The sequence below is a fragment of the Streptomyces sp. NPDC044984 genome, assembly GCF_040646935.1.
Classification (GTDB): domain Bacteria; phylum Actinomycetota; class Actinomycetes; order Streptomycetales; family Streptomycetaceae; genus Streptomyces.
In genome coordinates this window covers 258,754-315,645 of sequence record NZ_JBEZBE010000003.1, presented here as the reverse complement: position 1 = coordinate 315,645, position 56,892 = coordinate 258,754, and the positions used below count along the sequence as shown (strand labels likewise).

The 56,892-nt window shown below is 71.8% G+C and carries 54 protein-coding genes and 1 riboswitch (2 of these 55 cut by a window edge); of the genes, 16 read left to right on the top strand and 38 right to left on the bottom strand.

Features of this window, described 5'->3' with window-relative positions; translation table 11 throughout:
- The 3 genes from AB0A94_RS05320 to AB0A94_RS05310 form a co-directional block, all read left to right on the top strand.
- Nucleotides 1–906: the end of an ATP/GTP-binding protein gene (locus tag AB0A94_RS05320; RefSeq protein ID WP_361739104.1), read on the top strand. 1,506 nt of this gene lie to the left of the window's left edge; 906 of the gene's 2,412 nt are visible here — the last part of the coding sequence; its start codon lies off the left edge, out of view; the stop codon is at nucleotides 904–906.
- A gap of 126 nt (nucleotides 907–1,032) precedes the next feature.
- The gene (locus tag AB0A94_RS05315) at nucleotides 1,033–2,589 is read left to right on the top strand and encodes a PucR family transcriptional regulator ligand-binding domain-containing protein (RefSeq protein WP_361739101.1); all 1,557 of its coding nucleotides are present in this window, start codon (nucleotides 1,033–1,035) and stop codon (nucleotides 2,587–2,589) included.
- A gap of 252 nt (nucleotides 2,590–2,841) precedes the next feature.
- A complete protein-coding gene (locus tag AB0A94_RS05310) occupies nucleotides 2,842–4,287 on the top strand; it encodes an aldehyde dehydrogenase family protein (RefSeq protein ID WP_361739098.1) in 1,446 nt (481 codons plus the stop codon).
- A gap of 75 nt (nucleotides 4,288–4,362) precedes the next feature.
- On the opposite strand, the gene AB0A94_RS05305 is transcribed toward AB0A94_RS05310, so the two are convergent.
- A complete protein-coding gene (locus AB0A94_RS05305; RefSeq protein ID WP_361739095.1) occupies nucleotides 4,363–5,079 on the bottom strand; it encodes a DUF4190 domain-containing protein in 717 nt (238 codons plus the stop codon).
- 115 nt (nucleotides 5,080–5,194) lie between these two features.
- Between AB0A94_RS05305 and AB0A94_RS05300 the strand changes: the two genes are divergently transcribed.
- From AB0A94_RS05300 to AB0A94_RS05290, 3 genes are all read left to right on the top strand, one after another.
- The gene (locus tag AB0A94_RS05300; RefSeq protein WP_361739200.1) at nucleotides 5,195–6,310 is read left to right on the top strand and encodes an adenosine deaminase; all 1,116 of its coding nucleotides are present in this window, start codon (nucleotides 5,195–5,197) and stop codon (nucleotides 6,308–6,310) included.
- A gap of 19 nt (nucleotides 6,311–6,329) precedes the next feature.
- Nucleotides 6,330–7,040 (top strand): glycerophosphodiester phosphodiesterase, encoded by a 711-nt coding sequence (locus tag AB0A94_RS05295; protein WP_361739092.1) that lies wholly within the window; start codon nucleotides 6,330–6,332, stop codon nucleotides 7,038–7,040.
- Nucleotides 7,041–7,189: 149 nt separating this feature from the next.
- A complete protein-coding gene (locus tag AB0A94_RS05290) occupies nucleotides 7,190–8,344 on the top strand; it encodes a serine hydrolase domain-containing protein (protein WP_361739089.1) in 1,155 nt (384 codons plus the stop codon).
- On the opposite strand, the gene AB0A94_RS05285 is transcribed toward AB0A94_RS05290, so the two are convergent.
- Nucleotides 8,337–8,858, bottom strand: a complete 522-nt coding sequence (locus AB0A94_RS05285; RefSeq protein ID WP_361739087.1) for a hypothetical protein — start codon at nucleotides 8,856–8,858, stop codon at nucleotides 8,337–8,339. The two genes, AB0A94_RS05290 and AB0A94_RS05285, sit on opposite strands and share 8 nt — an antisense overlap.
- Before the next feature lie 122 nt (nucleotides 8,859–8,980).
- On the bottom strand, nucleotides 8,981–10,420 hold the full coding sequence (locus AB0A94_RS05280; protein ID WP_361739084.1) for a gamma-aminobutyraldehyde dehydrogenase: 1,440 nt from the start codon (nucleotides 10,418–10,420) through the stop codon (nucleotides 8,981–8,983).
- Nucleotides 10,421–10,627: 207 nt separating this feature from the next.
- On the opposite strand from AB0A94_RS05280, the gene AB0A94_RS05275 reads away from it, so the two are divergent.
- The 7 genes from AB0A94_RS05275 (at nucleotide 10,628) to AB0A94_RS05245 (ending at nucleotide 17,320) form a co-directional block, all read left to right on the top strand.
- Nucleotides 10,628–11,146 carry an Lrp/AsnC family transcriptional regulator gene (locus AB0A94_RS05275; RefSeq protein ID WP_361739082.1) on the top strand — a complete coding sequence of 173 codons (519 nt, stop codon included), beginning with the start codon at nucleotides 10,628–10,630 and terminating at the stop codon, nucleotides 11,144–11,146.
- Nucleotides 11,147–11,148: 2 nt separating this feature from the next.
- Nucleotides 11,149–12,522: an aspartate aminotransferase family protein gene (locus AB0A94_RS05270; protein ID WP_361739079.1), complete on the top strand. Its 1,374-nt coding sequence runs from the start codon at nucleotides 11,149–11,151 to the stop codon at nucleotides 12,520–12,522.
- Nucleotides 12,523–12,739: 217 nt separating this feature from the next.
- Nucleotides 12,740–13,489, top strand: a complete 750-nt coding sequence (locus AB0A94_RS05265; protein ID WP_361739076.1) for an ATP-binding cassette domain-containing protein — start codon at nucleotides 12,740–12,742, stop codon at nucleotides 13,487–13,489.
- Entirely contained in the window at nucleotides 13,471–14,817 is a 1,347-nt protein-coding gene (locus AB0A94_RS05260) for a hypothetical protein (protein ID WP_361739073.1), read from the top strand. The genes AB0A94_RS05265 and AB0A94_RS05260 overlap by 19 nt, the downstream gene beginning before the upstream one ends.
- 109 nt (nucleotides 14,818–14,926) lie before the next feature.
- Nucleotides 14,927–15,334, top strand: a complete 408-nt coding sequence (locus tag AB0A94_RS05255; RefSeq protein ID WP_361739070.1) for a VOC family protein — start codon at nucleotides 14,927–14,929, stop codon at nucleotides 15,332–15,334.
- Between the two features lie 26 nt (nucleotides 15,335–15,360).
- Complete coding sequence (locus AB0A94_RS05250; protein WP_361739067.1) at nucleotides 15,361–16,482, top strand: LOG family protein; 1,122 nt, start codon at nucleotides 15,361–15,363, stop codon at nucleotides 16,480–16,482.
- A 148-nt stretch (nucleotides 16,483–16,630) separates the two neighbouring features.
- Nucleotides 16,631–17,320, top strand: coding sequence for an LAETG motif-containing sortase-dependent surface protein (locus AB0A94_RS05245; protein WP_361739064.1), 690 nt, complete (start codon nucleotides 16,631–16,633; stop codon nucleotides 17,318–17,320).
- 66 nt (nucleotides 17,321–17,386) lie between these two features.
- On the opposite strand, the gene AB0A94_RS05240 is transcribed toward AB0A94_RS05245, so the two are convergent.
- The 10 genes from AB0A94_RS05240 to rpsB form a co-directional block, all read right to left on the bottom strand.
- Entirely contained in the window at nucleotides 17,387–18,184 is a 798-nt protein-coding gene (locus AB0A94_RS05240; protein WP_361739061.1) for a maleylpyruvate isomerase family mycothiol-dependent enzyme, read from the bottom strand.
- Between the two features lie 24 nt (nucleotides 18,185–18,208).
- Nucleotides 18,209–19,228 (bottom strand): ABC transporter ATP-binding protein, encoded by a 1,020-nt coding sequence (locus tag AB0A94_RS05235; RefSeq protein ID WP_361739058.1) that lies wholly within the window; start codon nucleotides 19,226–19,228, stop codon nucleotides 18,209–18,211.
- The gene (locus tag AB0A94_RS05230; RefSeq protein ID WP_361739056.1) at nucleotides 19,229–20,830 is read right to left on the bottom strand and encodes an iron ABC transporter permease; all 1,602 of its coding nucleotides are present in this window, start codon (nucleotides 20,828–20,830) and stop codon (nucleotides 19,229–19,231) included.
- Nucleotides 20,831–20,877: 47 nt separating this feature from the next.
- Nucleotides 20,878–21,960 carry a thiamine ABC transporter substrate-binding protein gene (locus AB0A94_RS05225; RefSeq protein WP_361739053.1) on the bottom strand — a complete coding sequence of 361 codons (1,083 nt, stop codon included), beginning with the start codon at nucleotides 21,958–21,960 and terminating at the stop codon, nucleotides 20,878–20,880.
- Nucleotides 21,961–22,040: 80 nt separating this feature from the next.
- Nucleotides 22,041–22,146, bottom strand: a riboswitch (TPP riboswitch).
- 35 nt (nucleotides 22,147–22,181) lie between these two features.
- Nucleotides 22,182–23,294 (bottom strand): 23S rRNA (adenine(2503)-C(2))-methyltransferase RlmN, encoded by a 1,113-nt coding sequence (gene rlmN / locus AB0A94_RS05220; RefSeq protein ID WP_361739050.1) that lies wholly within the window; start codon nucleotides 23,292–23,294, stop codon nucleotides 22,182–22,184.
- 158 nt (nucleotides 23,295–23,452) lie between these two features.
- On the bottom strand, nucleotides 23,453–24,577 hold the full coding sequence (locus AB0A94_RS05215; RefSeq protein WP_361739047.1) for a phosphatidate cytidylyltransferase: 1,125 nt from the start codon (nucleotides 24,575–24,577) through the stop codon (nucleotides 23,453–23,455).
- Complete coding sequence (gene frr / locus AB0A94_RS05210) at nucleotides 24,577–25,134, bottom strand: ribosome recycling factor (RefSeq protein WP_145867003.1); 558 nt, start codon at nucleotides 25,132–25,134, stop codon at nucleotides 24,577–24,579. The genes AB0A94_RS05215 and frr overlap by 1 nt, the downstream gene beginning before the upstream one ends.
- Nucleotides 25,135–25,255: 121 nt before the next feature.
- The gene (gene pyrH, locus AB0A94_RS05205; protein WP_361739044.1) at nucleotides 25,256–26,014 is read right to left on the bottom strand and encodes a UMP kinase; all 759 of its coding nucleotides are present in this window, start codon (nucleotides 26,012–26,014) and stop codon (nucleotides 25,256–25,258) included.
- Between the two features lie 185 nt (nucleotides 26,015–26,199).
- Nucleotides 26,200–27,036: a translation elongation factor Ts gene (gene tsf, locus AB0A94_RS05200; protein WP_361739041.1), complete on the bottom strand. Its 837-nt coding sequence runs from the start codon at nucleotides 27,034–27,036 to the stop codon at nucleotides 26,200–26,202.
- Between the two features lie 157 nt (nucleotides 27,037–27,193).
- On the bottom strand, nucleotides 27,194–28,090 hold the full coding sequence (gene rpsB, locus AB0A94_RS05195) for a 30S ribosomal protein S2 (protein WP_361739038.1): 897 nt from the start codon (nucleotides 28,088–28,090) through the stop codon (nucleotides 27,194–27,196).
- A 281-nt stretch (nucleotides 28,091–28,371) separates the two neighbouring features.
- Here rpsB and AB0A94_RS05190 point away from each other — a divergent pair, with 281 nt between their 5' ends.
- Complete coding sequence (locus AB0A94_RS05190; protein ID WP_361739035.1) at nucleotides 28,372–28,977, top strand: M23 family metallopeptidase; 606 nt, start codon at nucleotides 28,372–28,374, stop codon at nucleotides 28,975–28,977.
- A gap of 45 nt (nucleotides 28,978–29,022) precedes the next feature.
- Here the strand turns inward: AB0A94_RS05190 and AB0A94_RS05185 are convergent, their stop codons facing one another.
- From AB0A94_RS05185 to AB0A94_RS05105, 17 genes are all read right to left on the bottom strand, one after another.
- Nucleotides 29,023–29,580 (bottom strand): helix-turn-helix domain-containing protein, encoded by a 558-nt coding sequence (locus AB0A94_RS05185; RefSeq protein ID WP_361739198.1) that lies wholly within the window; start codon nucleotides 29,578–29,580, stop codon nucleotides 29,023–29,025.
- A gap of 91 nt (nucleotides 29,581–29,671) precedes the next feature.
- Entirely contained in the window at nucleotides 29,672–30,514 is an 843-nt protein-coding gene (gene whiG / locus AB0A94_RS05180) for an RNA polymerase sigma factor WhiG (protein WP_217128875.1), read from the bottom strand.
- A 282-nt stretch (nucleotides 30,515–30,796) separates the two neighbouring features.
- A complete protein-coding gene (gene dprA / locus AB0A94_RS05175) occupies nucleotides 30,797–31,957 on the bottom strand; it encodes a DNA-processing protein DprA (protein ID WP_361739032.1) in 1,161 nt (386 codons plus the stop codon).
- On the bottom strand, nucleotides 31,954–33,579 hold the full coding sequence (locus tag AB0A94_RS05170) for a YifB family Mg chelatase-like AAA ATPase (RefSeq protein ID WP_361739029.1): 1,626 nt from the start codon (nucleotides 33,577–33,579) through the stop codon (nucleotides 31,954–31,956). Before AB0A94_RS05170 ends, dprA begins: the two co-directional genes overlap by 4 nt.
- A gap of 1 nt (nucleotide 33,580) precedes the next feature.
- Nucleotides 33,581–34,045, bottom strand: coding sequence for a YraN family protein (locus AB0A94_RS05165; protein WP_361739026.1), 465 nt, complete (start codon nucleotides 34,043–34,045; stop codon nucleotides 33,581–33,583).
- 79 nt (nucleotides 34,046–34,124) lie between these two features.
- Nucleotides 34,125–34,433, bottom strand: coding sequence for a DUF2469 domain-containing protein (locus tag AB0A94_RS05160; RefSeq protein ID WP_014675276.1), 309 nt, complete (start codon nucleotides 34,431–34,433; stop codon nucleotides 34,125–34,127).
- A gap of 53 nt (nucleotides 34,434–34,486) precedes the next feature.
- The gene (locus tag AB0A94_RS05155) at nucleotides 34,487–35,014 is read right to left on the bottom strand and encodes an NUDIX hydrolase (protein WP_361739023.1); all 528 of its coding nucleotides are present in this window, start codon (nucleotides 35,012–35,014) and stop codon (nucleotides 34,487–34,489) included.
- Complete coding sequence (lepB, locus tag AB0A94_RS05150) at nucleotides 35,004–35,780, bottom strand: signal peptidase I (protein ID WP_361739020.1); 777 nt, start codon at nucleotides 35,778–35,780, stop codon at nucleotides 35,004–35,006. The genes AB0A94_RS05155 and lepB (AB0A94_RS05150) overlap by 11 nt, the downstream gene beginning before the upstream one ends.
- A 33-nt stretch (nucleotides 35,781–35,813) precedes the next feature.
- Nucleotides 35,814–36,803, bottom strand: a complete 990-nt coding sequence (gene lepB / locus AB0A94_RS05145) for a signal peptidase I (protein WP_361739017.1) — start codon at nucleotides 36,801–36,803, stop codon at nucleotides 35,814–35,816.
- A complete protein-coding gene (gene lepB, locus AB0A94_RS05140; protein WP_361739015.1) occupies nucleotides 36,715–37,782 on the bottom strand; it encodes a signal peptidase I in 1,068 nt (355 codons plus the stop codon). Before lepB (AB0A94_RS05140) ends, lepB (AB0A94_RS05145) begins: the two co-directional genes overlap by 89 nt.
- Nucleotides 37,775–38,506, bottom strand: a complete 732-nt coding sequence (gene lepB, locus AB0A94_RS05135) for a signal peptidase I (protein ID WP_361739012.1) — start codon at nucleotides 38,504–38,506, stop codon at nucleotides 37,775–37,777. Before lepB (AB0A94_RS05135) ends, lepB (AB0A94_RS05140) begins: the two co-directional genes overlap by 8 nt.
- Nucleotides 38,507–38,551: 45 nt before the next feature.
- Nucleotides 38,552–38,902: a 50S ribosomal protein L19 gene (gene rplS, locus AB0A94_RS05130; protein ID WP_004924850.1), complete on the bottom strand. Its 351-nt coding sequence runs from the start codon at nucleotides 38,900–38,902 to the stop codon at nucleotides 38,552–38,554.
- 133 nt (nucleotides 38,903–39,035) lie between these two features.
- Nucleotides 39,036–39,869 carry a tRNA (guanosine(37)-N1)-methyltransferase TrmD gene (gene trmD / locus AB0A94_RS05125; protein WP_361739196.1) on the bottom strand — a complete coding sequence of 278 codons (834 nt, stop codon included), beginning with the start codon at nucleotides 39,867–39,869 and terminating at the stop codon, nucleotides 39,036–39,038.
- Nucleotides 39,869–40,420, bottom strand: coding sequence for a ribosome maturation factor RimM (gene rimM, locus AB0A94_RS05120; protein WP_361739009.1), 552 nt, complete (start codon nucleotides 40,418–40,420; stop codon nucleotides 39,869–39,871). The genes trmD and rimM overlap by 1 nt, the downstream gene beginning before the upstream one ends.
- Before the next feature lie 109 nt (nucleotides 40,421–40,529).
- A complete protein-coding gene (locus tag AB0A94_RS05115) occupies nucleotides 40,530–40,769 on the bottom strand; it encodes an RNA-binding protein (protein ID WP_005479813.1) in 240 nt (79 codons plus the stop codon).
- Between the two features lie 2 nt (nucleotides 40,770–40,771).
- Nucleotides 40,772–41,191 carry a 30S ribosomal protein S16 gene (gene rpsP / locus AB0A94_RS05110; RefSeq protein WP_361739006.1) on the bottom strand — a complete coding sequence of 140 codons (420 nt, stop codon included), beginning with the start codon at nucleotides 41,189–41,191 and terminating at the stop codon, nucleotides 40,772–40,774.
- A gap of 435 nt (nucleotides 41,192–41,626) precedes the next feature.
- Entirely contained in the window at nucleotides 41,627–42,226 is a 600-nt protein-coding gene (locus tag AB0A94_RS05105; RefSeq protein WP_030866134.1) for a hypothetical protein, read from the bottom strand.
- 585 nt (nucleotides 42,227–42,811) lie between these two features.
- On the opposite strand from AB0A94_RS05105, the gene AB0A94_RS05100 reads away from it, so the two are divergent.
- Nucleotides 42,812–43,660, top strand: coding sequence for a methyltransferase domain-containing protein (locus AB0A94_RS05100; RefSeq protein WP_361739003.1), 849 nt, complete (start codon nucleotides 42,812–42,814; stop codon nucleotides 43,658–43,660).
- Nucleotides 43,661–43,720: 60 nt separating this feature from the next.
- Here AB0A94_RS05100 and ffh read toward each other — a convergent pair whose 3' ends face one another.
- The 5 genes from ffh to AB0A94_RS05075 form a co-directional block, all read right to left on the bottom strand.
- Entirely contained in the window at nucleotides 43,721–45,271 is a 1,551-nt protein-coding gene (gene ffh / locus AB0A94_RS05095) for a signal recognition particle protein (protein WP_361739000.1), read from the bottom strand.
- 161 nt (nucleotides 45,272–45,432) lie between these two features.
- Nucleotides 45,433–47,874 (bottom strand): [protein-PII] uridylyltransferase, encoded by a 2,442-nt coding sequence (locus AB0A94_RS05090; RefSeq protein ID WP_361738999.1) that lies wholly within the window; start codon nucleotides 47,872–47,874, stop codon nucleotides 45,433–45,435.
- 28 nt (nucleotides 47,875–47,902) lie between these two features.
- Nucleotides 47,903–48,241 (bottom strand): P-II family nitrogen regulator, encoded by a 339-nt coding sequence (locus AB0A94_RS05085; RefSeq protein ID WP_004924863.1) that lies wholly within the window; start codon nucleotides 48,239–48,241, stop codon nucleotides 47,903–47,905.
- Nucleotides 48,238–49,578, bottom strand: coding sequence for an ammonium transporter (locus AB0A94_RS05080; RefSeq protein WP_361738996.1), 1,341 nt, complete (start codon nucleotides 49,576–49,578; stop codon nucleotides 48,238–48,240). The genes AB0A94_RS05085 and AB0A94_RS05080 overlap by 4 nt, the downstream gene beginning before the upstream one ends.
- Nucleotides 49,579–49,925: 347 nt before the next feature.
- Complete coding sequence (locus AB0A94_RS05075; RefSeq protein ID WP_361738993.1) at nucleotides 49,926–51,422, bottom strand: hypothetical protein; 1,497 nt, start codon at nucleotides 51,420–51,422, stop codon at nucleotides 49,926–49,928.
- Nucleotides 51,423–51,868: 446 nt separating this feature from the next.
- Between AB0A94_RS05075 and AB0A94_RS05070 the strand changes: the two genes are divergently transcribed.
- The gene (locus AB0A94_RS05070) at nucleotides 51,869–52,534 is read left to right on the top strand and encodes a bifunctional DNA primase/polymerase (protein ID WP_361738990.1); all 666 of its coding nucleotides are present in this window, start codon (nucleotides 51,869–51,871) and stop codon (nucleotides 52,532–52,534) included.
- A gap of 293 nt (nucleotides 52,535–52,827) precedes the next feature.
- Here the strand turns inward: AB0A94_RS05070 and ftsY are convergent, their stop codons facing one another.
- From ftsY to smc, 3 genes are all read right to left on the bottom strand, one after another.
- Entirely contained in the window at nucleotides 52,828–54,030 is a 1,203-nt protein-coding gene (ftsY, locus tag AB0A94_RS05065) for a signal recognition particle-docking protein FtsY (RefSeq protein ID WP_361738987.1), read from the bottom strand.
- Between the two features lie 201 nt (nucleotides 54,031–54,231).
- Complete coding sequence (locus AB0A94_RS05060; protein ID WP_361738984.1) at nucleotides 54,232–55,650, bottom strand: sugar porter family MFS transporter; 1,419 nt, start codon at nucleotides 55,648–55,650, stop codon at nucleotides 54,232–54,234.
- Between the two features lie 195 nt (nucleotides 55,651–55,845).
- Nucleotides 55,846–56,892, bottom strand: partial view of a chromosome segregation protein SMC gene (smc, locus tag AB0A94_RS05055; protein ID WP_361738982.1) — the end only. Its footprint extends 2,547 nt past the window's final position; 1,047 of the gene's 3,594 nt are visible here — the last part of the coding sequence; its start codon lies beyond the right edge, outside the window; the stop codon is at nucleotides 55,846–55,848.

The window sequence follows — 56,892 nt, the reverse complement described above, 5'->3', positions numbered from 1 at the left end:
CTGGCACAGCTGCTCGGCCCCTTCCGGACGGTGCACGGGCGCTTCCCCGCCCTGCCGGAGCTGCGCGAGCTGCTGGAGGGCGAGGGGAGGGCGCTGACCCCGTTGCGGCAGGCGCTCGCCGAGAGCGGGAACGACATCATGTGCCGCGAGCTCGACGCGCGCGTCCGGCAGACGGGTACGCCGGGCGACGCGGGCCGGCCCCTGGCCGACCGGCTGGCGCTGCTGGACCGGCCGGTGTTCGCGGGCTTCTTCGGCAGGGGTGGCCCGGGCCGGCTCTTCTCCCTGCGCGCGATCGCCCACCACCCCCTGCGGGTGCGGATCGACCTGCCCGAACACGGCCACGAGGAGGCCGGCCGGCTGATCACACGGCTGGTGCTCGCGCAGTTCCACGCCGCCGTCCGGGTCGGCCGGCGCGCGCACTTCGCCGCTCTGGTCCTGGACGACGCGACCGGCACGGTCACCGCGGAGTCGGTCCGGCGCATCCAGCGGCTGCGTTCGCAGAACGCGGGCGTGCTGCTCGCCCTGCGCACCGTCGGGGACGTCCCCGAGTCGCTGCACGGCCCGCTCTACGGGGCGGTGGGCTGCCGTATGGCCTTCTGCGGTGTCACCACCTGGGACGGCAACCGGTTCGCACAGACCTGGGGCACCGAGTGGGTGGAGACCACGGAGGTCGCCAAGCACACCGTCTTCGCCGACCAGCCGATGACGCGGTTCCTCCACGCGGTGCGCAAGCGGCTGACGGGTGAGGACGTGACGACGGAAGCGGTCACCGTGCGCCAGGTCGAGCGGGAGCGGTGGTCGGCGTCGCAACTGGCGCACGCGGTGCCGCCCGGGCACGCGGTGCTGTCGCTGACGACCGTCGAGGGCGAGCACGCGCCGCCGCTGCTGGTGGACCTGCGCGGGTGATGTCACCGGCCGGGCAGCCGGGGACCGTACAGTGAGGCAGAATCGACAGGAGCCGTTCATACACGACGGCCAAAAGATCACCGCGTTCTCACACACCCGACGCAGACCCGAAGGCTCAAGGCACCCATGCCCCCGACACTCGCCTCGCTCGTCCACCACTCCGCGCTCAAACTGACGGTGCGCGCGGGCGAGGACCGCCTCGACGTGCCGGTCCGCTGGGCGCACGCCAGTGAGCTCGCCGACCCCGTGCCGTACATGGAGGGCGGGGAGCTGTTGCTGATCACCGCGCTCAAGCTCGACGCGGAGGACCGGGAAGCGATGCGCCGCTATGTGAAGCGGCTGGTGGGTGCGGGTGTCGTCGGGCTCGGCTTCGCCGTCGGGGTCCACTACGAGGACGTCCCGGACGCCCTGGTCGACGCGGCGCGCGCGGAGGGCCTGCCGCTGCTCGAGGTGCCCCGCCGCACTCCTTTCCTCGCGATCAGCAAGGCCGTGTCCGCCGCCATCGCCGCCGACCAGTACCGCGCGGTGACGGCGGGATTCGCGGCCCAGCGGGAACTGACCCGCCAGGCGCTGGCCGAGGGGCCGGCGGGACTGCTGGCCGCGCTCGCCGCCCAGGTCGACGGGTGGGCCGCGCTGTACGACGCCTCGGGCGCCGTCGTGGCCGCGGCACCGGAGTGGGCGGTGCGTCGCGCCGCGCGGCTCGTCCCGGACGTGACCCGGCTGCGGGAGCGGCCCGCGCCCGCCTCCTCGGTCGTGGCCGGCCCGGAGAACGAGGACCGGGTCGAACTGCACTCCCTGGGCACCGGCCGGCGCCCCCGCGCGGCGCTCGCCGTCGGCACGGCCGCCGCCCTCGGCACCGCCGAGCGGTACGCCGTCCACTCCGCGGTCGCCCTGCTCACCCTGACCACGGAACGCTCCCGCTCCCTGCACGCCGCCGAGCAGCGCATCGGCGCCGCCGTCCTGCGCATGCTGCTCGCCGGGGAGCCGGACCACGCCCGCGCGGTGGCCGGGGACCTGTACGGCGGCCTGCTCGACGCGCCCTTCCGGATCATCGTGGCCGCCGGGGGCGAGGCGAACGGTGACGCCCTCGGCGCCCTCGCCGAGGTCGCGGAGTCCGCCGCCGCCCGCTCCGGGGAGGTGGTCCTGGTCGTGCCGGAGGGGAACCGGCTGGTCGTACTGGCCTGCGACGGCGGCGCCGTCGTGGCCGCCTGCCGCGACCACGCCGCCGCGCGGGAGGCGGCCCGCAAGTCCGACGACGACGAACTGGTCGTCGGACTGTCCGCACCGGCCGGACCGATCGCCGCGTCCGCCGCCTACAAGCAGGCCGAACAGGCGCTCTCGGTGGCGCGGCGGCGGGGGCGGGTGCTGGTGGAGCACGAGCACATGGCCGCCGGGTCGGTGCTGCCGCTGCTCGCCGACGACGCGGTCAGGGCGTTCGCCGACGGGCTGCTGCGCGCCCTGCGCGAACACGACGCGACGGGCCGCGGCGACCTCGTCGCCTCCCTGCGCGCCTGGCTCTCCCGCCACGGCCAGTGGGACGCGGCGGCGGCCGACCTCGGCGTCCACCGCCACACCCTCCGCTACCGCATGCGCCGGGTGGAGGAGATCCTCGGCCGCTCCCTCGACGACCCGGACACCCGCATGGAGTTGTGGCTGGCCCTGAAAGCGACGACGTCGGAGTAGCACCCTGCAGCCCGTCCGGCGTTCGAGGACGAGGCCCGCAGGGCCGATGGGGGTCTGGGGGCGCAGCCCCCAGGGACGGGAAGGGGCGGCGGGGGCGAAAACCCGAAAGCTCGCACCCCCACCCCGCCAAACCGTAGAACCCCCACGCCCCCACCACTACGACTCGGCCAAACCCCCCGCGACGACCCCGCCCCTACCGTGGTTCCCACACCCATGGATCACCCCCCAACGCGGAAGGGCCGGAACCCGCACATGACTTCCACCACCGCCTTCTGGCTCGCCGGCCGCCAGGCCACCGGCGAGACCACCTTCGACGTCACCTCCCCCTGGGACGGCCACACCGTCGGCACGGTGAGCGTCCCGACCGACGCCCAGGTCGAAGAGGCCGTCTCCGCCGCCCACGCCGTCCGCGAGGACTTCGCCGCCACCCCGGCCCACGTCCGCGCCGCCGCCCTCGACCACGTCAGCCGCCGCCTCGCCGAGCGCACCGAGGAGATCGCCCGCCTGATCTCCGCCGAGAACGGCAAGCCGGTCAAGTGGGCCCGCGGTGAGGTCGGCCGCGCGGTCTCCGTGTTCCGTTTCGCCGCCGAGGAGGCCCGCCGCTTCAACGGCGGCGAGGCCCAGCGCCTGGACACCGACGCCGGCGGCCAGGGCCGGCTCGCCTTCACCCGCCGCTTCCCCAAGGGCGTCGTCCTCGGCATCGCGCCGTTCAACTTCCCGCTGAACCTGTGCGCCCACAAGATCGCCCCCGCGATCGCCGCGGGCGCGCCCATCATCCTCAAGCCCGCGCCCGCCACGCCCCTCTCCGGTCTGATCCTCGGTGAGCTGCTCGCGGAGACCGGGCTGCCCGCCGGTTCCTGGAGCATCCTCCCGGTCCCCAACGACCGCATGCCCGCCCTGGTCCAGGACGAGCGGCTGCCGGTGATCTCCTTCACCGGCTCGGAGACGGTCGGTTACGCGATCATGGATTCGGTGCCGCGCAAGCACTGCACCCTGGAGCTGGGCGGCAACGGCGCCGCCGTCGTCCTCGCCGACTTCGCGAGCGACGAGGACCTGGACCGGGCCGCGCAGCGCATCGCGACCTTCTCCAACTACCAGGGCGGCCAGTCCTGCATCTCCGTGCAGCGCGTGATCGCCGACGCCTCCGTGTACGACCGTCTGCTGCCGCGCATCGTCGCCGCCGTCGAGGCACAGGTCACCGGTGACCCGAACGACGACGCGACGGACGTCGGCCCGCTGGTCAGCGAGGCCGCGGCGCAGCGCGTGGAGTCCTGGGTCGACGAGGCCACCGCCGCGGGCGCGAAGCTCCTCACCGGTGGCAAGCGCGACGGCGCCTCCTACGCGCCGACCGTGCTCACCGACGTACCGGCCGACGTGACGATCTCCCGCGAGGAGGTCTTCGGACCGGTGCTGACCGTGCAGAAGGTGGACGGCGAGGCCGCGGCCTTCGCCGCCGTCAACGACTCCAAGTACGGCCTCCAGGCGGGCGTGTTCACGCACGACCTGCAGACCGCCTTCCGGGCCCACCGGGCGCTGGAGGTCGGCGGTGTGGTCATCGGCGACGTGCCGTCCTACCGCGCCGACCAGATGCCGTACGGCGGCGCCAAGCAGTCCGGTGTGGGCCGCGAGGGCGTGCGGTTCGCGATGGACGACTACACCTACGAGCGCGTGATGGTCCTGACGGGCCTCGCGCTCTGAGCCACCTGGAGAAGGCCGACGGCCCGGGCCCGCTGTGCGGGGGCCCGGGCCGTCGGTCCGTGACGACCGGCGCGGTCAGCGGAAGGCGGGGGCGGTGGCGGCCGGACGGTGGGCGCCGTAATAGTCCTCGTCCTCCCAGCCGTCCTCCTCGCTGTTGATGGCGGCCACGACGCCGATCGCTATCAGGACGATCACGGCGATGCCGAGGACGAGGCCGATGATGCCCGTGATCAGGCCGGCCTGGGCCTGCCCGTGGTTGTCCGCCAGGCCCTGCTCGGCCTTCTGCCGGCCCTTGATGCCGAAGACGATGGCGAGGATGCCGAGGACGACGGAGACCACGCCGTACAGGCAGAACAGGCAGCAGGCCAGGATGCCGAGCACCATGGCCGCGACGCCCATGCCGTTCTGCCGCTGCATCGGCATGCCGGGCCAGCCGTACCCCGACGGGTAGCCGGGGTATCCGTAGCCGCCGGGTGCGCCGGGGCCGGTGGGCGCGACGGGCGGCGGAGGCAGCTCGGAGCCCTGGGGGGCGAACGGCGTGGTGCCGCCCGGGGGCATGCCCCCGGCGGGCGGGACGAAGCCCGCGCCCGGCATCCCGGCGACGGTGGGCTGGTCGTGCACGGAGGGCGGCTGCGGCGCGGACAGTCCGTCGGCGACGGTCGGCGTGCCCGGTGCCTGTGGCGGCCGGCCGGCGCCGGACGTGCGGTCCTCGCCCGATGAGATCCTGTTCTCCGGGGCCGCCCAGGGATCGTCTGCGCCCGTGTCCCCGCCCGGCTGCGTCGCGTCCGTCATCTGGAGTTCCCCCCTGGCCCTCGATCGTCCGGCCATGCTACGGCTCCGCCGCCCCGCGCCGCCCCGCACCCCCTCCGGCGACCGCCTACGATGATCCCGAGTCACCGATCAGCCGATCATCCGCGTCCCGCCGCCCGTGCGGCCCGGGGCGCCGTTCCGGGGAGGAACCTTGACCGACCGTCTCGTCGAACCGCGCGTCCCACGCGACCTGCACGCCTTCATCGCCGGGCTGCCCAAGGCCGAACTGCACGTGCACCACGTCGGGTCCGCCTCCCCCCGCATCGTCTCGGAGCTGGCCGCCCGCCACCCCGACTCCAAGGTCCCCACCGACCCCGAGGCCCTGGCCGACTACTTCACCTTCACGGACTTCGCCCACTTCGTCGAGGTGTACCTGTCCGTCGTCGACCTCATCCGCACCCCCGAGGACGTACGGCTGCTGACCTACGAGGTGGCGCGCGAACTGGCCCGGCAGCAGGTGCGGTACGCCGAGCTGACCATCACCCCGTTCTCCTCCACCCGGCGCGGCATCGACGAACGTGCCTTCATGGACGCGATCGAGGACGCCCGCAAGGCGGCCGAGACCGAGCTCGGGACCGTGCTGCGCTGGTGCTTCGACATCCCCGGCGAGGCCGGTCTTGAGTCCGCCGAGGAGACCACGCGGCTCGCCACCGACGACCGGCTGCGTCCGGAGGGCCTGGTCTCCTTCGGTCTCGGCGGACCCGAGATCGGCGTGCCGCGCCCGCAGTTCAAGCCGTACTTCGACCGCGCGATCGCCGCCGGGCTGCACTCCGTGCCGCACGCCGGCGAGACAACGGGGCCGGAGACGGTGTGGGACGCGCTCAACGAACTGGGCGCCGAGCGCATCGGGCACGGCACCAGCTCGGCCCGCGACCCCGAGCTGCTCCGGCACCTGGCCGAGCGGCGCATCCCGCTGGAGGTGTGCCCCACCTCCAACATCGCCACCCGCGCGGTGACCGACCTCGACGAGCACCCCATCAAGGAGTTCACGCGGGCCGGCGTCCTGGTCACCGTCAACTCCGACGACCCGCCGATGTTCGGCACCGACCTCAACAACGAGTACGCGGTCGCCGCGCGGCTGCTGGAGCTCGACGAGCGGGGTCTGGCAGGGCTGGCGAAGAACGCGGTCGAGGCGTCGTTCATGGACCCGGCCGGCAAGGCGCGGCTGGCCGCCGAGATCGACGCCTACACCTCGTCCTGGCTCGCCTCCTGACCACCCGCGAAGGGCCGCCATGCAGAACGTGACCGCCGTGGCCCACCGCGGCGACCCCTACCGTGTCCGCGAGAACACCCTCGCCTCGCTGCGGTCCGCGCTCCACCGGGGCGCGGACGCGGTCGAGATCGACGTACGCCTCACCCGGGACGGCGTCCCGGTGCTGCTGCACGACGACACGCTGAAGCGGCTCTGGGAGCACGACCGTCCGCTGCTGTCGCTGTCGTGGGAGGAGGTGCGCGGGGTCACGGACGACGGGGTGCCCACGCTCTCCGACGCGCTGGCGGCGACGGACGGCGGCCGAGTGATGATCGACCTGCCCGGCACGCCGGACGTCCGCGCGGTGCGCCGGGTCGTGGACGCCGTGCGCGAGCGGGGCGCCCAGGACCGCGTCTACTACTGCGCCGGCGCCCCCGCCATGCTCGCCGTACGGGCGGCGGACCCGTCCGCCGAGATCGCGCTCACGCGCACGACCCTGGCACCGGCCCGCGCCGGTCTGCTGGAGGCGATCCGGCCGCGCTGGCTGAACTACCGCTTCAGCCTGGTCGACCGCGCCCTGGCGGACCGTGTCCACCACGCGGGTTACCTGCTCTCCGTCTGGACCCCGGACACCCGTCGCTCCATGCGCCGCCTGCTGGCCCTGGGCGTCGACTCGATCACCACCAACCGCATCGACGTCCTGTGCGCGCTGCGGGACACCGGGGGCCGGCCGGGGCGGCGGACACCTTAGGGGCAACCCCTGACAACTTCCCTGTCCGTCCAGGGGAGTTGGTCGGGGGCGCACCAGGGCGGGTACCCTCCCCGACGACGATCCGGAGGTGCCCCGCGCGGCCGGAGGATGATCACGTCCTTCCGCCGAACTCCCCCGAGGAGCAGCCGATGCACCCCCGCCGTCGCACCACCCTTCTCGCCGCCTCCCTCGTCCTCGCCCTGGGCGCGGGCCCGCTCGCCGCGCCCGCGTTCGCCTCACCCGCCCCGTCGGCGCCCGTGTGCGGTACCGCACCGTCCCACCAGGCGTTGTGCGAGGCGATCGAAGGACTGCCCGACGGAGACGCGACCGCCGCGCTCGTCCGGCTGGGCGGCACCGGGGGTTCCTGGCAGGGCAGTTCGGGGGTGCGGGACCTGGTGAGCGACCGGGCTGCCGACCCGGACGCCCGGTTCAGGGCCGGTTCGACGACCAAGGTGGTGACGGCCGCCGCCGTCCTCCGGCTGGCGGCCCAGGGCGAGGTCGACCTCGACGCGTCGATCGAGCGTTATCTCCCCGGCCTGCTCGGCCCCGAGTTCACCACGCCCGTCACCGTACGGAACCTGCTGAACCACACCAGCGGCATCCAGCCGGGCGTCAGTTGGGGGAACACCTTCGAGGAGCAGTACGCGCATCGCTACGACACGCTCACCCCGCGGCAGGTCGTGAAGTCGGCGGTCGCCAAGGGACCGGCGTTCGACGCCGGTGAGCAGCAGCAGTACCTCAACATCAACTACACGATCCTCGGCATGCTGATCGAGAAGGTGACCGGACGGTCGTACGCCTCCGAGGCCACCCGGCTCGTGCTGCGCCCCGCCAAGATGTGGCACACGTACTTCCCCGGCACCGACCCCCGCATCCGCGGACCGCACAACCACGGCTACCAGGCGGTTTCCCAGCCGGACGGGACGACCCGGCTCGTCGACGTCACCGAGTGGAACGTGGCCGACCGCTGGGCGGCCGGGGACATGATCTCGACCACCGCCGACCTGGAACGGCTCGTCACGGCCCTCTTCAGCGGACGGATCGTGCCCGAACCGCAGTTGCGGGAGATGTTCACGGTCCCGGCGACCATCGAGGGCGCCGCCTACAGCGCGGGCCTGACCCGCTGGGAGCACGAGGGCACGGTCTACTGGCTCAAGAGCGGTGCCCGCCCCGGTTACAGCACGATGATCGCCGCGACCGAGGACCTGAGCCGCACCCTCGTGTACTCGCTCTCCGACACCGACGCGAAGGACACGACGTCGAACCCGGTCGCCGACCGCATCCGGATGGCCGCCCTCACGTAGCGAGCGCCGGGACCGCGTTCGGCGTGAGCGCCTCCAGCCGCTTGATCTTCCGGCGTACGACGTACAGCGGGATCACGCCGAACACGCCGAACGCCATGTCGATGACGCTCCACCAGAAGGGGATGCCGCGGACCGGGCCGCAGATCAGCGCGAGCGGGATGATGCCGGCACAGGCGATCATGCCGAACTCGACGACCCAGATGTTGCGGACGGGGTCGCGGTAGGGGCCGTAGAAGGCGACGGCGATCACGAGGTGCGCGAAGGCGAGCCAGTCGGTGCCGTAGAGGAGGAAGGGGTACTCGGCGTCGGCGGTGTCGAGCCCCTGGCGTACGCGCTCGATCCAGTCCATGAGGGCGGGGAGGTGCTCCGGCGCGGACAGGGACCGGAGCAGGTCCTCGGTCCAGCGCAGTTCGTGCACCAGCGGGAAGGCCGTGGCGCCGCTGAGCACCAGGCAGACGACGAAGAAGACCAGCCAGGCGCGAATGCCCTTGAGCAGGGCGGCTCTGTCGCTCATGGCAGCAGCGTACGCCGAGAGTTGAACGTGTTCAAAAATGGGGTCCGCCCTTGGAGACACGTCGGCCCCGGACGGTGCAGCACCGTCCGGGGCCGACGCTTCGGCGCCTGTCCGTCGAGGGACTAGCCGTCGAGGGACGTCATCACGTGCTTGATCCGCGTGTAGTCGTCGAAGCCGTACGCCGAGAGGTCCTTGCCGTAGCCCGACTTCTTGAAGCCGCCGTGCGGCATCTCCGCGACCAGCGGGATGTGCGTGTTGATCCACACGCAGCCGAAGTCCAGCCTCTTGGACATGCGCATCGCGCGGGAGTGGTCCTTGGTCCACACCGAGGAGGCCAGCGCGTACTCGACGCCGTTGGCGTACTCGACGGCCTGGTCCTCGTCGGTGAAGCGCTGGACGGTGATGACCGGGCCGAAGACCTCCTTCTGGATGATCTCGTCGTCCTGGTTCAGGCCGGAGACGACGGTCGGGGCGTAGAAGAAGCCCTTGTCGCCGACGCGCTTGCCGCCGGCGACCACGCGCGCGTGCGCCGGCAGCCGCTCGATGAAGCCCTCGACCTGCTTGAGCTGGTTGGGGTTGTTGAGCGGACCGAAGAGGACGTCCTCGTCGTCGGGCATGCCGGTCCTGGTGTCGGCGGCGGCCTTGGCGAGCGCGGAGACGAACTCGTCGTGGATCGACTCGTGCACGAGCACGCGCGTGGCGGCCGTGCAGTCCTGGCCGGCGTTGAAGAAGCCCGCCGCCGAGATGCCCTCGACGGCCTTGGCGATGTCGGTGTCCTCGAAGACGACGACCGGGGCCTTGCCGCCCAGCTCCAGGTGGACCCGCTTGAGGTCCTTGGAGGCGGACTCGGCGACCGACATGCCGGCCCGCACCGAGCCGGTGATGGACGCCATCGCCGGGGTGGGGTGCTCGACCATCAGGCGGCCGGTGTCGCGGTCGCCGCAGATGACGTTGAAGACGCCCTTGGGCAGGATCGAGCCGAGGATCTCGGCGATCAGGACCGTGGAGGCCGGGGTGGTGTCCGAGGGCTTCAGGACGACCGTGTTGCCCGCGGCGATCGCCGGGGCGAACTTCCACACGGCCATCATCATCGGGTAGTTCCAGGGCGCGACCTGCGCGCAGACGCCGACCGGCTCGCGGCGCACGATGGAGGTCAGGCCCTCCATGTACTCACCGGCCGACCGGCCCTCGAGCATCCGCGCCGCGCCCGCGAAGAAGCGGATCTGGTCCACCATCGGCGGGATCTCCTCGGTGCGGGTCAGCCCGACGGGCTTGCCCGTGTTCTCCACCTCGGCCGCGATGAGTTCCTCGGCACGCTCCTCGAAGGCGTCCGCGATCTTCAGCAGGGCCTTCTGGCGCTCGGCCGGGGTGGTGTCGCGCCAGCCGGGGAACGCCTCGGCGGCGGCCGCCATCGCGGCGTCCACATCCGCCTGCCCGGACAGCGGAGCGGTCGCGTACGCCTCGCCCGTCGCGGGGTTGACCACCTCGGTGGTCCGGCCGTCGGCGGCGTCCCGGAACTCACCGCCGATGTAGTTGCGCAGACGACGCAGCTCGGTGCTCACTGCAGGCCCTCCTGGTGTTCCTCGTGGGTGTCCGAGGTGTCTGGAGTATCGAGAAATGTCGAGTGTCCAACCTCTGAGACACCCACCCTAAACCGATGGCTGACGTTTTCAACACCCCCACCCGCCCTACTCCTGCGAAATCCGCAAGCTCGGACACCGCAGACAACGAATTTCATCGATCGAGCCTTGCGAAACTGTCGATACGTCGTGCACAGTGGCCCCGTGGCCAGTCGAAGCGCAGACCCGAGGGACTCCCGCGAGTCCAAGAACGGCGGCGGTCCCCAGTTGGACGCCGTCTCCCTCGCCATCATCGAGCAGCTCCAGGAGGACGGCCGCCGGCCGTACGCCGCCATCGGCAAGGCCGTGGGCCTGTCGGAGGCGGCCGTGCGCCAGCGCGTCCAGAAGCTCCTCGACCAGGGCGTGATGCAGATCGTCGCCGTCACGGACCCGCTCACCGTGGGCTTCCGCCGCCAGGCGATGGTCGGGGTCAACGTCGAGGGCGACGTGGAGTCCGTGGCCGACGCGCTGACCGCCATGGACGAGTGCGAGTACGTGGTGATGACCGCGGGCTCCTTCGACCTGATGGTCGAGATCGTCTGCGAGGACGACGACCACCTGCTGGAGGTCATCAACCGACGCATCCGGGCCGTGCCCGGAGTGCGCTCCACCGAGAGTTTCGTCTACCTCAAGCTCAAGAAGCAGACCTACATGTGGGGAACCCGATAACCGTGAGCACCGACCGCACCGAGGACCTCAGCAAGTCCGCGTACGACCACCTGTGGATGCACTTCACCCGCATGTCCTCGTACGAGAACTCCCCCGTCCCCACCATCGTCCGGGGCGAGGGCACCCACATCTACGACGACAAGGGCAAGCGCTACCTCGACGGCCTCGCCGGCCTGTTCGTGGTGCAGGCGGGCCACGGCCGCCAGGAACTCGCGGAGACCGCCTCCAAGCAGGCGCAGGAGCTGGCCTTCTTCCCGGTGTGGTCCTACGCCCACCCCAAGGCCGTGGAGCTGGCGGAACGGCTCGCGCACGAGGCGCCGGGCGACCTCAACAAGGTCTTCTTCACCACCGGCGGCGGCGAGGCGGTGGAGACCGCCTGGAAGCTCGCCAAGCAGTACTTCAAGCTCGTCGGCAAGCCGACCAAGTACAAGGTCATATCCCGCGCGGTCGCCTACCACGGCACCCCGCAGGGCGCCCTGTCCATCACCGGACTGCCGGCCCTGAAGGCCCCGTTCGAGCCGCTCGTGCCGGGCGCGCACAAGGTGCCCAACACCAACATCTACCGGGCGCCGATCCACGGTGACGACCCGGAGGCGTTCGGCCGCTGGGCCGCCGACCAGATCGAGCAGCAGATCCTCTTCGAGGGCCCCGACACGGTCGCGGCCGTCTTCCTGGAGCCCGTGCAGAACGCCGGCGGCTGCTTCCCGCCCCCGCCCGGCTACTTCCAGCGGGTGCGCGAGATCTGCGACCGGTACGACGTGCTGCTCGTCTCCGACGAGGTCATCTGCGCCTTCGGCCGGCTGGGCACGACGTTCGCCTGCGACAAGTTCGGCTACGTGCCGGACATGATCACCTGCGCCAAGGGCATGACCTCGGGCTACTCCCCGATCGGCGCGTGCATCGTCTCCGACCGCCTCGCCGAGCCCTTCTACCGGGGCGACAACACCTTCCTGCACGGCTACACCTTCGGCGGCCACCCGGTCTCGGCGGCCGTGGGCCTCGCCAACCTCGACCTGTTCGAGCGCGAGGGCCTCAACCAGCACGTGCTCGACAACGAGGGCGCCTTCCGCGCCACCCTGGAGAAGCTGCACGACCTGCCGATCGTCGGCGACGTCCGCGGCAACGGCTTCTTCTACGGCATCGAGCTGGTCAAGGACAAGAACACCAAGGAGTCCTTCGACGCGGACGAGACCGAGCGCGTGCTGTACGGCTTCCTGTCGAAGAAGCTCTTCGAGAACGGCCTGTACTGCCGGGCCGACGACCGCGGCGACCCGGTCGTCCAGCTCGCCCCGCCGCTGATCTCCGACCAGGGGACCTTCGACGAGATCGAGCAGATCCTGCGCGCGACCCTCTCGGAGGCGTGGACCAGGCTGTAGGCCGTTGGAGGTTCCGATCTTCCTTCTGGATGATCAACACCAGCCCCGGTGCCGCCCGTTCGAGTGAGAAACGGGCGTCCGGGGCCGCGTGCTGTCCGGCCTCCCGCCGTGGCCTGCCTAGCGTGCCAGTGACCGATCGGCCCTGCCTTCGTTCCCCCGGACGGGGGACTTACCCGAAGAGCGCACGGCATTTCCGATCCGAACCGAGGTGTACGCCATGGTGGCCCCACCGGACAACGACGTGCTCTGGGCGCGAGCCCTGCACCACCGGTACGACGACGGCTCACCCGGACTGAGCGGGGTCTCGCTCGGCGTCCGGGAGGGCGAGATCCTCGCCGTCGGCGGCCCGCGCGGCAGCGGCAAGACGACACTGCTGCGCTGCCTGTCCGGACTGCTGCCCGCACGCAGCGGCGAGGTCTGGTTCAACAGCGTGCCCGTGCACACCATGCGCCCCGCCGCCCGCGAGCGGCTGCGCCGGGACCACTTCGGCTGGATCGACCCGGACCCGGTGCTGGTGCCCGAGCTGAACGTCTGGGAGAACGCCGCCCTGCCGCTGATGCTGCGCGGCACCGGCCGGCGCCGCGCCCGGACGGCGGCCCTGGAGTGGCTGGAGCGCCTCGACATCGGTGACAGGGCCCGCAAGCACCCCGGGGAGCTGACGCAGGCCGAGCGGCAGCGGGTGTGCGTCGCCCGCGCCCTCGCCCCGGCACCCTCGGTGCTGTTCGCCGACGAGCCGACCGCCCCGCTGCACCGCGTCGACCGCGTCCACGCGCTGCGCACGCTCACCACGGCGGCCCGCTCGCACGGCATCACCGTGGTCCTCGCGACCCACGACGCCCAGATCGCGGCCCTCGCCGACCGCACGGTGTCGCTGCTCGACGGGCGGCGCGTGCGCACCGTCCACCTGCCGCCGGTATCCGGGGCGGCCGAGACGGAAGGCCGGGCGGCGTGCTCGCTCTCCGTCTGACCCGAGGCGCCCGCCCCGCCGTCCAGCTGCGCCGCCTCCTGGTCGCGGCCGCGTCCGCGGGCACGGGCTTCCTGCTGCTCAGCACCCTCGGCCACGCGCTGAGCCACCCCGACCCGTCCGCCTCGGTGCTCCGGCTGGCCTGGTGCGCGGTCCCGGCGGCGGCCACGGTGCACTTCGCGGTCGCGGTCGCCCGCACCGATCCGGGCACCCGGCCCCGGCCCGGCCTGTCGGCGATCGGTCTCGGTCCCGTCCGGCTGATGGCGGTCTCCGCGGCCACCACGGCGCTGTCCTGCCTGCTGGGCTCGGCGCTGGCCCTGCTGGTCTTCCTCCACCTGCGCGGCGACCTCACCGGCACGCCCTTCGTCGGCGCCGCGACGGACTTCCTCGCCGTCGGCCGGCCGCTTCCGCTGCCCGCCGCCCTGACGCTGCTGTCGCTCGTACCGCTGAGCGCGTCGGCGGCCGCGGCGGTGGCGCTGCGGCCGCGTGAGCCGGCGGCGGGGGCGGACCGCACGGGGCGGGCGTACAGACGGTTCGGCGCGTACCGGCGTACGGCGGCGCGCGAGTCGTTCGGGGCGTACGGCCGGTTCGGCAAGCAGCTGGGGGCGGCGGCGCGGGGCCGGCGTACGGCCGAGGCGGCACCGGAGCCGGAGCCGGACGGCGCCGCGGACGGTCGGGACAGCCCCGCGGACGGTCCCGGCAGCTCCGCCGGCACCCCCGCCGACGCCCGGCCCGCCGTGCCGCTCACGCCGCCGTCCGGGCTGCCGTGGGGGGTCACGGTGCTGGCGGTGGGTCTGGCCGCCGAGGCCTTCGCGAGCCGTACGGGCGGCGGGGGCGCGCCGGGTGACCGGCCCTCCGCGCTGCTCGGTCTGGTCCTGACCGCCGTCGGTCTGGCCCTGGCCGGTCCCGGCCTCGCCCATCTGTGCGGCAGGCTGCTCCAGACGGCACGGCCCGGCGCGCTGCGCCTGCTGGCCGGGCGGGTCCTCATGACCGAGGCCACGCGCATCGGACGCCCGCTGGGCGTGGTCTGCGCGGTGCTGTCGGCCGCGTACGTCATGGCCTCGCTGCACGACCGCGAGGACGCCTTCGACGGCCCGCTCGCCGTGCTCGGGGTGCTGCTGGTGGCGGGCTGCACGACGGCGACGCTGCTGACGGCCGCCGTCGAGGCCAAGCAGGCCCGCGCCGAGACCACCGCCGCGCTGCGGCGCCTCGGGGCGGCCACGGGGACGCTGCGCCGGGCCGCCGTGCTCCGCGCGGGCGCGCTGCTCGCCCTGTTCGGGCCGCTGACCCTGGTCGTGGCCGAGCTGTCGGCGTGGCCGCTGGCCCGCTGACGTCCCGTCAGAAAAACGGTTCGGAAAAATCTCCGCGGGCCGATGAGTTCCGCGCGGGCCCCCGGTCTAACCCCATGAACACCACGGAACCGAACGGGAAAGGCCCGCCATGTACCAGCAGATGATCTTCGTGAACCTGGCCGTCGACGACCTCGACGCCTCGAAGAAGTTCTTCACGGAGCTCGGCTACTCGATCAACCCGCAGTTCAGCGACGAGACCGCCGCGTCGGTCGTGATCAGCGACACGATCGTCGCGATGCTGCTGACCAAGCAGAAGTACGCGGGGTTCACCAAGAAGGAGATCGTGGACGCCACGAAGAGCAGCGAGGTGCTGCTGGGGCTGAGCGCGGAGAGCCGCGAGAAGGTCGACGAGCTGGTGGAGAAGGCCGTCGCGGCGGGCGGCTCGGTCACCGGCGAGACCCAGGACTACGGCTTCATGTACGGCCGCGCCTTCGACGACCTCGACGGCCACACCTGGGAGGTCATCTGGATGGACCCGACCGCGGTGCAGGGCTGACGCGCACGCGGGCCTAGCATGGGCGGGTGCAGACGAGTCCCGCCCATGCCGTCCATCACGGGGACCGCGAGATAGAGACGCTCGAGGAGTTCGACGCGATCGTCTCGTCCCGCGGCACGCTCTCCGGATTCCGTGTCCAGTCCGTCGATCTGACCGACCGGACAAGGGAGTTGCTCACCACCGACACCGCCGGGGCCGTCTTCCTCGGCTGCCGGATGCGTCCGGACGCGACGGAGAAGCTCCGCGCCGACGGCGCCCTGGTCCTCCCGCCCGTCCCGGGCCTGCCCTTCGACCCCTACCGGGGACATCTCTACACGCCTGGTGACCTGTTCGCCTCGCTCGACAAGGGCTACGAGGCGACCCCGGACGCACTGGCCTACGCCTGGTTCCAGCGGACCAAGGCGGACGGCGACATCTTCGCCTCCATGCTCCGCGCGGTCCACGACGACTCCATGTCCGACGCCCTGGACGAACTCCTGCGCGGGGCGCGGGTCGTGGGCGTGATGGGCGGTCACGCGATGGCCCGCGGCACCGAGGAGTTCCGGGGCGCGGCCCGTCTCGGACGGGCGCTGACCCACGCCGGTTTCACGGTGGCGACGGGCGGCGGTCCGGGCGCGATGGAGGCGGCGAACCTCGGCGCCTACGCGGCCCCGTACGACGACGCCGTGCTGGACGAGGCCTGCGGACTCCTCGCGTCCGCGCCCTCGTTCACGCCGTCGATCACCGACTGGGCGCGCGCCGCCTTCGAGGTGCGCGCCCGCTGGCCGAAGGGCAACCACTCGATCGGCATCCCCACCTGGTTCTACGGCCACGAGCCGCCGAACGCCTTCGCCTCGCACATCGCGAAGTACTTCGCCAACGCCACCCGCGAGGACGGGCTGCTGGCCCGCTGCAACGCGGGCGTGGTCTTCCTGCCGGGCGCCGCCGGCACCGTGCAGGAGATCTTCGACAACGCGACGCCGAACTACTACGGGTCGCGCGGCGAGCCCACGCCCATGGTGCTGGTGAACCGGGCCCACTGGACGGAGCGGCTGCCGGCCTGGCCGCTGCTGCGGTCGCTCGCGCGGGAGCGTTCCATGGAGGCCCGGATCGCCCTGGTCGACCGGATCGAGGAGGCCCCGGAGGCCTTGAAACGTCTGGGCGGTTAATAAGAAGGCAAAGTCCGGGTGCGCTGTAGGCATATGCGTTGACACTACTTATGCGGCGCTTATAAACCTGGGAGCCGCATGGGAATGCTGATGATCCATCAGCATTCCGTCAACCCCCCGCAGTTGCATATTCCCGTAAAGGACAAACGTGTCAGTTCTGTCCGTATCCCGCCGCACCGTCGCGCGCTCCGTGCGCACCCTCGGTGTCGTCTCCGCGTCCGCCGCCCTCGCGATCGGCGTCGCCGGCAACGCGGCGGCCTGCAACATCAACGAGTTCTCGGCCGACGCCAAGTGCGTCGGTGACAAGGGCGTCATCACCGTCACCGACGTGGACCCGGCCGGCGTCCCCGCCACCATCACCGTGTTCCTGCAGGACAAGCAGATCGGCGAGCAGGTGGTCAAGGGCTCCCGTGAGGGCACCACCATCACCTTCGAGGAGGACTGGAAGCCGAACGCCGAGTACCGCATCCACGTCGACGCGAAGCCCTACGTCGACGAGGACATCAAGCCGAACCTGGTCACTCCGGCGACGGCCTGCAAGACGGAGGAGGAGCAGCCTCCGGCCGAGGAGGAGCCCACCCCGACCCCGTCGGAGTCCGCCTCCACCCCGGCCGAGGAGACCGGCACGCCGACCCCGTCGGCGCCGGAGAGCGAGAGCACCGCTCCGGCGGACACCTCGAGCAACGCGCCCTCCCCGGCCGGTGAGTCGAACCTCGCCGAGACCGGTGCCGACTCCAACACCGGTCTGATCGCCGGCGTCGCGGCCGCCCTGGTCGTGGTCGGCGGTGGCGCGGTCTTCTTCGGCATGCGCCGCCGCGGGGCGAACAGCCAGCGCTGACGCCTCACGCACACCGTGGCGGCCCGTCCCCTTCCCTGGGGGCGGGCCGCTTCCGTCGCCGGCCGCTCAGCCGAACGTCGCCCGCTCCAGCCAGAACTCCAGCAGCTTCCGGTCGCCGAGCACGTCGAGCCCGGGGGCGTCCAGCGGCAGCCGGCGGTAGAAGGCGAGGAGCACGGAGGTGAGCGGGCCGCGCAGGGCGACCGTGGCCTTCTCGTGGCCGCGCCGCCAGGAGACACCCTCCGCACCGAGCTCGATCACCCACTCCGAGTGGACCTCCGGCCGGGTCTCGGTGGCGTGCAGATGGATGGTGCGCCGGGGCCCACGCAGGTCGTGCACCGTGTCGTCCGGCAGCGTCCGCTGCGCCCACTCCACGATCTCCAGCCACTCGTCGACCGCGTCCGCGGCGACCTCGGGCGCGACCTCGTAGGGCAGCCCGGCGGCCAGGGTGGCGTCCGCGCGGTGGACGGTCACCTCGTGCGTCATACGACGGGCCCAGAACCCGGCGTGGTGGATCCCGGCCCAGCTCCACACCTTCGCGTCCGGACCGGCCTCGCGCAGCGCGCCGACGACCAGTTCGCCGGACTCCGCCAGCCAGGCGTCCAGCGCACCGGGATCGCCCCACGCCCCGGGCCCGCCGAACCCCGGCACCCGGTCCTCGGGGACCTCGTCCTCGGCCCCGGTCCGCACCATGACGTCCACCCAGCGCAGGGCCCCGCCGAGGTGCCGTACGAGCTGTTCCAGGGACCAGTCGGGCGTGGTGGGCACGGTGCCGGACAGATCGGCGCCGGACGTCACGACCGCCCGCAACTGCCCCACCTGATGCGCGATTTCCTCGCAGTAGCGGTCATGCGTGAGTGGTGTCATGCCGCTCACCCTAGGCAGCCGTGCTCATCCCAGCACGACAATTTCCGCCGCGTCGAACTCCACGCCGACCTCGTCCCCGGCCTCCGGCGCGTCCCTGAGCGCGCAGGCCGCCTCCAGGCGGGGGGCGTCCTCGGGCTGGAGGTGGACGGCGACGTGCGTGCCGCGGAAGGTACGCGCGGCCACCGTGCAGCGCAGGCCCTCACCGGCCGGGACCAGGCGGACACCGGCGGGGCGGACGAGAAGGGTCCGCACGCCCTGCGGGGCGCCTTCGGGGACGGGGAGCTTGCCCCAGGGGGTCACCGCGGCGTCGTCGCCCACCGTCGCCTCGACGACGTTCTCGAAACCGAGGAAGCGTGCCACGAACGCGTCGGCCGGACGCCGCCACACCTCGAGCGGCGTGCCGGACTGGGCGATCCGGCCGTCCCGCATCACCACCACCCGGTCGGCCAGCGCGAACGCCTCGCCCTGGTCGTGCGTCACGGCGAGCACCGTGGTGCCCAACCGGCCGAACAGCTCGCGCAGTTCGACGACCAGACGCTCCCTGAGCGACCGGTCGAGCTGCCCGAGCGGCTCGTCGAGCATCAGCAGCCGGGGGCTGGGCGCGAGGGCGCGGGCGAGCGCCACGCGCTGCTGCTCGCCGCCGGACAGCGCGGCGACGGCGCGTCCGGCCGCGTCCGGCAGTCCCACGAGGTCCAACAACTCCCGTACACGATCTGCCTGTTCACCCCGCGACGCGCCGTGCATGCGCAGGCCGAAGGCGACATTGCCGCCCACGTCCCGCTGCGGGAAGAGCTGGTGGTCCTGGAACATCAGCCCGACGCCGCGCTTGTGCGCCGGCACCCCCGACTGGTCCCGTCCGTCGAGCGACACCCTCCCGGAGTCGAGCGGCTGCAGCCCCGCCACCGCCCGCAGCAGCGTCGACTTGCCGCTGCCGCTGGGGCCGAGCACGCACACGATCTCGTGCTCGGCGACCCCCAGGTCGACGGCGTCCAGCACCGCCCGCCCGCCGAAGCGGACGGTCGCGGCCTGAAGGCTCAGCAGCATCTAGAACTCCCCGGTCCGGTCGGTCCGCAGCCGCTCCAGCACGAGCAGCGCCACCGCGCACACGATCATCAGAATCGTCGACAGGGCCATCGCCTGCCCGTAGTTGAGGTCTCCGGGCCGCCCCAGCAGCCGCGCCACGGCGACGGGCAGCGTCGGACTCTCCGGCCGCGCGATGAACACCGTCGCCCCGAACTCGCCCAGCGACACCGCGAACGCGAATCCGGCGGCGATCAGCAGCGCCCGCCGCACCAGCGGCAGGTCCACCTCCCGCCACGCCCGCCACGGCGACGCCCCGAGCACCGCCGCCGCCTCGCGCAGCCGTACGTCCACGGCCCGCAGCACCGGCAGCATCGTCCGTACGACGAAGGGGACGCCGACCAGCGCCTGTGCGAGCGGGACCAGGATCCAGGAGGCACGGAGGTCCAGCGGCGGCTCGTCGAGGGCGATGAGGAAGCCGAAGCCGACGGTCACCGCGGACACGCCGAGCGGCAGCATCAGCAGCGCGTCGAAGCCGCGCACCAGCCGTCCCGCGTCCCGCCGGGTCAGCGCCACGGCCGCGAGCCCGCCGATCACCACGGCGATGGCGGTGGCGGCGACGGCGTACCGCAGCGAGTTGCCGACCGCCTCGATCGGCGCGACGAGGAACACTCCCCCGTCGTCCTCGGTCAGCGTCCGGTAGTAGGTGGACCCGGCGTCGCCGAAGGACCGTTCCACCAGCACCGCGAGCGGCAGCAGGATCAGTACGGCGACGGTGGCGACGACTCCGCCCAGCAGCGCCCACTGCCCGGCGCCGCGCGGCCGGCGTGCGGTCACCGAGGCGTCCACCAGCCGCAGCGCGGTCTCCCGGCGCCGTACGGTCCAGGCGTGCAGGGCGAGGATCGCGCCCACGGCGACGAACTGGATCATCGTCAGGACGGCGGCCGTGGACAGGTCGAAGATCTCCGAGGTCTGCCGGTAGATCTCCACTTCGAGGGTGGAGAAGGTGGGACCGCCGAGGATCTGCACCACGCCGAAGGAGGTGAAGGTGAACAGGAAGACCATCAGCGCGGCCGCCGCCACGGCGGGCGCGAGCGCGGGCAGGGTGACGGACCACCAGGCCGCGAACCGCGAGGCGCCGAGCATCCGCGCGGCCTCCTCCTGCCGCGGGTCGAGCTGGGACCAGAGCCCGCCCACCGTGCGTACGACGACGGCGTAGTTGAAGAAGACGTGCGCGAGCAGGATCGCCCACACCGTGGTGTCCAGCCGCAGTCCCCACAGTTCGTCGAGGAGCCCGCCGCGTCCGACGAGCGCCATGAACGCCGTACCGACGACGACCGTCGGCAGCACGAACGGCACGGTGACCACGGCCCGCAGCACCTGCTTGCCGGGGAAGTCGAAGCGGGCGAAGACGTACGCGCCGGGCAGGGCGATCAGCAGGGTGAGGGCGGTGGAGACGAGGGCCTGCCAGGTGGTGAACCACAGCACCTGCCGGACGCCGGACTGCGCCAGTACGTCCCCGATCCGTCCGAGCTGCCAGGTCCCGTCGGTCCTCAGTCCGCGCGCGACGATCGCGGTGACGGGGTAGGCGAAGAAGACGGCGAAGAACGCGACGGGCACGGCCATCAGGCCGAGCCGCGCCGCGCTCCCGCGCCGCCTCGCCGCGGTCCGCGTCACTTCAGTACGAGCGAGGTCCACGCCTTGACCCACTGGTCACGGTTGTCGGCGATCTTCGCCGGGTCCATGGTCTGCGGGTCCTTCGCCTGCGGCCCGAACTTCACGAACTCCTCGGGCACCCGGGCGCCCTCCAGCACCGGGTACACGAACATGTTGAGCGGCATGTCCTCCTGGAACGGCTTGCTGATCAGGAAGTCGAGCAGCGCCTTGCCGCCCTCGGGGTTCCTCGCGTTGCTCAGCAGGCCCGCGTACTCGACCTGGCGGAAGCAGGTGCCCTCGGCGACACCGGTGGGCGCGGTGTCCGGCTTCGGGTCGGCGTAGACGACCTCGGCGGGCGGCGAGGAGGCGTACGACACCACCAGCGGCCGGTCGGCCTTGGCCTGCTTGCCGCCGGCCGAGCCGGAGAACTCCTCGTTGTAGGCCTGCTCCCAGCCGTCGACCACCTTGACGCCGTTGGCCTTGAGCTTCTTCCAGTAGTCCGGCCAGCCCTCGTCGCCGTACTGCGCGGCGGTGCCGAGCAGGAAGCCGAGGCCGGGCGAGGAGGTGGAGGCGTTCTCGACGACGAGGAGGTCCTCGTACTCGGGCTCGACCAGGTCGTCGAAGGTCTTCGGCGGGGTCAGGTCGTGTTCGTCGAACCACGCCTTGTCGTAGTTGACGCAGACGTCGCCGCTGTCGACGGGGGTGACCCGGTGCTTGTCCCGGTCCACCCGGTATTCCGGCAGGACCTCGTCCGATCCCTCGGCCTCGTACGGCTGGAACAGCCCGTTGTCGAGGGCGCGGGAGAGCAGGGTGTTGTCGACGCCGAAGAAGACGTCGCCCTGGGGGTTGTCCTTGGTCAGGACGGCCTTGTTCACGGCCTGCCCGGCGTCGCCGTCCTCGAGGACCTTGAGCTTGTATCCGGACTGCTTCTCGAAGGCGGCGACGACGTCCTTCGACACGGCCCACGAGTTGTGGCTGACGAGGGTCACGGTCCTGGACCCGCCACCGCTCGCGTCGTCGTCGCCGGACGACCCGCACGCGGACAGCGTGACCAGCCCCAGCCCGACGGCCAGGACCGTGATCTTCTTGGTGATGCCCACTTGATTCCTCCTGGAGTGACCAGGAAGAGACGCGGCCCTGCCCGGGTCCCCGCTGCGGGGTCCCGGGCAGGGCGCAACAGCTCGAGTGATGACCGATCTCCCTACCCAGAATGACCTGGGCCAGGTTCGGAGGGTCTGCGGCCGGTGCCGCACTCTCAGCGCTGTGGCGCTCCCCTGTCGGAATATGAAGATGTGCTTACCTCTGGCTTACGCGAGTCACATTACCTCTCGCTCGCGGCGAGCTGACCACACGCCCCGTCGATCTCCTGTCCACGGGTGTCCCGGATCGTCACCGGCACACCGTGCGCGGCGATCGCCTCCACGAACGCCTTCTCGTCCTCGGGACGGGAGGCGGTCCACTTGGAGCCGGGGGTGGGGTTGAGCGGGATGAGGTTGACGTGCACCGGTCGGCCCTTGAGCATCCGTCCGAGCCGGTCACCGCGCCAGGCCTGGTCGTTGATGTCCCGGATGAGGGCGTACTCGATGGACAGCCGCCGCCCCGACTTGGCCGCGTACTCGAACCCGGCGTCGAGCACCTCGCGCACCTTCCACCGCGTGTTCACGGGGACGAGGGTGTCGCGCAGTTCGTCGTCGGGGGCGTGCAGCGAGATGGCGAGCCGGCACTTGAAGCCCTCGTCGGAGAACCGGTGGATCGCCGGGACGAGACCGACGGTGGACACGGTGATGCCGCGCTGGGACAGGCCGAGCCCGTCCGGCTCGGGGTCGGTGAGGCGGCGGATGGCGCCCACGACCCGGTTGTAGTTGGCGAGCGGCTCGCCCATGCCCATGAACACGATGTTGCTCAGCCGCGCCGGGCCACCGGGCACCTCGCCGTCCCGGAGCGCCCGCATCCCGTCCACGATCTGGTGCACGATCTCGGCGGTGGACAGGTTGCGGTCCAGCCCGGCCTGCCCGGTGGCGCAGAACGGGCAGTTCATCCCGCAGCCCGCCTGGGAGCTGATGCACATCGTCACCCGGTCCGGGTAGCGCATCAGGACGGACTCGACGAGGGTGCCGTCGAACAGCTTCCACAGCGTCTTGCGGGTGGTGCCCTGGTCGGTCGACAGGTGCCGGACGACCGTCATCAGCTCCGGAAGCAGCGCTTCCTGCAGCTTGCCGCGCGAGCCGGCGGGGATGTCGGTCCACTGCTCCGGGTCGTGCGCGTACCGCGCGAAGTAGTGCTGCGAGAGCTGCTTGGCGCGGAACGGCTTCTCGCCGGCCGCGGCGACCGCCTCCTTGCGCTCGGCGGGCGTGAGATCGGCGAGGTGCCGCGGCGGCTTCTTCGCTCCGCGGGGGGCGACGAAGGTGAGCTCACCGGGAACGGGACGGGCCACGGTCGGGCAACTCCTCAGGACGACGGGGCCTGGCTCACTCCGCACGGGCGGGGACGACGGCACCACTGTGCCTGGGCCAGGAGACGACCCGCGCGGGGCGGGAACGTACGGAAGGGCCCGCGGTACACCGCGAGCCCTTCCAGAGTACCTGTTCGCCGTCAACCCGATCCGACGAAGATCACCAGCAGCAGCCACACCACCGGTGCCGTCGGCAGCAGGGAGTCCAGGCGGTCCATGATGCCCCCGTGCCCCGGGAGCAGCGTGCCCATGTCCTTGATGCCCAGGTCCCGCTTGATCATGGACTCGCCCAGGTCGCCCAGTGTGGCGCTGGCCGCGACCGCGAGGCCCAGCAGCAGGCCCTGCCACCAGCTGCCGCCGTCGATCAGGAACTCCATGCACAGCGCGCCGACGACCATCGCGAACGACACCGCGCCCAGCAGGCCCTCGCGGGTCTTGCCGGGGCTGATGCGCGGGGCGAGCTTGGTCCTGCCGAAGCGCCAGCCGACCGCGTACGCGCCGGTGTCGCTGACGACCGTCAGCAGCAGGAAGGTCAGGACGCGCCACGGGCCGTCGTCGGCGGTGAGCATCATCGCGACGAAGGTCGCCAGGAACGGCACGTAGAACGCCGCGAAGACGCCCGCCGTGACGTCCTTGAGGTAGCCCTCGGGCGGCGCCGCCATGCGCCAGACCAGCACCGCCAGCGCGGTGAGCGCCACGGCGACCCACGCGCCCTCGGCCCCCCGGACGTACCCGGCGACGACCATGGCCGCACCGCCCAGCGCGAGCGGTACCAGGGGCGCCTTGATGCCCTTGCGCTCCCGCAGCCGCGACGTCAGCTCCCACAGGCCCACCACCACGGCGAGCGCGACCACGCCGACGAAGACCGCCTTGACGACGAACAGCGACGCGACGATCACCACGCCGAGTCCGACGCCGACGCCTATCGCGGCGCCGAGGTCCCGCCCCGCGCTCTTCTTCTGCGGTGCGGGTGCCGGCTGCGGGGCGTCGGGCATGGGCTCCGGATTCTGCGGCACCTCCCCCGGAAGGGGGCGGGCCCGCGTCGGCTCGTCTCGGAACGGGGGGCCGCTCAGCCGAGCGGCCCCCCGGTCCACATCCTGGTCTCCGCCGTGTTCGGGTACGTCGGGCACGATGGGCATGGGACGCGTGTGCTGCGCGTTGTGCGCATCGTACGCGGGACCCGCCGGAGCGGCCCCCCAGCCTTGCCCGTGGTCGGACGGCCCCCAGTACCCGGTCTGCGGCGTCCCCCAGGAAGAGTCGTTCATCAGACCTCGAGCAGCTCCGCTTCCTTGTGCTTCAGGAGCTCGTCCACCTGGGCGACGTACTTCGCGGTGGTGTCGTCGAGCTCCTTCTCCGCACGGCGGCCCTCGTCCTCGCCGACCTCGCCGTCCTTGATCAGCTTGTCGATGGCGTCCTTGGCCTTGCGGCGCACGGAGCGGATGGAGACCTTGGCGTCCTCACCCTTGCCCTTGGCGACCTTGATGTAGTCACGGCGGCGCTCCTCGGTGAGCTCGGGGAACACCACCCTGATGATGTTGCCGTCGTTGCTCGGGTTGACGCCCAGGTCCGAGTCGCGGATCGCCTGCTCGATGTTGCGCAGCGCGCTCTTGTCGAACGGCGTCACCACGGCCATGCGCGGCTCGGGCACGGAGAACGAGGCCAGCTGGTTGATCGGCGTCGGCGCGCCGTAGTAGTCGGCCACGATCTTGTTGAACATCGCCGGGTGCGCACGGCCGGTGCGGATCGCGGCGAAGTCCTCCTTGGCGACCACGACGGCCTTCTCCATCTTCTCCTCGGCCTCGAGGAGGGTCTCTTCGATCACCACTTGCTCCTGCGTGTCTTGAGTAGGCCCGGCCGCGGTTCCTCTTCAGGGGCGGCGGCCGGCTGCGTCGCGTCTTCTTCCTGCACGGTTCCCGACCGGCAGGACATTGTCCATCCCCCGGTCAGCTGCGGCCGGCTTGGTCGCCCACCAGCGTGCCGATCTTCTCACCCTTGACGGCGCGGGCGATATTGCCCTCCTTCAGAAGCTCGAAGACGACGATCGGGAGGCTGTTGTCACGGCAGAGCGTGACGGCCGTGGCGTCGGCGACCTTCAGGTCCCGGGTGATGACCTCGCCGTAGCCGAGCGCGTCGAACTTCACGGCGTCGGGGTTGGTCTTCGGGTCGGAGTCGTAGACGCCGTCCACACCGTTCTTGCCCATGAGCAGCGCCTCGGCGTCGATCTCCAGGGCGCGCTGGGCGGCGGTGGTGTCGGTGGAGAAGTACGGCATGCCCATACCGGCGCCGAAGATGACCACACGGCCCTTCTCCAGGTGCCGTACGGCGCGCAGCGGGATGTAGGGCTCGGCGACCTGCCCCATGGTGATGGCGGTCTGCACGCGGCAGTCGACGCCCTCCTTCTCCAGGAAGTCCTGGAGGGCGAGGCAGTTCATCACGGTGCCGAGCATGCCCATGTAGTCGGAGCGCGCGCGGTCCATGCCGCGCACCTGGAGCTCGGCGCCGCGGAAGAAGTTCCCGCCGCCGATGACGATCGCGATCTGCGCGCCGTCCCGTACGACGGCCGCGATCTCACGCGCGATGGCGTGCACCACGTCGGGATCGACGCCCAGGCCTCCGCCACCGGAGAAGGCCTCTCCGGACAGCTTCAGCAGAAACCGGCCGCGTACTTTGCCGTCGTCGCTCTTCTCAGCCTTGGTGGTCATCGTCGGATCCCGCCTCTTTCACGTGTTGCACATACGAAGAAGGCCATTGCCGGTGGGGCGTGGTTCGCATCCCATGCGGCAATGGCCTCCTCGTCAGATCTGCTGTCGTCCGGCACGCGCGCGTGCGCGTGTCCGAACGACTGCTGTCGACCCTATCGGGGTCGCGCGCCCGTCGCGGTACGGACTCAGATGCCGACCTTGATGCGCGTGAAGCGCTTCAGGGTGACACCGGCCTCGTCCAGGACCTTCTGGACGGACTTCTTGTTGTCCAGCGCGTAGGGCTGGCCGAGCAGCGTGGCGTCCTTGAAGAAGCCGTTGAGGCGACCCTCGACGATCTTCGGCAGGGCGGCCTCGGGCTTGCCCTCGGCGCGGGTGGTCTCCTCGGCGACGCGGCGCTCGGACTCGACGACCTCGGCCGGCACGTCCTCCTTGGAGAGGTACTTCGGCGCGAAGGCGGCGATGTGCTGGGCGACGCCCTTGGCGATCTCGGCGTTCGGCTTGTCGAACTCCACCAGGACACCGATCTGCGGCGGCAGGTCGGGCATGGTGCGGTGCATGTACGCCGACACGTAGCCGTCGGCGAACTGGGCGAAGCGGTCCAGGACGATCTTCTCGCCCAGGTTGGCGTTGGCCTCGTCCACGAACGCCTGGACGGTCTTGCCGGCCTCGATCTCGGAGGCGAGCAGGGCCTCGATGTCGGCCGGGGAGGTCTTGACGACGTGCTCGGCGATGGCGGTGGCCACGGCCTGGAACTTGTCGCCCTTGGCGACGAAGTCCGTCTCGCACTTCAGCTCGACGAGGACGCCGGAGGAGTTGTCGTCGGCGATGATCGAGACCACGGCGCCGTTCTCGGCGGAGCGGCCCTCGCGCTTGGCGACGCCCTTCTGGCCCTTGATGCGGAGCGCCTCGACGGCCTTCTCGACGTTGCCCTCGGCCTCGTCCAGCGCCTTCTTGCAGTCCATCATGCCGGCGCCGGTGAGCTCCCGGAGCTTCTTGACGTCGGCGGCGGTGTAGTTCGCCATGAGTCTGTGAGTCTTTCTCGAAGTCTGGAGGTTCGGAGATCTGCGGAACGCAGGACCTACTCGAGGGCAGGTGTGCGACGCGCCGCCGATCTACGGGTGAACGGCGGGAGCGGATCCGATGTCACCGCTCCCGCCGTCATCGCCTGTGACGGGGCGGTCAGGCCTGCTCGGCCTCGGCGGCCGGGGCGGCCTCGGCGGCCGGGGCCTCGGCCGGCTGCTCGGCAGCGGGGGCCTCGGCCGGCTGCTCGGCGTCGGCGGCCGGAGCGGCCTCCTCGGCCTTCTTCTCGCCCGCGAGCAGGTCGCGCTCCCACTCGGCCAGCGGCTCGCCGGCGGCCTTCTCACCCTTGCCGGCCTCGGCGACACCGGAGCGGGACATCAGGCCCTCGGCGACGGCGTCGGCGATCACGCGGGTGAGCAGGGTGACGGAGCGGATCGCGTCGTCGTTGCCCGGGATCTTGTAGTCGACCTCGTCGGGGTCGCAGTTGGTGTCGAGGATGGCGACGACCGGGATGTTGAGCTTCCGGGCCTCGCCGACCGCGATGTGCTCCTTCTTGGTGTCCACGATCCAGACGGCGCTGGGCACCTTCTGCATCTCGCGGATACCGCCGAGGGTCTTCTCCAGCTTGGCCTTCTCGCGGGAGAGGACCAGCAGCTCCTTCTTGGTGAGGCCGGAGGCGGCCACGTCCTCGAAGTCGATCTGCTCGAGCTCCTTGAGGCGCTGCAGACGCTTGTAGACGGTCGAGAAGTTGGTGAGCATGCCGCCCAGCCAGCGCTGGTTGACGTAGGGCATGCCGACGCGGGTGGCCTGCTCGGCGATGGCCTCCTGCGCCTGCTTCTTCGTGCCGACGAACATGACCGTGCCGCCGTGGGCGACGGTCTCCTTGACGAACTCGTAGGCGCGGTCGATGTACGACAGCGACTGGAGCAGGTCGATGATGTAGATGCCGTTGCGCTCGGTGAAGATGAAGCGCTTCATCTTCGGGTTCCAGCGACGGGTCTGGTGACCGAAGTGGACGCCGCTCTCCAGCAGCTCCCGCATCGTGACGACGGCCATGGCCGTATCTCCTTGAATTTCTCGGTTGTGCCGCGGATGCCGGACGGCTCCCGCGCCTGACGCCCACGACGCGCCGTTGCCACGAAGGACCGAGGGGCGCTGACATCCGGAGCCCGGCCGTGACCGGTCCTGATGTCGGGGCGTGCGAAGTCGACCCGGTGGCCCGGGTCGCCACCAGAAGTGTACGGGACCCGGGAGGCGCCGGGTGACGCCGTTGTCCACAAACGGCCGGTGGTCCACAGGTCCGGGCGGTGATCACGGATGTCCGGAAGGCTCGCGGCATGCGAAAGAGTGCATTCACGAGGGCGTGTACGCGACTGGTCCTTCTGGTGGTCCTGACCCTGGCGGCGCTGCTGGCCCCGCCGCCGCCGGGCCTGTCCGCGGCCGGGGCGGGGGCGGTGGCGCCGACGGGCGAGGACGCCGGGACGCCGGCCGTCGGACGGGCGTGGCCGGTGGGGGCACGGCCGCGGGTGCTGCGCGGCTGGGAACCGCCGGCGACGGTGTACGGGCGCGGGCACCGGGGCGTGGACCTGGCGTCTCCACCGGGGACGCCGGTACGGGCGGTGGCTGCGGGCCGGGTCTCCTTCGCGGGCCGGGTGGCCGGAAAGGGTGTCGTCTCGGTGGAGCTCACCGGCACGGGCGACCCCCCGTTGCGCACCACCTACCAACCGGTCCGCGCGTCGGTGACCGAGGACGACGAGGTGACGGCGGGCGAGGTGATCGGCACGGTGGCCCCCGCGGGCTCCCACTGCACGGCCCCGTGCGTCCACTGGGGCCTGCTGAGAGGGGACACCTACCTGAATCCGCTCGCCCTGCTGCCCCCGTGGCTCCTGCGCGGGGGTCCGTCGAGACTGCTGCCGGTGCTGGGGGTGCCGGTGCCGGAGTGAGGACTCGGGGCCGGGGTGAAGGCCCGGGGCCCGGGAACGCGCCCGTCAGCCCCGGACGCCGCGGAGTGCCATCGAGACCGCCGCCTCCGTGATCGCGTCCGGGTGCTCCGCCGCGCCCAGCTCGATGCGGCGCACGGCGGCGTCGACCACGCCCTGGAGGAGCATCGCCGCGAGGCGGGGCTCCGCGTGGCCCAGACCGGCCAGGGCCTCGACGATCATCGCGACGAGACCGCCGTGGGCCGCGCGGATCTTCTCGCGCGCACCCGCGTCGAGCTCGCTCGCGGAGATCGCGACCACGGCGCGGTGCCGCCGGTCCCCGACCAGTTCCAGCTGCTTGCGGACGTACGCCTCGATCTTGGCCTCGGCATCGGCGGCGGTCGCCATGGCCGCCTCGACCTCCGCCGCCCAGACCGGGAAGTCGACCTCGCACAGCTCCTCGACCACGGCGGCCCGCGAGCGGAAGTACTCGTACACGGACGAACGCGCGAGACCGGTGCGCTCGGCGAGGGCCGGGAAGGTCAGCGCCTCCGTACCGCCCTCGGACAGCAGGGAGCGTGCCGCGTCCAGCAGGGCGGCTCGCTGCATCGACCGGTGCTCGGCCACGGAGGCCGCTCGAATCCTTGGCACGTCATCCACTTTACGGACGCCCCGCCCGCGGCGGCCAGGGGATCGGCCGGCTCTCCGCCGGAACGGCTCAGCGGCCGAAACCCGCCAGCTTCGCGCGCAGCTGCAGCACGGACTTGGTGTGGATCTGGCTGACCCGGCTCTCGGTCACGCCCAGCACGTTGCCGATCTCGGCGAGGGTGAGCCCTTCGTAGTAGTACAGGGTGACCACCGTCTTCTCCCGCTCGGGCAGTGTGTTGATGGCCCGCGCCAGGAACCTCCGCAGCTCCCGGTCCTCGGCCACCTCCACCGGGTTGTCGGCGGCGGTGTCCTCCAGGGTGTCCATGAAGCTCAGCTGGTCGCCGCTGTCGCCCCCGGCGTGCAGCAGCTCCTCCAGGGCGACGACGTTCGCCAGCGACAACTGGCTGAAAACCGCGTGCAGCTCGGCCACCGTGATGCCCATCTCGTCGGCGACCTCGCTCTCGGAGGGGGTGCGCCGCAACCGCGCCTCCAGCGTGGCGTAGGCGCGCTCCACGTTGCGCGCCTTCTGCCGTACCGAGCGCGGGATCCAGTCCAGTGCCCGCAGCTCGTCGATCATCGCGCCCCGGATACGGGTGATCGCGTAGGTCTCGAACTTGATCTCGCGGTCGACGTCGAACTTCTCGATCGCGTCGATCAGCCCGAAGACCCCGGAGGAGACGAAGTCCGCCTGGTCGACGTTGGGCGGCAGCCCCACACTGACCCGGCCGGCGACGTACTTCACCAGCGGCGAGTAGTGCAGGATCAGCTGCTCCCGCAGCCGCTCGTCCCCCGTCGCCTTGTACGACCGCCACAGCTCGTCGAGCGTCGAGGGAGCGGGCGGCCGCACGCTGCCACCGTCGCGGGCGGCTGGGGGGATCGCCGCCCGGTCGGACCCGGAGGTGTGCTGGGGCATTCGTCGCCTTGTGCCGTTCTGCCGTGGACTGGTGCTGCCTGGATGCGCCGTCTGTCCGATGTCTGGGTGCCTGTTCTTGCCTGTCCGTGTCGGGATCCTCGTGAGCGTAGCGTGACTGAGGCGTCGCGGTGTGCGAAGAAGCGAGGTAGGGCCGTGCGCAGATTCGTTCCGGGTGCCGTCCCGCCGGGGCACACCCGTCGCTCTGAGTGATCGACGGGGTGGCCCAACTGACGTGGATTTCAAGGGGTGTGGGGGTTCCCCCGGACGGCCGAACACGCTGTGTCAGCGAGGCTCGGGGCCGTCCCGGACCGGCGTCATCGCCTGGCGCGTCAACTTCCAGCCGTCGCCGTGTCGTTCGACGTAACCAAGTGCTCGTAGTTCGTACAGTCTCGCGATCGCGTCGTCCGGGGTGGTCTGCGCGGTGAGCGCGATCTCCTCCGGCCGGGTCGTTCCGCGCCCCGGCAGCGCGGCGAGGACCTGCCGTCCGGCCGGGTCGAGCAGGTCCCGGGGCAGCACCGGTCCCCGGCGTTCCGGCGCGAGTTCGCCCATGTCGCCGACCAGCTCGACGACCTCGGCGGCATCGGTGACCAGCACCGCGTCCTGCCGCAGCAGTTCGTGCACCCCGGCGGAGAGCCCGCTGGTGGCCGGCCCCGGCACCCCCATCGTGTGGCGTCCCAGCCGCTGGGCCGCCCGGGCGGTCACCAGGGAGCCGCTGCGGTGGGCGGCCTCGACGACGACGGTGCCCCGGGTGAGCGCGGCGATCACTCTGTTGCGGAGGATGAATCTGCTCGGTGTCGGGTGATCGCCGGGCGGCAACTCGCCGACCACGAGGCCCTGTTCCGCGATTCTGCCGATCAGCCCGGTGTGGCCGCGCGGGTAGGGCCGGTCGACTCCGCAGGCGAGTACGGCGATGGTGGCGCCGCCCGCGCCGAGGGCGCCGCGGTGGGCGGCGCCGTCGATTCCGTAGGCGCCACCGGAGACCACGATCCAACCGCGTTCGGCGAGGCCGGCGGAGAGGGTGGCGGCCATGTGCGCGCCGTACTCGGTGCAGGCACGGGCGCCGACGACGGCGACCGAGCGCAGCGCCCACATCCGCAGGTCCGCTCCCCCGCGCACCCACAGCCCGAGCGGCCGGGCGTCGCCCAGGTCGTCGAGCTGTCCGGGCCATTGCGGGGTGCCGGGACCCACGAAGCGCACCCCGGCGTCCCGCGCGACGGCGAGGTCCCTGCACGGTTCGGCCCGCTCCGCCCGGGCCAGCAACCCGGCCCACCGCTTGCCGCTCGCTCCCGGCAGCGGATCCCTCCGTTCCCGCAGCCGTCGCACCACGGCGTCCACGCCGAGTTCCCGCACCCAGCGCCCGCCGGTCTCGTCACCGGGCTCGATGACCCGGGTGAGGAAGACCCGGCCGAGCAGTTCGCCGTCGGGTCCGTCCACGGCGCTCACACCCCCGCCCCGATGGCCATGGGCACCCCGCGCGGGACGCCGGTGCGCAGCTGCAGGGCGAGGGCGACGTCCGCGGCGTCGGGCCGCTTGTGGCCGGCCAGGTCGGCGACGGTCCAGGCGACCCGCAGGACCCGGTCGAGTCCCCGGGCGGTGAGCACGCCCCGTTCCAGGCTCCGCTCGGCGTCGTCCATGGCGCCGGGGGCGGCGTGCCAGCGGCTGCGCAGTTCCCGTCCGGGCACTTCGCCGTTGGTGCGCCACGGGGTGCCGGTGAGCCGCGCCGCGGCGCGGTCCCGGGCCGTCCGCACCCGGTCGGCGACCGTGGCGGTGCTGTCACCCCGGGCGCCGCTCGCCGTCAGCGCGTCACGCGTGACGCGGTCGACCTCGACCCGCAGGTCGACCCGGTCGAGCAGCGGCCCGGACAGCCTGGCCTGGTAACGGCGGATCGCCGAGGGCGGGCACTCGCACTGCTCGTTCGTCCGCGAGAAGCGCCCGCAGGGGCACGGGTTGGCGGCGAGCACCATCAGGAAGCGCGCCGGGAAGCGCACGACACCGGCGCTGCGCGCGATGATCACGTGCCCGGCCTCCAGCGGCTGCCGCAGGGCGTCCAGGGCCTTGCTGCCGAACTCGGGGGTTTCGTCCAGAAAGAGCACGCCTCGATGCGAGAGGGACACCGCTCCCGGCCGGGCCGTACCGGGGCCGCCGCCGACGAGCGCCTGCATGGTGGCCGAGTGGTGCGGGGCGCAGTAGGGGGCCGTGTCGATCAGGGGTTTGTCCGGGGGGAGCAGTCCCGCCACCGAGTGCACGGCCGTCACCTCGAGCGAGGCCTGCCGGTCCAGCGGCGGCAGGATCGACGGCAGCCGCTCCGCGAGCATGGTCTTGCCGGCGCCCGGCGGTCCTTCCAGGAAGAGATGGTGCCCGCCCGCCGCGGCCACCTCCACGGCCGTCCGCGCCGCGAGCTGGCCCACGACGTCCGCGAGGTCATGGCCCTGGTCGTACGGTGCCGCGCCGACGCCGTGCATCCCGGTGTCCGCTCCGGTGCCCGGGGCGCGCAGCCCCGCCAGCAGCGGGTCGGGCCACGCCTGCTCCCCGGTGTCCTCCTCCGGTACGGGCTCGTCGGTGAGCACCGCGATCAGCTGGCGCAGGCTGCGGATGCCCAGGACGGAGACGCCCGGCACCAGCGAGGCCTCGGCGGCGGCGCACTCGGGCACCACCACCTGCTCGTACCCCGCGTCGGCCGCGGCCAGTACGGCGGGCAGGATGCCCCGCACCGGCCGCACCCGGCCGTCGAGGCCCAGTTCGCCGATCATGACGATGTCGCCGAGCACCCGCGGATCGATCCGCTCGGCGGCGCCGAGCACGGCGCAGGCGACCGCCAGGTCGAAACCGCTGCCGGCCTTCGGGACCGACGCCGGGCTGAGTCCCACGGTGAGTTTCTTCTGCGGCCACTCGCCGCCGGAGTTCACCACGGCCGCCCTGACCCGGTCCCTGCTCTCCGTCAGGCTCTTGTCCGGCAGCCCCACCAGGGTGAAGGCCGCGATCCCGGGCTCCAGGTCGGCCTGGACCTCCACGACCACGCCCTCGACGCCCACCAGCGTCACCGAGCACGTGCGCGCGAACCCCATGTCAGGCCACCCCCCGGACGTGCTCGACCACGGGTGCGCCGCGGGCCGGCAGCAGCACGCCGACCAGGTCGACGCGGACCCCGCCGGGCGGCGCTCCCCCGTGTTCCCGGAGCCAGCGTTCGGCGAGATCCCGCAGGCGGTCGACCTTGCCCGGCGTGACCGCCTCCATGGGGTGCTGGAAGGGTCCTGCCCTGCGGGTCTTCACCTCGCAGACGACCAGGGCGTCCCCGTCCCGGGCCACGATGTCGATCTCGCCGGTCCTGCCGCAGCGCCAGTTGCGCTGCAGGACCGTCATCCCGCACTGGGTCAGCCGCCGTGCGGCCAGTGTCTCGCCGTACCTGCCGAGTGCGCTGCGTGCCTGATGCGCGTTCTGTGCGTTCCGTACGTTCCGTGTGTTCTGTGCGTTCCGCGTGTTCTGTGCGTTCCGTGCGTTCATGTCGGCACCACCTCCGGCGCCAACCGTCACGCATCCCGCCCGATGAAGTGGATCTTGGTGCAGAACTCGGCGACTGTGGACAACTCCGTCACCCGCACGAGTGTGCCGGTCACCCGCCCGGCAGCTCCAGATCGCTCTTGTTGAGCTCCTCGATGTTCACGTCCTTGAACGTCAGAACGCGCACCTGCTTCACGAACCGGGCCGGCCGGTACATGTCCCAGACCCAGGCGTCCGCCATCGTCACCTCGAAGAACACCTCGCCCTGGACCGAGTGCACCTGCATCTCGTAGTCGTTGGTGAGATAGAAACGCCGCTCGGTCTCGATCACGTATTTGAACAGACCGACGACATCGCGGTACTCCCGGTAGAGCTTGAGCTCCATCTCGGTCTCGTACTTCTCGAGGTCCTCGGCGCTCATGGCATGTTCCCCTTCAGCCGTGCGATCCCACCATTGTGCGCCAGTCCCGGGAGTCACTGGACGATTTCGGTGTCCAGGGTCACGGGTCCGGCCGGGGGACCTTCGACGAGCAGCGTGCGCAGCAGCTCGGCGAGTCTGGTCGGATACACCGTCTCATGTGCCCGGGCGAGTTCCGGGCACGTCCACCAGCGTGCTCCGGCGACACTGCGCCGCTCCAGCTCGGTCAGCGCCGTGGGTGCGGTCGCGGTCCGGGTGGTGCGGGCGAGGTAGTACCACTCGTCCTGGTCCCAGCGGCGGCCGGCGAACGGGAAGGAGCACCTCCGCCGCCACAGCACGGGTCCGAGCTCGACCTCGGTGATGCCGGTCTCCTCGGCGAGTTCCCGCAGGGCGGCCTGTTCACGGGTCTCGTCGCCCTCCACGCCGCCGCCGGGCGTGAACCACCAGTCGTCGGCCGGGTCGTCCGGTTCATGGCCGTGCAGCAGCAGGATGCGGTCCCGCGGATCGAGCAGGACGACCCGGGCGACCCTGCGCAGTCCGCCCGTGCAGGAGTCCTCGGCCGCCGGGACGGGCTCAGCGGGCACCGGCGGTCCCCGCGTCGGCCCGGGTCCGGGACGCGCCCGCCCGCTTGGCGAAGGGACCGTACGCGGCCCCGCCGAGAATGAGCACGGCACCGGCGATCACCAGCGCGACGACGGTCCTGAGCGGCCCCGGCGAGGAGAGCGCACCGAGCTGTTCGAAGCCGGTGGGCGCCTCGAGCATGCCGTTCATCGGCCAGACCACGGCGTCGACCCTGGCCTGGACCGCGCCACGGGAGACGGTGCCGCCAGCGGCGTCGGTCAGATGGGCCGTGGAGTCCAGCGACCCGGAGCGCTCGTCACCGAGCAGGAACAGGCGCCCCTCCGGCACGGTCACCTCGGGAATGGAACCGAACTCGGCCGCCGTACCCCCGGCGAGATACGGCTCGTCGATCTCCTTGCCGTTGACCTCCAGCTTGCCGTCCCGGCAGCAGGAGACCGTGTCACCGCCGACGGCGACCACCCGCTTCACCATGGGGGTGTTCGACCAGGTCGCGTCCGTGAAGACGATGACGTCACCGCGGCGGACGTCGCCACCGTCGATGAGCTCGGCCAGTACCCGGTCACCGGCACCGATCGTCGGCGCCATCGACGGGGTGGGCACGGTGTACGGCCGGTACAGCAGCGCTCCCCAGACGAATCCGCCGAGGAACAGCACCATGCCCAGGGCCACGGCCAGCCCGGACAGCCGCTGCCCGGTCCGGCCACCCGCCCGGGCGGTGCCCGGGCCGCCGTTGCCGGGGACCGTGCGCGTCGTGCTCTGACCACTCATGGGCGGCACCCTACCCGGCGGTACCGGACCGGGTCAGCCCTCCCGGCGGCCCTCTCCGGCGCCGTACCGCCGGCGCCGCCAGAGCACCAGCGGCACCGCGCCCGCGAGCGCGAGTCCCTGGGGCGCGGCCGTCAGGACCGCGGCGGACGACGGTCCGGCGGCCAGGCCGGGCTGGTCGAAGGTGTCCGGGACGGGCAGGTTGGTCCAGCGGTTGATGGGCCAGGCGATGACGACGGCGCGGCCGACGACCTTGTCCACGGGAACCATGCCGTGGTTCTTGTCGGCCTGGTTGTAGCGGGAGTCCCGGGAGTTCTGCCGGTGGTCGCCCATGACCCAGATGTGGCCCTCGGGGACCTTCACCTTGAACTGGCCGCCCTGGTCGTCCTGGCTGCACGGGGTGTTGCCCGGATACACGTACGGCTCGTTCAGCGCCGTGCCGTTGACCTTCAGCGGGCCGGTGCCCTTGCACTCGATCGTGTCACCGCCGACTCCGACGACCCGCTTGATCAGGTCCTTCTCCTCCGCGGACGGCATCAGACCGATCCAGCTGAGGGCCTTCTGCAGGAGGTTCGGGTCGGGCGTCGGCTCGCCGGCCAGCCAGTTGTCGGGGTCGTGGAAGACGACGACCTCACCGCGCTCGGGCTCGGAGCCGAACCAGGGGGTGAGCTTGTCGACGAGCACCCGGTCGCCCTGCTGGAGGGTGTTCTGCATCGAGTCGGAGGGAATGGAGAACGCCTGCACCAGGAACGTCTTGATCAGCAGCGCCAGCACCAGCGCGATACCGATCAGGATCGGCAGTTCCTTCCAGAAGGAGCGGGGCTGCTTCGCCTGCGGGGTGCCGTCGCCCGAACCGCCTCGCGCCGTGGGGGGCTGATCGTCCCCGGGTCCGTCGCCGCCACCCGCCGAGGAGTCGTTCCCGGAGGTCACGAAGTCGTCAGCGGCCGGACCCGCCGCTCCCACGGGACGCCCGCGGTGCTCCTCGCCCTCGCGCCCGGACCGTGCGCCAACCGCCGCATCCCCCACGCCAACTCCTCACTCTCTGCCGCCGCCCGCACCATGCCCGGCGCAGGCCCACCACTCCCATAACGAGCGGGAGTTCCGCAGGGCTCGGGAGCTGGACCATTCCATCGGGATCGTCCGGGGCAACCCTATGCGACAGCGGGGCGGCAGCGGTCGACCCGGACGCCGAGTCCGACACGGACGCGTAGGTCGTCGGCTCCTCCAGCGTGCTCCAGTGGCCGAGCGGCCAGGCGATGACCACGGCCCGGCCCACCACCTCGTCCTCGGAGACGGTGCCCCCGTAGTCGGTGTCCTGGTGGGAGCGGGAGTCGGCGGAGTTCGCGCGGTGGTCGCCCATCACCCACAGCCGCCCCTCGGGGACGGTGACGTCGAACGGGGTCGTGGACGGGGCGTTGCCGGGATACAGGTAGTCCTCGTTCAGGGGAACGCCGTTGACGGTGACCCGGCCCTGCTCGTCGCAGCACTGGACGCGGTCGCCGCCGACGCCGACGACCCGCTTGATCAGGTCCTTCTCGTTCTCGGACGGCAGCAGTCCGATGAAGGTGAGCCCGTCCTTGATCTGCTTGATCCCGACGGGGTCGTCCTTCCGCGGCGTGGGCTGCTCGTCCTGGAGCCAGCCGCCGGGGTCCTTGAACACGACGACGTCCCCGCGCTGCGGCTTGGAGCCGAACCACGGGGTGAGCTTGTCGACCAGCACCCGGTCGCCGATCCGGATCGTCTGTTCCATGGAGCCGGACGGGATGACGAAGGCCTGGACGAGGAACGTCTTCAGCACCAGCGCTATCACGACGGCGACACCCACGAGGAGGGGGATCTCCTTGACGGCGCTGCGCCTGCGGCGCCGCTTGACCTTGCGCTGGAGCTTGCGCCGTTCGGCCCGGCTGCGCCCTGGGGCCGGCCCGGACGCGCGGCGGGAGCCGGTGGGCAGCAGGTTCTCCGCGGCGCTGTCCGGGGCGCCGCGCGGTTTGCCGCGGTTACCCATGGGTGCCCTCCGCCACGCTCGTCGCCGGGGCGGGCACCCGCGCGTAGGCGTCGGGCCGGTGCAGCCGGGTGGCGCGGCCGAAGGGCCAGACGATCCCGTCGACGCGCCCGATCACGCTGTCGACCGGGATCATGCCTCCGCCGGGCGAGCCGAGGTGGTCACGGGAGTCGCTCGAATCGCTGCGGTGGTCCCCGAGGACGAACAGGCGCCCGTCGGGCACGACGACGTCGAAGGAGACCGTGGAGGGAGTGTCGCCGGGGAACAGGAAGCCCGACTCGTCGACCGACCGGCCGTTCACCCGGAGCCTCCCCTCCCCGTCGCAGCAGACCACGTGGTCCCCGCCCACCCCGACGACCCGTTTGACGTAGTCGGCGTCGCCGAAATACCCGGTGCCGTCGAACACCACCACGTCACCGCGGTGCGGCCCGGCGCCGAAGCGGTACGCCAACTTGTTTACGAGCACGCGGTCCCCGACCCTCAATCCGTGTTCCATCGATCCGCTGGGGATCTGGAACGGCCGTGCCACGAACGTGTTCAACGCCAGCAGGAACAGCAGACAGAGCAACAGGGTCAGGGTAATCCGCCCGCCGGGCAGCCATCGCGTGAGGCGCGACACCAAAGCGGAACGCGACCGCCCCTCCGGCCCCGCCGTCCCCGAGGTGTTCTCGGGTCCGGCCGGGGGGAGGGAGCGGTCGCGCTCCGTCGGCTGTGCTTCGGCGTCCATCGGGGCCAGATGCTATCCGGCCGCGATATGACGCCGGTAAAGCGCTCAGTTCTCGCGCTTCTCCTTGATCTTCGCCGCCTTGCCGCGCAGCTCGCGCAGGTAGTACAGCTTGGCGCGACGGACGTCACCGCGGGTGACGAGCTCGATCTTCTCCACGATCGGGGTGTGCACCGGGAAGGTGCGCTCGACGCCGACGGAGAAGGAGACCTTGCGGACCGTGAAGGTCTCGCGCACGCCGGCGCCCTGGCGGCGGATGACCACGCCCTTGAACTGCTGCACACGGGAGCGGTTGCCCTCGATGACGCGCACGTGGACGTTGACGGTGTCGCCGGGGCGGAAGGCGGGGACGTCGCTGCGCAGCGACGCGGAGTCGACGGAGTCGAGCAGGTGAGACATTTCGTCTGCTTTCTTCGCTGATGCCGCAGGTCATCAACGGCAACTAGAGGCTGGAGTCAGAGCCGCGCGTTTCGGGACGGGCGTCGTGTCCCCCTGCGGCAGGGGCGCACGCCGGACTACGCACAGCAGCGGCCTATTCTTCCACGCCGTCGGTCCTGCGCCAAAATCGGCCGTACGGCTCGCCGGCGGGATCCGGTTCCCAGCCCAGGATGGACAGCATCTCGCGGTCCTTCTTGTCGAAGGCCTCGGGGGCGCAGCGCTCGATGAGGTCGGGCCGGTGGGCGGTGGTCCGGCGCAGCGCCTCGTCGCGCCGCCAGCGGGCGATCTTCCCGTGGTGGCCGCTGAGCAGCACGTCCGGGATGCCGCGCCCGCGCCACTGCGGCGGCTTGGTGTGGACGGGCCCCTCCAGGAGGCTCGCCATGGCTCCGGGGGCGAAGGAGTCGTCGCGGTGCGACTCGGCGTTGCCGAGGACGCCGGGGAGCAGCCGTGCGACGGCCTCCGTGACGACGAGGACCGCCGCCTCGCCGCCGGCCAGGACGTAGTCGCCGATGGACACCTCGTACACGGGCATCCGGGTGGCGTACTCGTCGATGACGCGGCGGTCGATGCCCTCGTAGCGGGCCGGGGTGAAGACCAGCCAGGGGCGCTCGGAGAGCTGGACCGCGAGTTCCTGGGTGAAGGGACGGCCGCTGGGAGTGGGGACGATCAGGGCCGGCTCGCGGGAGCCGGTCTCGTAGCCGTCCGCCAGGACCGAGTCGAGCGCGTCGCCCCACGGCTCGGTCTTCATGACCATGCCGGGGCCACCGCCGTACGGGGTGTCGTCGACGGTGTTGTGCCGGTCGTAGGTCCAGTCGCGCAGGTCGTGCACGTGCACGTTCAGCTGTCCGCGCGCGCGTGCCTTGCCCACGAGGGAGACGTTCAGCGGTTCCAGGTACTCCGGGAAGATCGTGACGACGTCGAGCCGCATCACGCCTCGTCTCCGGAGTCCCGGGAGGAGGCGACCTCCGCGCGGTCGTCGATCAGACCGGGCGGCGGGTCGATGACCGCCCGCTGCTCCTCCAGGTCGATCTCGGTGACGATCTCCTCGACGAACGGCACGTACACCTCGGTGCCGTCGGGGCGCTCGACCACGAAGAGGTCCTGGGTGGGCAGGTGCGAGATCTCGGTGATCCGGCCGACCTGCTCACCGTCCTTCGTGACGACGTCGAGGTCGATCAGCTGGTGGTCGTAGTACTCGTCCTCGTCCTCGGGCCGCTCGTCCGGGTCGACGTCGGCGATGAGGAGGGTGTTGCGCAGGGCCTCGGCGCCGTTGCGGTCGTGGACGCCCTCGAAGCGCAGCAGGAGGCGGCCGCTGTGGACGCGGCCGGTCTCGATGGTGAGCGGCCCGACGGAGGCGGGGTCGGTGGCCAGGACGGCGCCGGGCCCGAGCCTCAGCTCCGGTTCGTCGGTGCGGACCTCCACGGTGACCTCGCCCTTGATGCCATGGGCGCGGCCGATGCGCGCGACTACCAGCTGCACTGTGCTTGATCTCCTGTCGAACTGCGACGAGCCGCTCACGGCTCGTACGACTGCGGGCCGGGGACGGCCCAGTGGCCTTCCCCGGCCCGAGCCGGTGCTGCGTTCGGCGTCAGCGGACGTGGTCCACGTCGACGAGGTCGACGCGGACACCGCGGCCGCCGATAGCGCCCACGACGGTACGCAGAGCGCGTGCGGTGCGGCCGTTGCGGCCGATCACCTTGCCGAGGTCGTCCGGGTGGACCCGGACCTCGAGCACCCGCCCGCGGCGCAGGTCGCGCGAGGCGACCTGCACATCGTCAGGGTTGTCGACGATGCCCTTCACGAGGTGCTCGAGAGCCTCCTCGAGCATGCTCAGGCCTCGGTCGACGCGGACTCGGCGGCGGCCTCGTCCTTCTTCTCAGCCTTCTTCTTCTGGGTGATCGCCTCACCCTTGCCCTCGTCCTCGCCGCCGAGCGCCTCGAAGGACGGGCGGGCGGGCTTCTCGGCCTGCTGCAGCAGCGGAGCCGGGGCGGGCTCGCCCTTGAACTTCTGCCAGTCGCCGGTCTTCTTCAGGATGGCGAGCACGGGCTCGGTCGGCTGGGCGCCGACACCGAGCCAGTACGCCACGCGCTCGGCGTCGACCTCCATCACCGACGGGTTGTACGTCGGGTGGTACTTGCCGATCTCCTCGATGGCCCGGCCGTCACGGCGGGTACGGGAGTCGGCGACGACGATGCGGTAGTGAGGCGAACGGATCTTGCCCAGACGCTTCAGCTTGATCTTGACTGCCACGGGAGTGGACTCTCCTGAATTTGACGTGGTTGGGCACGACGGGATGTGCCGCGTGGGGTTGCGGTACCCGAGTGCCCGATGGACGCGTCAGCCGGAGGAGAGAGGGGTCCTGTGCGGCTGTCGAGTACAGCTAGCTATTGTGCCACACCCTGTGGGACGGAGTTGACCGAGGGGTGGGCGCGCTCGACGGGCGCCCGGCACCTTGTGAGGTGCCCTGCGTCGGTGCGGGCCGGGAATGTTCACGCGGCCCGGCGCTTGCGGGGTGCCGTCGCGCCCGCCCTCCCCCGCTCTCGGCTTCGCTCGAGCGGGAGGACCCCCATCGCCCCGGGGGTACCTCCCAGGCCTTCAAGGCACTGGGGGAGGTACGACTGCCCGCGGAGGCGGTGCGTGCGACGGCACCCCGCGTCTCCGGCACCCACGAGATGCCGGAGACGATCAGCTCGCCGCCGCCACCACTTCCGGGATCCGGAAGGGTTTCCCGCAGCCGCCGCAGACGATGGGGGCCTGGGCGAGGACCGAGGGAACGACGCGGACGTTGCGGCCGCAGTCGCAGACGGCCTTGACGCGGACGCCGCCCCCGGAGGAGCCGTGCCGGGCGGCCGGGCCGCGGAAGCTGCGGGCCGTGTCGCCCGCGGTCGCCGCGGAGTGGGCCTTCAGGGCGCGCTGGAGGCGTTCCGTCGTCGGACGGTAGCGGCGCTTCGCCTCGGGAGTGAGCGTGACCAGTGAGAAGCCGCTGCTGGGGTGCGGCTCCTCGGGGTGGTCCAGGCCCAGTTCCTCGGCGATCGCGAGGAATCTGCGGTTGTGGTAGCGGCCGGCGCGGGATGTGTCGCGCACGCCGCGCGCGGCGGCGACGCCGTGGACTGCCTCGTGCAGCAGTCGTTCGAAGGAGAGTTCGTGACCGCACGCGGACGACGACTCCCCGATCAGGGACTCGGGCGCGGCAAGATCGGGCAGCTCGGGGTGGTACCGCTGAATGTCGGCCCACGCCTGCGCCAGCTCTGCGGCGAGAACAGGTGGTGTCTGTGTCGTGCTCACGTAACGACAACGAGCCTGGGTGGCCCTGTGTTCCGATTCCGGGGCATCCCAAATAATTTGCACGTACCCGTCAGTTGCCGCTGATGCGTCCTGACGAGTACGGGTGCGCTGATCTGCGGAGAAGCCTCGCAGCTCACCTCAAGGTGGTGCGTAGGCTGACGTACGCCCCCGCGCGTAAGCGGTCTCGGCGCGCCGGTGCGGGTGAGGCTCGCGGATGTGCAAGAGGCGTTTCGGCCGCTCTCGCGGGGACACGACGTCCGGCTCGGCGGGCACGCCACGGGCGCGACGTTACCGGGTCCGCCCTCGCGGTCGCGCATCGCCCCGCCGCAAGCCGCTCCCGGCTTCGTCGACCTTGGCCGGAATCGGCGTACGGGTGCCTTCGCCATGGCGGAACAGGCGGACCGGGATTACCGGAACATGAATTCTTGCCACTGGCACAGGCGACTACCAAGCCGCCGCTGCATTCCACTGGACGACACGACGAGGGCGGAGTTTCCTGGCATACGGGGGGTGTGCGGGGCGCACTGCACGGGGGCCAGGGAATGGGGCACTGCGGCAACTCTCGGCTGATTGGGGCGCTTACCTATGACACCTACGCTCGTGCGACAGCACCCGCCTCGCACGGGGGCCGTCCCCCGTGTGGACCTGCGTGCACGCGCGCGTGACTGGTCCGAGATCCAGGAGCGGATGCTCGTGCCGCTCTACGAGGCCGTCTACGAGCGACTGGACGTGGGACCCGCGACACGACTGCTCGGCCTCGGCTGCGGTTCCGGGCTGGCCCTGCTGATGGCGGCCTCGCGCGGCGCCGCGGTCACCGGTGTCGACACCTGTGCCGACCGGCTGGCCCTCGCGCGGGAGCGGTTGCTGCCCGACGAGCGGGACGCACGCGCGCGTGACGACACCCGGATCGTGCACGGCGCGCCCGCACAGGCCGCCCGCGCGGACGCGTACACCGTGGTGACCGCCTTCGAGCCGATCGGCTGCCTCGCGGGCGACGCGGAGGGGCTGGCCGATCTGCTCGCCGAGGCGGTGCCGCTCGCCGGGCGCGGAGCGGCCGTGGTGCTGGCCGGCTGGGGTCCGCCGGAGCGGTGCGCCACGGCGTCCGTGCTCCGGGTGGCCACCAAGCTGGCGGAGCCGCTGCGCGGCGCGGGCACCTGGCGCCCCACGGACCGCGACGACCTGGAGCGGGTCGCCGCGCGGGCGGGGCTGCGGCCGGACGGCTCCGGGCGGGTGGCCTGCCCCTTCGGCTACGCCGACGCGGACAGCGCGGTACGGGGGCTGAAGTCGACCGGGCTGTTCGACCCGGCGGTCACGGCCACGGACCAGGTGCAGGTCGACAAGGAGCTGGCGGAGGCCCTGCACCCGTACCAGCGGCAGGACGGGACCGTGTGGATGCCGAACGTGTTCCGGTACCTCGTCGCGCGCGTTCCCTGAGACACGCCACCGGGGCGCCCCCTGGGATGAGGGGACGCCCCGGTGGCGTACGACGGGCTCTCAGCCCATGAACTTCTTGAACTCGTCGGGCAGCTCGAAGTCCTTGCCGCCCTGCTGCGGCAGTCCGAAGGCGTTGCCGCCCTCCGCGGCGGCGGCGCGGCGCGCGGCCTCCTCCTGCTCCTGCTGCTTGCGCTTCATCGGGTTGCCGGAGCGCTGCTTGCCCTTGGCCTGCTTCTGCTTCTTCTTCTGCCGGCCCGGACCGCCACCCATGCCGGGCATCCCGGGCATCCCGGGCATGCCGCCGCCCTGAGCCATGCGGGACATCATCTTGCGGGCCTCGAAGAACCGCTCGACCAGGTTCTTCACCGCGCTGACCTCGACACCGGAACCCTTGGCGATACGGGCACGGCGCGAGCCGTTGATGATCGTCGGCTCCTGTCGCTCGGCCGGGGTCATCGACTTGATGATCGCGGCGGTGCGGTCGACGTCCCGCTCGTCCAGGTTGTTGATCTGGTCCTTGATCTGGCCCATGCCGGGGAGCATGCCGAGCAGCTTGGAGATGCTGCCCATCTTCCTGACCTGCTCCATCTGGGCCAGGAAGTCGTCCAGGGTGAAGTCCTGGCCCTTCTTCGACGCCAGCTTGGAGGCCATTTTCTCGGCCTCTTCCTGGCTGAACGTCTTCTCCGCCTGCTCGATCAGGGTGAGCAGGTCACCCATGTCGAGGATGCGGGAGGCCATCCGGTCCGGGTGGAAGGCGTCGAAGTCGTCGAGCTTCTCACCGTTGGACGCGAACATGATCGGCTTGCCGGTGACCTGCCGGATCGACAGCGCCGCACCACCGCGCGCGTCACCGTCGAGCTTGGAGAGCACCACGCCGTCGAAGCCGACGCCGTCGCGGAAGGCCTCGGCGGTGTTGACCGCGTCCTGACCGATCATCGCGTCGACGACGAACAGGATCTCGTCGGGGCTGACGGCGTCGCGGATGTCCGCGGCCTGCTGCATCATCTCCTGGTCGATGCCCAGGCGGCCGGCGGTGTCCACGATCACGATGTCGTGGACCTTGGTCCTCGCGAAGTCGATGGAGTCCTTGGCGACCTTCACCGGGTCGCCCACGCCGTTGCCCGGCTCGGGCGCGTAGACGGCGACGCCCGCGCGCTCGGCGACGACGCTCAGCTGGTTGACGGCGTTGGGGCGCTGGAGGTCGGCGGCGACCAGCACCGGCGAGTGGCCCTGCTCCTTCAGCCAGCGGCCGAGCTTGCCCGCGAGGGTGGTCTTGCCGGCACCCTGCAGACCGGCCAGCATGATCACGGTGGGCGGCTGCTTGGCGAAGCGCAGGCGGCGGGTCTCGCCGCCGAGGATGGTGACCAATTCGTCGTTGACGATCTTGAGCACCTGCTGCGCCGGGTTCAGCGCCTTGGAGACCTCGGCGCCGAGCGACCTCTCCTTCACGTTCTTGATGAAGGCCCGGACGACGGGCAGGGCCACGTCCGCTTCGAGGAGGGCGATGCGGATCTCACGCGCCGTGGCGTCGATGTCCGCTTCGCTCAGCCGGCCTTTTCCGCGGAGGTTTTTGAAGGTCGCGCTGAGGCGGTCGGAGAGAGTATCGAACACGGCGGCGTCGGTCCTCGGGGTCGGGGGCGAATCTGGGCTGCCCTCCAGGGTATCCGGCCCGGCAAGCAAATCGCCCCCGCCCACTGCAGCGAGTGGACGGGGGCGTGCTCCCCCCCACCGGCGGGGAGCACGCCCGATCGACGCACGGAGCTTCCACGAGGTCACTCCCGCAACGTCTCCTCCAGTTTCCGGGCCACCGCCACGGCCTCCTCCGCGGGCAGGGGCGTGCCCTCGGCATCGGTCACGTAGAAGGCGTCGACGGCGTTCGCGCCGAGCGTGGAGACATGGGCGCTGCGCACGCGCACCGCCGCGTCCTCCAGCGCCCGCCCGATCCGGAACAGCAGTCCCGGCGCGTCCTGCGCGCGGACCTCCATCACCGTGGCGTGCCGGGAGGCGGCCGGGGCGACCGTCACGCGCGGGGGCGGGGCGATCACGCCCCGGCGGCGCGGGTAGGCGGCGTCCCGTTCGGCGAGGCGGGCGGCGATGTCCAGGGTGCCGTCGAGGGTGCGTACGAGGTCCGCGCGGAGCCGGGCGGCCTGGGGCAGGGAGCCGTACTCGGCGGCGACCCGCCAGTCCAGCAGCAGGACCGAACCGTCGACGCCGTCCGGGAGGTCCAGGGCGCGCAGCTCAGCCGTCCGCACGGTCAGCCGGTGCAGGGCGAGCACCCCGGCCACGGCGGGCAGCACGCCCGCCTGGTTGGGTACGGCGATGCGCAGTTCCACGCCCAGTGGTTCGGGATCACCGGCGGGCTCGGCGGGCGGCTCGGTCTGCGCCCGCAGGGACAGCACGGGCGCGCCCGTGGCGACCGCCTCGATCGCGAGGCGTTCCTGTTCCGCGGTGGGCGCGGCCTCCTCGGGCCCGTCCGGGGCGTCTCCGGACAGCACGGCGGAGACCCGTTCGACCAGGTCGGCGACGAGCGAGGCGCGCCAGGACGACCAGGCGGCCGGCCCGGTGGCGAGGGCGTCCGCCTCGGTGAGGGCGTGCAGCAGTTCGAGGGTGCCCTGGGCGCCGACGGCGTCGGCGACCGCGCGCACGGTGGCGGGGTCCTCCAGGTCGCGCCGGGTGGCGGTCTCGACGAGCAGCAGATGGTGGCGTACGAGGGTGGCGATCACGGTGACGTCGTGCTGGTCGAAGCCGATGCGGGCGGCCACGTCCCGGGCGATGACCTCGCCGGCCACCGAGTGGTCGCCGGGCCAGCCCTTGCCGATGTCGTGCAGCAGCGCGGCGACCAGCAGCAGGTCGGGGCGGCTGACGCGGCGGGTGAACGCGGAGGCGCGCACGGCGGTCTCGATGAGGTGCCGGTCGACGGTCCACAGGTGCACGGCGTTGCGCTGCGGGCGGCAGCGCACCCGGTCCCAGTCCGGCAGCAGCAGGCTGACCAGGCCCTCCGCCTCCAGCGCCTCCCAGACCTCGACGGTGGGGCGGCCCGAGCCCAGCAGGGTCACGAGTTGTTCCCGGGCCTCGGCGGGCCACGGCGTGGGCAGGGGGCGCGCACCGGTCGCCATGCGCCGTGCGGCGTGCAGCGAGAGCGGGAGCCCGGCCTGCGCGGCGGCGGCCGCGGCGCGCAGGGGGAGCACGGGGTCGCGTTCGGGGCGCGCGGCACGGGCGAGCACCACCTCGCCGTCGTGTTCCACGACCCCTTCGGCCAGCGGGGAACGCTCAGGCGTCGGCTTCCCGCCGCCCCACATGGCGCGCAGTCGGGGCCGCACCGCGCGGGAGCGCAGCACGCGTCCCACCTCGCGCCAGGTGACGTCACCGGCGTAGGCGATGACCCGCGCGGCCTCGTAGACCTCCCGCAGCAGTACGTCCGCGTCGAGCACGCCCAGCTCGGCCGCGACCTGGTCCTGTTCCTGGAGCGCGAGCCGGTCGGTGGCGCGCCCGGTCGTCAGGTGCAGGGCGTCCCGTACGTCGAGGAGCCGGCGGCGGGCGTCGGCGAGGCCCTCGCGCGGGGCGTCGGCGAGCCAGGAGGCGGCGACGGCGCGCAGCGCGGTGGCGTCGCGCAGTCCGCCGCGGGCCTCCTTGAGGTCGGGTTCCAGGAGGTACTGCAGTTCGCCCTGGCGTTCGGCGCGTTCCTCGCACAGCTCCCGCAGGGCGGGGAGTCGCTTCGGCGCCTGGTTGCGCCAGTCGGCGAGGACCGCCGTGCGCAGGGCAGTGGTGAGGCCGAGGTCACCGGCGATGTGCCGGGCGTCCAGCAGTCCGAGCTGGACCTTGAGGTCCTCGCCGGCCGTCCTCCGGGCCTCGGCGGGGGTGCGGACGGAGTGGTCGAGGGCGAGGCCCAGGTCCCAGACGGGGTACCAGAGGCGGTCCGCGAGGGTGGCGACCGCCTCGGGGTCACCGCCGTCGTGCAGCAGGAGGAGGTCGAGGTCGCTGCGGGGGGACAGCTCCGCGCGCCCGTAGCCGCCCACGGCGACCAGGGACACCCCGCGCGCCCCCTCCGTGCCCGCCGTGAACAGTCCGCCGAGCCAGTCGTCGGTGAGGTCCGCGAGGGCGGCACGGCGCGGCGGCCCGGACCGCGCCTCCTCGGTGAGAAGGTGCAGCCGGGCCGCCGCGTAGCCGCTGGGTCCCGAGCCCTCTGTCTCGTCTCGCATGTCCGTCCCCGTCACCCGGCGGCTCCTGTTCCGTTCGCCTGCCTCAGAGCGCGTCCGGACCGCGCTCGCCGGTCCGCACCCGTACGGCCGTCTCGACCGGGACCGACCAGACCTTGCCGTCGCCGATCTTGCCGGTGCGGGCCGCCTTGACCACGACGTCGATCAACTGCTCGGCGTCGTCGTCCTCGACGAGCACCTCGATGCGGATCTTGGGCACCAGGTCGACGGTGTACTCGGCGCCGCGGTAGACCTCGGTGTGGCCGCGCTGGCGGCCGTAGCCGCTGGCCTCGGTGACGGTCAGGCCGTGTACTCCGAAGGCCTGCAGGGCCTCCTTGATCTCGTCGAGCCGGTGCGGCTTGACGACGGCGGTGATGAGCTTCATGCGTCCACCTTCTTGCTCTCGGCCGGGGCGACGGGGGCGGTGACCGCGGTGCGGGCCGCGCCGCCTCCGGCGCCGCTGAAGTCGTATGCGGTCTCGGCGTGCTCGGCCTGGTCGATGCCGGCCACCTCGTCGTCCTCGGAGACTCGCATACCGATGGTCCTGTCCAGGAGGAAGGCCAGGATCGCGGAGACGACCAGGGAGTAGGCGAGGACGCCGAAGACACCGGCGCACTGCTTCCAGAACTGGTCCAGGCCGCCGCCGTAGAAGAGGCCCGCGACGTCGGACTGGCCCTTGCCGGTGGCGAAGAAGCCGACGAGCAGGGAGCCGAGGATGCCGCCGACGAGGTGCACGCCGACGACGTCGAGGGAGTCGTCGTAGCCGAGCTTGTACTTCAGGCCGACGGCCATGGCGCACAGCACACCGGCGATGACGCCGACGGCGATCGCGCCGAGCGGGGAGACCGCGCCGCCGGCCGGGGTGATGGCGACCAGGCCGGAGACCGCGCCGGAGGCGGCGCCCAGCGTGGTGAAGGCACCGTGGCGGATCTTCTCGTAGGCGAGCCAGCCGAGGACGGCGGCGCCGGTGGCGACCTGGGTGTTGACGAACATCAGCGCGCCGACGCCGTCGTCGTTGCCGAGCCAGGATCCGGCGTTGAAGCCGAACCAGCCGAACCACAGGAGCCCGGCGCCGAGCATGACCAGCGGGAGGCTGTGCGGGCGCATCGGGTCCTTCTTGAAGCCGATCCGCTTGCCGATGACGAGGATCACGCCGAGCGCGGCGGCACCGGCGTTGATGTGGACCGCCGTACCGCCGGCGAAGTCGATGACGCCGAGCTCGAAGGCCCAGCCGCCGGCGCCCCAGACCCAGTGCGCGACCGGGAAGTAGACGATCGTGGCCCACAGGGCGACGAACAGCGCCCACGCGGTGAACTTCACGCGGTCCGCGAGGGCGCCGCTGATCAGCGCGGGGGTGAGGACGGCGAACATCAGCTGGAAGACCAGGAAGACGAAGACGGGGATGGTGTAGCCGTCCCAGAGTTCGGTGAGGCCGATGTCGCTCAGGCCGACCCAGTCGGAGTTCCAGCCGATGACGCCCCCGGAGTCGGTGCCGAACGCCATGGAGAAGCCGTACAGCACCCACAGGACGGTGACGATGCCGAGGCTGATGAAGCTCATCATCAGCATGTTCAGGGTGCTCTTGACGCGGACCATGCCTCCGTAGAAGAAGGCCAGGCCCGGGGTCATGAGCATCACCAGGGCGGAACAGATGAGCATGAACCCTGTGTTGGCGGCGGACAGCGTGGGCGCGTCTGCGGCCAGGGTGATGGCTGGTGCCATCGGCGTCTCCTCGTCGTTGGTACGGCCCCGTGCGGGCGAAGCCTCGAGCGGATCGAGGGGTGGGCCGGTTATGCGCCATGAGATTGGCGCAGCGCCGTTTCGGTGGAAGCCCCTCGTTGTTTCGCCGCCGTGACGAAGGCACCCGGCGTGTTACGGGTCGGTGAACCGCCGGATCCGGGGCGCGCCGATCGTTGTCGTGGCGCACCCTTCGGTGTGCGGCGGTGAGCCGTGGCCGGGCGGACACACGACCGGCCGCGGCCGGCCTCCGAATGACCTGGCATGGGGGAGCCGAGTCGGGCAGTTCGGGAGGGCCGGCCGCGGCCGGGGCCTGGCGGTACCTCGGGGTGTCAGACCGCGTCCGCGGTCTCGGGCAGCTCGATCGCGAGCCGCTCGCTGAGTTCGACGACTTCGGCGAGGTCCCCGAAGTCGCGTACGGCGGTGTCGACCGTCTTTCGGATACGAGTGTTGACGCGCTCGGAACGGACTTTCTTGGCCGCCTTGATGGCGTCGGTGGCGAGAACCGCGCTCTGCTCGGGCTCGCTCTGCAGCAGGTGGACGGTGGCCATGCCGATCAGGTTGAGGGCGTAGGAGCGCTGGTGTTCGCCGCCCTCCCGGCCGAACAGCTCCACGGCCCGCCGCATCAGCGGCTCGGCGAGCGAGGCGTAGGTGGGGCTGCGGCCGGCGACATAGGCGAGGTCGCGGAAGGAGTGGGCGTTCTCCGCGTACAGCTCGGCCTCGGAGAAGAAGCCGATCCAGTCGGCGTCGGGCTCGTCCCACTCGTCGGCCTCGGCGAAGGTGTCCTCGGCCATCCGCACCGCCCGCTTGCAGCGGCCGGGCTGGCCCATGTTGGCGTAGGCGCGGGCCTCCATCGCATACAGCATGGACTGGGTGCGCGGGCTGGCGCAGTCCCGGCTGCCGTACTGCGCGAGGTGGATCAGCTCCAGGGCGTCCTCGGGCCTGCCGAGGTGGATCATCTGCCTGCTCATGCTGGACAGCACGTACGAGCCGAGCGGCCGGTCCCCGGCCTCCTTGGCGGCGTGCAGGGCGAGCACGAAGTACTTCTGCGCGGTGGGCTGGAGCCCGACGTCGTACGACATCCAGCCGGCCAGCTCGGCGAGTTCGGCGGCGACCTTGAACAGGCGTCGGGTGGTGGCCTCGGGCTGGGGTTCCTGGAGCAGGTCGGTCACCTCGTGCAGCTGTCCGACGACCGCCTTGCGGCGCAGGCCGCCGCCGCACTGGGCGTCCCACTGCCGGAACATCACGGTGGTGGTCTCCAGCAGGTCCAGCTCCGGCTTGGACAGCCGGCCGCGGGCGCGCGCGGAGGAGGACACCGGGTCGGCCTCGGGCCGCGGCAGGGGGGCGGACGGGGAGGGGACGAGCCAGCGCTGCATGGGCTCGATGAGGGACGGGCCCGCGGAGAGGGCCAGCGAGCTCCCGAGGAAGCCGCGCCGCGCCAGCATCAGGTCGCTGCGCGAGAACTCGCTGAGCAGGGCCACGGTCTGCGGGCCCGTCCAGGGCAGGTCGACGCCGGTCGCGGAGGGTGCCGGACGAGTGGTGCGCAGGCCCAGGTCCTCGACGGAGACGACGACGCCGAAGCGTTCGGAGAACAGTTCGGACAGGATTCTGGGGATCGGCTCGCGCGGGTTCTCGCCGTCCAGCCAGCGGCGCACGCGCGAGGTGTCGGTGGAGATGTGGTTGGCGCCCAGCTGGCGTGCCCTGCGGTTGACCTGGCGGGCGAGCTCGCCCTTGGACCAGCCGCTGCGGACGAACCACGACGCGAGCAGCTCGTTCGGGCGTTTCTCCGCACTCGCAGCGTTCGTCCCGCCACCGCCGTTGCCGCTCACTGGAACGCCCCCATCCCTGAAGACCACTTGTCGCCGAGTGCGCCAAGCCCTATCAGAATGCCGGTCGTCGGGGCCGCCCGTCCGACGGTTGTCACCCTTCGAACGGAAAGCCGAGTTGCCTCCGGCATACCCACGAGTGCATGTGCCCCAAGAAGCCGTGCACACAAAGTAACCCTATGATCACTCGCCCCACCATGGCGGAACCGCAATCGCCACCATTCGCCACCCCTTCGAATGAACTCACCGTTGCCATCCCGCGATTCACTTGACACGGCACGGCCAAAAGCGGGTGCAGCGATGCACCGAGGGGCGCGCATCGCCGGACGCACCACCCCGGGCGCTTCGGGGCGCCGGTTGAGTGGAGCGGCACCGGGAAGCTGGAAACAGAGAGTCACATACCGCGTTCGATGCGTGACCGTCGGTACGTCGGACCCGTTGGAGGGGGCATGGGCTTCACGATCGGTATCAGTCGGGGCATCCGCGACATCCGGTCCGGCTCGCGTCGCCGGAGCCGCTCCTCGGACGGCACCGTCGTGGCGGAGTACACCGGGCTGTGGGGCTGGGAGGTGGTGCCGGGCGTCCGGGCCGCCGCTGGCGCCTGCTCCTGCGGCCGCGCCGACTGCCGGGCACCGGGCGCACATCCGCTGGACCGCGCGCCGGTGATCCGCGCCGGGGCCCCGCTGGACGAGGTCACCGCGATCTGGTCGGAGTTCCCGGGGGCCTCGCTGATGCTGCCGGTCGGGCGGGCGTTCGACGTGATCGAGGTCGCGGAGGCCGCCGGACGTCACGCCCTGGCCCGGCTGGAGCGCATGGGTCTGCCGGTCGGCCCGGTCGCCGCCACCCCGGACGGCCGCGCCCACTTCTTCGTCGCCCCCGGTGCCGCCGCCGCACTGCCCGAGCTGCTCTACCGCATGGGCTGGGACGACCCGGCCGCCCTGGACCTGCACGGCCTGGGACCCGGTGCGCACATCACGGCACCGCCGTCCGACCGGGGCGACCTGGGCCCGGTGCGCTGGCTCCGCTCCCCCGCCCTGGACTCGGCGTCCCGGCCGCCCGAGGCGCGTCTGCTGCTGGGCACCCTGGCGTACGTGGCACACCGGTCGGGTGCCTAGCCGCCGTCCCCCATCCCACCGTCCCCGCCGCTCCCGCGGGCAGTCGTGCCTCCCCCAGTGCCTGAAGGGCCTGGGAGGTGCCCCCAGGGCGGCACGGGTGGGCGCTGGGGGTACCCCTCCGGGGGAGGCACCCCGTGAGCGCCGGGCTGCGCGAACCACCCCCGACCCACACCGACGCCGCACGCCCCCGGACACGGCGAAGCGCCCGTCCCCCGGTCCACTCGGGGGCGGGCGCTTCTTCGCGTCCGCCGTATCCGTCCGACGGAGTCGGAGTCGGAGTCGGAGTCAGGGGCTCACTCCCCGATGAGCGCGTCCACGAACGCCTCCGGCTCGAACGGCGCCAGATCGTCCGCGCCCTCGCCGAGCCCGACCAGCTTGACCGGCACGCCCAGCTCGCGCTGCACGGCGATCACGATGCCGCCCTTGGCCGTACCGTCCAGCTTGGTGAGCACGATGCCGGTGATGTCGACGACCTCGGCGAAGACCCGGGCCTGCACCAGACCGTTCTGACCGGTGGTGGCGTCGAGCACGAGCAGCACCTCGTCCAGCGGGGCCTGCTTCTCCACGACCCGCTTGACCTTGCCGAGCTCGTCCATGAGGCCGGTCTTGGTGTGCAGCCGCCCCGCGGTGTCGATGAGCACGGCGTCGGCGGCCATCTCCTTGCCCTCCTTGACCGCGTCGAACGCGACGGAGGCGGGGTCACCGCCCTCCGGGCCGCGCACGGTGTGGGCGCCGACCCGCTCGCCCCAGGTCTGCAGCTGGTCGGCGGCGGCGGCACGGAAGGTGTCGGCGGCACCGAGCACGACGGTGTTGCCGTCGGCGACCAGGACGCGGGCGAGCTTGCCGGTGGTGGTGGTCTTGCCGGTGCCGTTGACGCCGACGACCATCACGATGCCGGGGCCGCCGGCCGCGTTCTCGGTGTGCACGGTGCGGTCCATCCCGGGACCGACCAGCGCGATCAGCTCCTCGCGGAGCAGTCCGCGCAGCTCCTCGGGGGTGCGGGTGCCGAGCACCTTCACGCGCTCGCGCAGCCGCTCGACCAGTTCCTGGGTGGGCTGCACACCGACGTCGGCGGTGAGCAGGGTGTCCTCGATCTCCTCCCAGGTGTCCTCGTCGAGGTGCTCGCGGGACAGCAGGACGAGCAGGCCCTTGCCCAGGGCGTTCTGCGAACGGGAGAGACGGGCCCGCAGCCGGACCAGACGGCCGGCGGTGGGCTCCGGGATCTCGATCTCGGGAGCCTCGGCGGCGGGCGGTTCCTCGATGACGACGGGGCCCGCGCCCGCCGGAAGATCAACCTCCTCTATGGTGCGCCGCGGTTCCTCCCGCGGCGTCTCGGCCTCTTCGCCGACGTGCGGTTCGGCCGGAGGGGCGGTGATGTCGGGCGCGGCGGGCGGCGGCGGGGGCAGCGGCTTCCTGCGCCGGCTGCCGACGATGAGCCCGCCGAGCGCGCCGAGCACGACCACGGCGATGACTACAGCAAGGATGACGATGTCCATAACAGCCCCAGTATGGCGTGACCTCCCGCAAGGCCGTTCGTTCTACGCGCGGGGTACGCGAGGGCACGCCGGACACCCGGTCCCCGGGGAGAACGCGCCGCCGCCCCCGCCCGGGTGACCCGGGCGGGGGCGGCGGTGAGGGTACGAGGAGAGGGACAGCGGGGACTTGGGTCCTTCTCCCCGGACTTGGGGGGCTGCTGCTCAGCCCATCTCCTCCAGCGACTTGCCCTTCGTCTCCTTCACGAACTTCAGGACGAACGGGATGGAGAGCGCGGCGAAGACCGTGTAGATCACGTAGGTGACCGACAGGTTCCAGTCGGCCAGCGAGGGGAAGCTCGCGGTGATGGCCCAGTTGGCGACCCACTGCGCGGCGGCGGCGACGCCGAGGGCGGCGGCGCGGATCCGGTTGGGGAACATCTCGCCGAGCATGACCCAGACGACCACGCCCCAGGACAGGGCGAAGAAGAGGACGAAGACGTGCGCGGCGATCAGGGCGACCCAGCCCTGGGTGGCGGGCAGCTGTCCGTCGACGAGGTCGGCGGAGAAGGCCCAGGCCTCGAGGGCGAGGCCGATCACCATGCCGACGGAGCCGATGATCGCGAGCGGCTTGCGGCCGACGCGGTCGACGAAGATCATCGCGATGACGGTGCCGACGATGTTGATGATCGACGTGGTGAACGAGTAGAAGAACGAGTCCGTCGGGTCGACGCCGACCGACTGCCACAGCGTCGAGGAGTAGTAGAAGGCGACGTTGATGCCGACGAACTGCTGGAACACCGACAGGCCGATGCCGATCCAGACGATCGGCTTGAAGAAGAAGCTGCCGCCGAGCAGGTCCTTGAAGCTGGACTTCTCCTCGCGGTGCATCGCCGACTCGATCTCGGTGACGCGGGCGTCCAGGTCGATCTCCTTGCCCTCGACCTCCTCGAGGATCTGCCGGGCGCGCTCGTGCTTGCCGACGGAGATCAGGTAGCGCGGGGACTCGGGGATGGCGAAGGAGAGCAGGCCGTAGAGGACGGCGGGGATCACCATGACGCCGAGCATGACCTGCCAGGCCTCCAGGCCCATCAGCTCACCGCGCTGGTCGCCGTCGGCGGCGTTGAGGATGCCCCAGTTGACCAGCTGCGAGACGGCGATGCCGACGACGATCGCGGCCTGCTGGAAGGAGCCGAGCCGGCCGCGGTAGGCGGGCGGGGCGACCTCGGCGATGTAGGCCGGGCCGATGACGGAGGCCATGCCGATGGCGAAGCCGCCGACGACCCGCCAGAAGGCGAGGTCCCACAGCGCGAAGGGCAGCGCGGAGCCGACGGCGCTGATGGTGAACAGGACCGCGGCGATCTGCATGCACCGGATGCGGCCGATGCGGTCGGCTATGCGGCCGGCGGTCGCGGCGCCGATGGCACAGCCGATCAGGGCGACGGCGATGACCTGCGCGAGCGCGGCGGAGCCGATGTCGTAGCGGTCGCGGATGGCCTCGACGGCACCGTTGATCACGGAGCTGTCGTAGCCGAAGAGGAAACCGCCCATGGCGGCCGCCGCCGCGATGAAGATGACGTGCCCGAGATGTTCGGGTTGAGCCGCCCGGGCTCCTGACTGCTGTGCCTGCGATGTGCTGGTCACGTTGTACTCCTCGGGCCACCGGCAACATCGCCGGGTGGGGGGTCAGCCCTTCGAGGTCCAGCTGAAGGTACCTGAAGGTAAAAGCAACATTGCAGAGACTATGTCTTCAACTTTTGAAGTCAATAGGTGTTGTCGTGTGAGTTTGGAGACGCACCAAAGGAAAGGGTGTTCGGAACTTGAAGGCTTAGTGCCGCTCTAGCGCAGACGCTGGCTGATGACCTTGGATACGCCGTCGCCCTGCATGGAGACGCCGTAGAGCGCGTCGGCGACCTCCATGGTGCGCTTCTGGTGCGTGATCACGATCAGCTGCGAGGCCTCCTGCAGCTCCTGCATGATCCGGATCAGCCGCTGGAGGTTGGTGTCGTCGAGGGCGGCCTCGACCTCGTCCATGACGTAGAACGGGCTGGGCCGCGCCTTGAAGATCGACACGAGCATCGCCACGGCGGTCAGCGACCGCTCGCCGCCCGAGAGCAGGGAGAGGCGCTTGACCTTCTTGCCGGGCGGACGCGCCTCGACGTCCACGCCCGTGGTGAGCATGTTGTCGGGGTCGGTCAGCACCAGGCGTCCCTCACCGCCCGGGAACAGCCGGGAGAAGACGCCCTCGAACTCGCGCGCGGTGTCCCGGTAGGCCTCGGTGAAGACCTGCTCGACGCGTTCGTCGACCTCCTTGACGACCTGGAGCAGGTCCGCGCGGGTCTTCCGCAGGTCCTCCAGTTGCTCGCTGAGGAACTGGTGGCGTTCCTCGAGCGCCGCGAATTCCTCCAGGGCGAGCGGGTTCACCTTGCCGAGCTGCTGGTAGGCGCGCTCGGCGGCCTTCAGGCGCTTCTCCTGCTCGGCCCGTACGAAGGGACGGGGCCTGTTGCGCGGGTGCTCCGGGTCCTCCGGCAGTTGCTCGCCCTCGGCGGGGGGCGAGGGCGGCACCGGCTGCTGCGGGCCGTACTCCGCCACCAGCCCGGCCGGTTCGACACCCAGCTCCTCCAGCGCCCTGGTCTCCAGCTGCTCCATCCGCAACCGTTTCTCGGCGCCGAGTACCTCGCCCCGGTGAACCGAATCCGTCAACTTGTCGAGTTCCGCCTTGAGATCGCGCCCCTCGGTGCGGGCTCGGGCGAGTTCCTGCTCACGGTGGGCCCTGGCCGCGTCGGCGGCGGCGCGCTCCTGGTCGGCGCGGGCGAGGGAGACCTCGACGTGCGCGAGGAGGGTCCGAGCGCCGGCGGCGACGGCCCGGGCGACTTCCGCCTCGTG

Coding starts and splice junctions, on each gene's coding strand:
- AB0A94_RS05315 (WP_361739101.1), top strand. CDS start 1,033: ATGCCCCCGACACTCGCCTCGCTCGTCCACCACTCCGCGCTCAAACTG.
- AB0A94_RS05310 (WP_361739098.1), top strand. CDS start 2,842: ATGACTTCCACCACCGCCTTCTGGCTCGCCGGCCGCCAGGCCACCGGC.
- AB0A94_RS05305 (WP_361739095.1), bottom strand. CDS start 5,079: ATGACGGACGCGACGCAGCCGGGCGGGGACACGGGCGCAGACGATCCC.
- AB0A94_RS05295 (WP_361739092.1), top strand. CDS start 6,330: ATGCAGAACGTGACCGCCGTGGCCCACCGCGGCGACCCCTACCGTGTC.
- AB0A94_RS05290 (WP_361739089.1), top strand. CDS start 7,190: ATGCACCCCCGCCGTCGCACCACCCTTCTCGCCGCCTCCCTCGTCCTC.
- AB0A94_RS05285 (WP_361739087.1), bottom strand. CDS start 8,858: ATGAGCGACAGAGCCGCCCTGCTCAAGGGCATTCGCGCCTGGCTGGTC.
- AB0A94_RS05265 (WP_361739076.1), top strand. CDS start 12,740: ATGGTGGCCCCACCGGACAACGACGTGCTCTGGGCGCGAGCCCTGCAC.
- AB0A94_RS05255 (WP_361739070.1), top strand. CDS start 14,927: ATGTACCAGCAGATGATCTTCGTGAACCTGGCCGTCGACGACCTCGAC.
- AB0A94_RS05240 (WP_361739061.1), bottom strand. CDS start 18,184: ATGACACCACTCACGCATGACCGCTACTGCGAGGAAATCGCGCATCAG.
- AB0A94_RS05235 (WP_361739058.1), bottom strand. CDS start 19,228: ATGCTGCTGAGCCTTCAGGCCGCGACCGTCCGCTTCGGCGGGCGGGCG.
- AB0A94_RS05230 (WP_361739056.1), bottom strand. CDS start 20,830: ATGGCCGTGCCCGTCGCGTTCTTCGCCGTCTTCTTCGCCTACCCCGTC.
- AB0A94_RS05215 (WP_361739047.1), bottom strand. CDS start 24,577: ATGAACGACTCTTCCTGGGGGACGCCGCAGACCGGGTACTGGGGGCCG.
- pyrH (WP_361739044.1), bottom strand. CDS start 26,014: ATGACCACCAAGGCTGAGAAGAGCGACGACGGCAAAGTACGCGGCCGG.
- tsf (WP_361739041.1), bottom strand. CDS start 27,036: ATGGCGAACTACACCGCCGCCGACGTCAAGAAGCTCCGGGAGCTCACC.
- rpsB (WP_361739038.1), bottom strand. CDS start 28,090: ATGGCCGTCGTCACGATGCGGGAGCTGCTGGAGAGCGGCGTCCACTTC.
- AB0A94_RS05190 (WP_361739035.1), top strand. CDS start 28,372: ATGCGAAAGAGTGCATTCACGAGGGCGTGTACGCGACTGGTCCTTCTG.
- whiG (WP_217128875.1), bottom strand. CDS start 30,514: ATGCCCCAGCACACCTCCGGGTCCGACCGGGCGGCGATCCCCCCAGCC.
- AB0A94_RS05170 (WP_361739029.1), bottom strand. CDS start 33,579: ATGGGGTTCGCGCGCACGTGCTCGGTGACGCTGGTGGGCGTCGAGGGC.
- AB0A94_RS05160 (WP_014675276.1), bottom strand. CDS start 34,433: ATGAGCGCCGAGGACCTCGAGAAGTACGAGACCGAGATGGAGCTCAAG.
- lepB (WP_361739020.1), bottom strand. CDS start 35,780: ATGAGTGGTCAGAGCACGACGCGCACGGTCCCCGGCAACGGCGGCCCG.
- lepB (WP_361739015.1), bottom strand. CDS start 37,782: ATGGGTAACCGCGGCAAACCGCGCGGCGCCCCGGACAGCGCCGCGGAG.
- lepB (WP_361739012.1), bottom strand. CDS start 38,506: ATGGACGCCGAAGCACAGCCGACGGAGCGCGACCGCTCCCTCCCCCCG.
- rplS (WP_004924850.1), bottom strand. CDS start 38,902: ATGTCTCACCTGCTCGACTCCGTCGACTCCGCGTCGCTGCGCAGCGAC.
- trmD (WP_361739196.1), bottom strand. CDS start 39,869: ATGCGGCTCGACGTCGTCACGATCTTCCCGGAGTACCTGGAACCGCTG.
- AB0A94_RS05115 (WP_005479813.1), bottom strand. CDS start 40,769: ATGCTCGAGGAGGCTCTCGAGCACCTCGTGAAGGGCATCGTCGACAAC.
- AB0A94_RS05100 (WP_361739003.1), top strand. CDS start 42,812: ATGACACCTACGCTCGTGCGACAGCACCCGCCTCGCACGGGGGCCGTC.
- AB0A94_RS05085 (WP_004924863.1), bottom strand. CDS start 48,241: ATGAAGCTCATCACCGCCGTCGTCAAGCCGCACCGGCTCGACGAGATC.
- AB0A94_RS05080 (WP_361738996.1), bottom strand. CDS start 49,578: ATGGCACCAGCCATCACCCTGGCCGCAGACGCGCCCACGCTGTCCGCC.
- AB0A94_RS05070 (WP_361738990.1), top strand. CDS start 51,869: ATGGGCTTCACGATCGGTATCAGTCGGGGCATCCGCGACATCCGGTCC.
- ftsY (WP_361738987.1), bottom strand. CDS start 54,030: ATGGACATCGTCATCCTTGCTGTAGTCATCGCCGTGGTCGTGCTCGGC.